The organism is Bacillus cereus, assembly GCF_015071065.1.
GTDB lineage: Bacteria > Bacillota > Bacilli > Bacillales > Bacillaceae_G > Bacillus_A > Bacillus_A cereus_BA.
On sequence record NZ_VOVA01000001.1, the window covers coordinates 173,015 to 230,685 of the forward strand.

The window sequence follows — 57,671 nt, forward strand, 5'->3', positions numbered from 1 at the left end:
TCCCATCGATACGTTAAAAATCCCGAGAGAATTTATTACAATGTCTGAAACGTGTGAAGATGGAATGGAAATCATTAAAACGATCATCACATTAGCACATACATTAGGAATGTCCGTCATTGCTGAAGGTGTAGAAACGAAAGAACACGTGAATTTCCTTCAAAAAAATAAATGTCAGTTTATTCAAGGTTATTATTACAGTAAACCTATTCACGCAGCGGAATTTTGTAACCTACTAGAAAAAGGGATACATGTTTTGTAACTCGCGAAAATCACGTATTGAATTCCTTCGCTGCTATAGTCTCTCCTCATACATCAGTGAAGGACACACCTAGAAAAAAGTTCAAATGAATACGATAAAAAGGAAAGAAGAGTCCGTCTCTTCTTTCCTTTTTCTATACTTTACAACTTTTCATTTCCCACACATATCATTTATTTAAGTAGTTACTAATACATTGATGATAACAGACTTATACGAAATGATACAATTAGGAGGGAATTACGTGCGCTATAATAATTCAAATGATAATCTTTCCAAAACTACTCCATTATCCCTCTTCAATGTAAAAAATGAACTAAAACAAAAAAGCACCCACGCTACTAATATCATATACAGACTTACGAAAGAAGAAGAAATATTAATCCATACGATTAAGGAACAAACAAAATTACTGAATCAAAATAACGTCACAAGAACAAGGGCCTATTATCAATTTTATATAAAATATCCTGAAATACATTGGGCGTTGCTTGGACATATGGTATCACGTAACGGCGGTTGGAACATGACAGATTTAAAAGGTGACCTATATACGAAGTTATTATCCGAGAAAGATCAATTTACTTTCTTTTCTTTTTTAGAGCGAGGAAATTGGCTCATCTTTCAAGATGTTTACCCACAATTTTTACTTTATGAGCATAGTGTAAAACATTCAAAAAACCTTTTCCACCTTCTCTCTCACCTAAATGTTTCAACATTTATGGAAACGATGTGGAACTTTTTTTGGAAAACTGGGAACAAAAAAACATTAGCAATCGCAACTATTATTAACGAGCAAAACTACTTAGAAAAAAGAGTCATTCAAAATGAACACTTCAAAAAAAATGTACTAAATAGTATTGGATTCAAACTCTTTGATTTCTTTCAGTTTAATCATATCCTTTTCCCCTTTTACGAAAGTAAAATGAATCCTAAAACATTACTTATTGGTGATACAATGAAACATTTCACTTCACTACATGAACGAATATTACTTGGAAAAAGATTATACGCATTATTATTTCATGATGACCGTACTTTATCTCAAGTTACACATTGGGCAAGCACTCACCCTCATACAGGCTCACGGAAAGATTATTGGCCACATTTATTTTCAAGTGTAAATGAATCATTTTCACGAGAGTTTTATAAACGAAGAATAAAGAAGTGCCAATTAAAGAATGAGTCATATCGTATATATAGTCCTGCACTTATTTATGCATGGAAAAATATGAAACACGAAGAAACCGAACATGAAGATTGGTTTAACGACTGGCAAGTAATGCACTATTTAACCGATAAGGAGGAAAAGATAAATGGACAAATTACAGAAGACTACTGCAAAACACTCGAAAAAATTGAACTCGCAATTCTCGCAAAGAAAAACGTCCTCCTCCGAGAAGAAGAATGATTTTCTAGCATTAGTAGTTACACTCTTTTTCTCTTCTATTATCGGAACTTGCTTAGATGCTTTCTTTATTAATAAACAAATATATTCCTTTCCAGTTAGGCCCTTCTCATCCTTATTTTCAGTTAATATAGCTTTTACGTTGTTCGTACTGCCGATTTTAACAGCCTCTTTTATACAAATTTCAAAAAAATTATCTACAGTTTCTAGAACTCTATTTATTATTTCAATAGGTATTTGTGCTAGCATCTTTGAACAAGTTGCTGAAAGATTAGGTTTATTTGTACATAGTATAAATTGGCAGCATAGTTATTCTTTATTTGGATATATCATTTTCTTTTCTCTTATTTGGAAATTATACGATTGGGTGCAAAAATAAAGAGACCGTTATTATAACGGCCTCTCCTTAAGCATACTCTTCAGTTACTGCTACTGAACGACTTTGAAGGCTTTTTGATCGCAAACGATATGCAACTACTTTCTTCTTATATTGCTTTACTACATCAACATGTTCCTCGTAGCTATATATAGAAAATCTAATCTCTCTTTTTCCTTTCTTCGTCTCAATGACTATCGGTGTACCATTCCCTTGCGGCGGAAAATAATGCTTATCCAAAAATAAAGCCTCGTTAAATTCATGAATAACTTGAAGTTTCATTTCCCCTTCTATACTTTTCCCATCTACTGTTACAGTAGTATTTTCCTCATCAAGTTTTTGATGTAACTCGAATCTACTAATAATTGATTCTACAACAGAAGTTGGCATACTAGAAACTAGTACTTTAAGAGCACCAAAAATAAATAATGTAACTATAAACCATGTTGTCATTTTAATCATCTCCATTACGCTCTAAAATGAGTAGTGTTATACTCCTTATTACGATTCATTAATCTTCAAAATAATAATTTCATTCCATAAGGTACTAATATACTAATAAGTATCCCTGTTACAATCATCGTTACCGAACCGATAGTTGCTTCTTTCTCTCCTTCTCTCACTAGACGACTCACACCAATGATATGTGATGCGCAGCCCATCCCAACTCCTTTTCCAATTGTACTTGTTATTCGGAAAAACTTAAGTACTGTCGGTCCTATGATAGCACCTGTTATTCCCGCAACAACTACAAAACTAGCAGTCATAGATGGAATACCCCCAATTTGTTCGGCTAATGAAATTGCAATAGGCATCGTCGCTAATTGCGGTATAGTTGTTAATATAAGTTCCTTATCTATATTCAACATTTCCCCCATCACTACATTCAAACTGATTAAAGCCACTATACCGATTACTACCCCAACAAGTATCGATAAGAAGTTTTTCATAAGTATCTTTCGTTCCTTAAATAGCGGTATTGCTAAAGCTACAATCGCAGGGCTCAAGAAACTGGAAAGAATATCTCCCCCATTTTCCTTATAATCTTGATGAGAGATCCCGAAAGTGAGGAATATGCAAATCATAATTGCCGTAACTGTTAACACCGGTAAAGTAAATGGAAACGTAAATTTTTTATATAGCTTTGTCGCCAATAAATAAATCACTACAGTAATAAAAATTAAGACCATTTGAATAGCGCACCTTGTCGATTTTATTTTTTAGATGTTATTAATAATTGACTTACATAACCTGAAATAATCAACGTTACTAAAGTACTTACAACAACTAGAAAGAACACAATACTACCCTTGCTTAAAAGAAAAGAACCATATTCCATTAATCCAGTCGTTGAAGGAATTAAAAATAAAGGTAAAAATATTATTAACTTTTCTGCACCTATCTCAAACCATTTTAATGGCAAAATGCGAGTGGAAAGAAGCAGAAAAAGAATTAACATTCCTATTAAACTTCCTGGCATCGATAGATGAAATACTTCCTGAATCCATACACCCGCCAAACTAAACATATATAGCACTCCTACTTGAAGTAAAAGCGTCAAAAACTTCAATTGCTACTCCCCATTTCAATACCAAATTCCCACAATTTATTATTGAATCTCGTTTAATGTCTCTGCAAATCTTGTAATTCCAAGCTGAATTTGTTCTACATTCGCTCTGCCAAAAGTAAATCGTATATATTCACTTTTCGAACCTAGAACGCTTCCTGGGACAAATGCTACACCATTTCGTATAGATTCACCTAGTAAATGATATTCATCAAACGTTCCTTGCACTTTACACCATAAATGTATTCCGCCCTCAGGAACAAAAAATTCAACCTGGTCCCCTAATATTTCTTCAAGCTTTCTAATTAACTCATCTCTTCTTTGTTTCAGTTGTCCACGAAGCATCGTGATATGCGTATGAAAATCCTCAGATTCTAAAAATTGGTTCGCTACCCACTGTGTAAATACACTATGACCGAAATCAACTTGCTGCTTCGCATCTGCTAATCGCTCAATTACGCGCGTGGGGCCAATTACCCAACCAATACGTAATCCTGATGCAACAATTTTTGATAATGAACTTATATAAAGAACATTTCCATTTTGATCCATCGATTTCAATGTTGGATTCACTTCTCCATTAAAAGAAGTCAAACTATACGGATCATCTTCTACAATCGGTATACCAAATTCAGAAGATAGTTCTAAAATCTTTTTACGTCTTGCCAATGAAAGTACCGTTCCGGTTGGATTTTGATAATCCGGATTTAAAAACACCATACGAATGCGATGCTTTTTGTGCAAATCGATTAAGTCATCTGGATTCATACCATGCTGATCAACTGGTAAACGGAATATTTTTAAACCTGCTGATTTAAACATCGGAAGTGAATAACAATAGGAAGGATCCTCAATTGCAATCGCATCGCCAGGCTTTAACAAACATTGGACGATAAGATTAAGTGCCTGCTGAGCTCCAGATGTAATAAGAATAGAGCTTGAATCTGCTTCTATTTGTTTATATTGCTCGACATGTGCTGCAATTGTTTTTCGCAACATTTCATTTCCAAGTGGATGGTCATAACCGAGATTTTCCATAAATGTTTTCTCCGACAAAATTGTTCGAAATCTATCACTCGGAATTAATTCTGGTGACAATTCACCACTCGCTAAATTGATTAAATCATCTTTTTGTGTTTCCGTTCGAATTTGTTGAACAAGTGGTACATTAGGTAAGAACGATCCATCCTCAACGTACCTACCCCAGTTCGGTATTCGTTTATGTGACACACCCCATATGTCTGTATTCACCCGAGTGCCGCTTCCTTTTTGCCGTTCTACTACCCCAAGTGATTTTAATTCCTCATAAGCAGCTACTACCGTACTCCGGTTCACTTGTAACTTCTGTGCTAACATACGCTCAGAAGGTAATTTTCTATCAGAAGGGAATTCACCGGTAGAAATGCCTCTTTCAATGTAATCAGCAATTTGTTTATACACTGGTATCTTATCTTCACGATTCGGTTGCCATTCCATTTAGTTCCCTCCTCTTAAAACTGACGTCTCTAATTCGTTAATAACAGTATTCACTGTACAAATAGTATTAATCAATCACATGATTTACAAATGTCTCCACCGTCATATTAAAAATAGTAGGCTGTTCTAAATAAGGCAAGTGCCCACTATTTTTCAACTCAACGAAAGTCACTTTTCTCAAGTTTTTTTCAAATTCTCTCACATACTTTTCCGGAACAAAATAATCATTCTCTCCTCGTATTATTAAAGTAGGACATAAAATGTTCGAGAGGTAAGGCCTTTGATCGTAATCAACTAATTCAGCGAATAACCTTTGAATATGCATCGGATTAATAGATTGTAGAGATTGATGAAATCCTCGGACGATTGCTTTATTATCTTCTACCCCCATTGCCTTCAATAACGTATCCGCCCAGGTTTTCCCGTTATCATGTAAGCTAAGTAAATCATATACTTCAAGTCGTTCTTTACGATCTGCCGATTCCAAATACGGAAATGCATTTACAACAATTAAGCTAGAAACAACATCTGGATATTGAATAGCAAAATCGATACCCACTCTAGCCCCTTTTGAAAGACCGCAAATTGCTACTGATTTTAGCTTTAAGTAATTACATAACTCATATAAAACATTTGAATATTCTTTAAAACTAATTTCCACCCCTTCGGATTTCCCGTGTCCAGGTAAATCGAGTGAGATTACTGTCCATTTTTTCTTGAAATATTCCCTTTGATATAACCAATTATTTGAATTCCCTCCAAGACCGTGTAAAAACAATATAACTGGTCCCGATCCTTCTATATTGTAATAAACCTTTCGATTCTTATATATAAAATACATATAAATCCCCTTCAGCTATAGCATTACATTTTCTTATCATTAAATGGATATATCCAAAACGGTTCTCTTTCTAACCACTCAACTGTTTCTGGAACACCTTCTCCATATTCTCTTTCCAGTTCCTCCACCTTGGTAGCAAATTGTGATGCATGTGCTCGTAATGCCTCCAATTTTTTTGGAACATATTCTTTCACTTCATTTTTAAGATTTGGAGGCCCTATTTCCGCTTCATGATTATTTGAAAAAGCTACAGCATAAAATGTTGGCCTTTTATTTTCTGGGATATTAGCTAACGCCTCAACTACTGCTTCTCCTGTTGCATCATGATCTGGATGAACTGCATATCCCGGATAAAAAGAAATGACTAACGAAGGATTCAATTCTTCCACACATTTTTGTATTACACTTCTTAATTCTCCAGGAGTTTCAAATTCAAGAGTCTTATCACGATACCCCATCATACGTAAATCTTTAATCCCTAGAATATTAGTAGCTCTCTTTAATTCCTTCTCTCTTATAACATATAATGATTCCCGTGTTGCAAAAGGAGGATTTCCCATTGCTCTCCCCATTTCACCTAGCGTTAAACAAACGTAAGTTAGAGGAACATTCCGCTGAGCATAAGCCAAAATTGTACCTGCCACGCAATATGACTCATCATCTGGATGTGGAAAAACAATTAAAACGTGGCGTTCATTTTTTATCAAAACAATACTCCTCCATCATACACAATATTAACCTTTTCCTTAAAAAAGCTATCAAATCACTACCGCATACCACGTTACCCCAACAAGTAAAACAAAAAGAAGGATAATATAGATAGCAGATAAATTTTTCACATTCCTTTTTGTAGACTTGCCATAATTCTCTTCCACATTTCGTGCGACTAGTACGGTCCCAAACAGCGATACAATTACAATAATAACAACTAGTGAAATTGCAAAACTCATTGTCTTTTCCCCTCTCTAAAACCAGTCTATTTAAACAAAGGAGATACATATAAAATGTCCTTCTTAAGGTATCAATAAAATACTATCTTTCTTCTCTTATCATAATAGAAGTTTGCGAAAAACGGACCAACCACTTTTAGGTTTTTTTGCTCATCCACTTCAAAATAAAAAGCAACTGATCGCTTATGACCAGTTGCTTTTTTGCAAGATTATTTATATTCATTTTCACTTAAAATTAATCCGATCCAGAAGTTTAGTCTTTTCATAATGAAACATCGATTGAGATAACTCGAAAATTGTTCCATTTACAAGATAAACTGTATTTTCAATAAGAAGCGCCGGATCACCTTCATTTAGTTCTAAAAGCTGTGCATTTTTTTCATTTACTTTTTCACAACTAATAACTTTATCGGCAAAACCAATATTTAATCGTAAATCTTCAATGAAATAACTGTATACAGAGCTTAATGCTATTTCTTCATTCAAATAAGGAATGATATCCTTTTTGAAATAACTTACTTCAATAGAGAATGGTTTCCCATCTACAATTCTTAAACGCTTCAATAAATATAGCCTAGTTCCAGCTTCGCATTGCATCCGCTTTGCTATCTCTTCGTCCGCATCTATTACTTCAAGCTCTAACACTTTCGTTTCAATATTTTGTGAAACGAGGTTTTTCGTTAATCCACGTAAACTGCCTAAATTAATGTAATCTGTTACAGAAGTTTCGCGTAAAAACATGCCACTACCTTGCACTTGAAAAATATAACCTCTATTAACAAGCTGGCTAATTACTTTACGTATCGTATTACGGCTTACTTCAAATCGATTCATCAACGCTTCTTCTGTAGGTAGTTTTTTCGTTTCATTAAAAAGTCCATCTCGAATGTTTTGCTCTAACACATCTGCAATTTGTTTATACTTTGCACTCATACACTTTCTCCTAAAATACTCTTTTATCTGTTATAACTCTTCTCCTCTCGTTTCGATCACATGCTTATACCAATGAAACGAAAGTTTCTTCTTACGTTTTAAGTTATCATTATGATCGACAAAAATAAAGCCATATTGCTTTTTATATCCATTTAGCCAACTCAACAAATCAATAACAGACCATGCATAATAACCTTTTAAATTGATTCCCTCTTGAATTGCACGCTTCATTATTTTTAAATGCTCTTCAATAAATTTAATTCTCGGAACATCTACAATTTCTCCGTCAATGATTGGATCTTCATCACCAAGTCCATTCTCCGTTACATACATCTTTATGTCACCGTAACGCGCTTTCAACATATGCAATCCATCTAAGAAACCTTCGGGAGATATTTCCCATCCCCATTTTGTATATGTTTTATCATCCATTTTAACAGTTCGATAAAAACCATCAAAAGAAGGATTACCTGGAGCAAGTGTTGAGTTTTCTCGAGAATGCTCCTCGCTCTTTATATCCATATCGTATCTTTCTACTCGTATCGGTTGATAATAATTCAAGCCAATAAAATCATTTTTTTCGGCATTTTGTTTAATGATTTCTAATTCTTCAACCGTCCAATTAGGAGTCCATCCTTTTCCCTTTAATTCCTGCACAACATAAGACGGATACTCACCTTTTAAAACTGGATCATAGTACCAATACATTTCATATTCATTCGCATGATTTGCTGCTAGTATATTTTCTTTTTGATCATCCACACTATAAGCAGGTAAGAAAACATGCGTAATCCCAATCTCTCCATATTGTTTCAGCTGCTTGTACACTGCAACTGTTTTTGCATGCGCATAAAATACATAATGAGTCGCTTGAAAGTACTTTGAAACATCATTTTGTATTCCTGGTGGATGTGCACCTTTTAAATACCCTAGTCCACAAAACATTACTGTTTCGTTAAAAGTAATCCAATGTTTCACTCTATCACCAAATGCTTTAAAACAAATCTCTGCGTATTTTACGAAAGCCTCTGCTGTTCGTTTATTCGTCCATCCACCATCTTTTTCTAATGGTAAAGGTAAATCCCAATGATATAAAGTTACAAACGGTACAATCCCATATTTTAAACATTCATCAATTAAGTTGTTATAAAATTCTATTCCTTTTTCATTTACCTCTCCATCTCCAGTCGGCAATATTCTCGCCCAAGAAATAGAAAAGCGATACGATTCTAATCCCATCTCAGCCATTAAGCGAACATCTTCCTTATATCGATGATAATGATCAACAGCTACATCACCATTTGTTCCATTGTATGTTTTGCCAGGGAGTTTTGAAAACTCATCCCAATTCGTAACACCTTTTCCACCTTCATTCCATGCACCTTCTACCTGATAAGAAGCTGAAGCAGCCCCGAATAAAAAATCATGTGGAAACTTCATAGTATATACCTCCGTTTCATTAGAATAAATCAAATTTATCACTACATATAAAATTTATAGGTACAAATTTTATATGTGTAATTATATCGCAAGTTTCGATTTTTTTCTATCATGAAAGTACGATATGTAAAACTATATTTGATGTTAATTTTTAGAAAACAAAAAAGAAGCGACGTATTTCATCGCTTCTTACTATGACAATCTTTACTCTTTTACAAGTGACTTATTCGCTCTTATAACTTCTTGATAAAGTATTGGGGACCATTTTTCATTTATATAATCTTGAATTACCCAGCCCACTCTCGTAGGATTCTTTTGCTTCATATAGTTTGCAATTTCAGGATTTATGTAGGACGCATAATAATATGGACTATTCCATGCTGTACCACCAGAAGACAAGCTTGTAAAATTAATATATAGATGATTACAATCTTCACTGTTGTTAATCGTTTCATTTATCGTATCTTTAATAGATGTTACTTTCTCATCATAACTCACTTTATATTTATCTTGTACTGTTACATTTACATTTTGATTTACAGTTGTCGTAAACGTGTCATTATCTGGCCAATAAAAATTATTATATCCTCTAGATTCATTACTACCGCTGTATCTTTTTAGTAGCACAATTTTCCCTCGAGCATCTCCAAGTCTTATATTCCCTTCTGTTTTTAAAAAGATAGGATCAAGAAAATAATTTTTTTCAAACGTACTACTAAATGAATCTTCTGCCCCTTTCATATCCTCATACTCTTTTTTTAAAGACATAATAATCGTTTCACTTGGATTATCTTTTAAAAATTGTTTCGCTTCATTTATAAATTCATGCAATGTTACATAAAGATATAATGGCCCATGATGAAGAACTATCGTATTATCATCTGTTAAACGCCCTCTAATATCAAAAATTCTAGCTCCGTGATCCATTTGGTAACGAAAATTATATTCTTGCGTCATTCCCCATACTTGCTTTATCGGATTTTGCAACTTGAACGTTCCACTATCATGTGTTCCTGGAATTGAAATTCGTGCTAACGGTACGTTATCGGGTATAGGTTGCATCCATTTTGACCAGTTTTCAAGCCCATTACCAGCGCTAGCAGCAACTGCTTGCTTATCATTGAAAGCAAATACAAATGTGCTAAGTATAGTACTACATATGAATAATTTCAAAATAAACTTCTTATTGCTCATTTTTATTCCTCTCTCTTTCTGTTTTATATCACACTTATTGAATATAACATAAGCTACTTAATAAATAACATTTCATAAATATAGAATATTGCATATAAGTAAAATTTAAAAACATCCACATATTCTCATCTCAATGCATTAAAAAAATTTAATATCCCTTTTCACTAGATAAATTATAGTAATCAACAACTCGAACTTCAATGGGCTTTCATATGCAATATTTCATATTTGGGTCCTACATGATATAAATAAAAAACTTATAATGATTATTCATTCCATACGTGCTAATATACTTATATTAAAATATAAATACATATCTTATATACTCTGAACTACATTACTCAACAGTTAAAACTTAATTTTTTATTGGGAGGATTTACAATGAAATTATTAAAAATAAAACATATAATTCCTTTATCTGCGGCAGCAATTACATTCGTATGTAATCAAGGTGTAGCTGAGGCTTCCACCATTCATACAGTAAAAAAGAATGATACACTTTGGGGTATCAGTAAACAATATGGAGTTTCAATACAATCTATTAAACAAGCAAATAATAAAGGAAAAGATCAAACTTTTATTGGTGAACAGTTACATATTCCAGGATCCATGAAATCAAATGAGGTCACTGTTCATCAAAACGACAAACCTAAGAACATCTCTGGACAAATTATTTATCAAGTACAGCCGGGAGATTCATTAGAAATTATAGCAAAGCGTTACAATGTTACCGTTCAATCTATAAAACAAATTAACAATACAGTCGGAAACAAGCTTTATACAGGACAACATTTAAAAATCAATTCAAGTATTTCAGAAAAAGAAAAAGACTTAATGGCACGCTTAGTTACTGCTGAGGCAGGTGGCGAATCATATAAAGGAAAAGTAGCGGTGGCGAAAGTTATCCTGAATCGTGTAAATGCAAATGGTTTTCCAAATACAATAACAGGTGTTATTTATGAACCTATTAAACGCGGATATGCATTTACTCCTGTTACCGATGGTAGAATTAATCAGCCTGCAAGCGCAGAAGCAAAAATGGCAGTAGAAGAGGCTATCTCTACAAATGGAATACATTCTGATTGGCTTTATTTTTACAATCCAAAAACTTCAACAAACAAATGGATTACGACACGTCAAACAGTAGCAGTAATCGGTAACCACGTCTTCGCTAAATAAAACTATAATTCCCTTCAAATTTATGCACTTAACAACTATTTCAAATTATTAGCAGACCTCTTTACTTAAAAGGTCTGTTCTTTTTATATGTAAGCTTTTTGTTAACCATATGATAAAATGATTGTTTAAAAGTATCTTTCTTTTCAAATAAAAAACTGTTGTATCTCATTCACCATTTAGAGTAATTGAGAGAGCATCAAATCCACAACTATGACTTTATTAATACAAGCTATTTCTTAACTTCGTAAAATTGTTATACACTAGGAAAATAGCAAACAAACTATTCGGTAGCAGGTGAAAAAATATGTATGATATTACAATTATCGGTGCTGGAGTGAGTAGCATTTTTATGGCTTATACATTAGCCAAAAGCAACAAAAAGGTTTTAATTCTTGATAAAGGTAAACCGCTAGAACATCGAAATTGCCCTTTAGACCAAGGGAAAACATGTAACTGTAATTCATGTGATAAGTATTTCGGTTTCGGTGGTTTAGGAAAATCTGAAGGGAAATTTAATTATACAAATGGATTTGGAGGCGAACTCGAGCAAAAAGTAGGTAAAAAAGGTTTTATGCAACTCATGGCTGAAGTAGATGAAATTCTATGTCAGTTTGGCGGGAGTTCAGTTTCAAAATATTCTACAGAAAATCTAAATCTCACTAAGAGAGCTGAGACATGTGGTTTACAAATGCTCACAACAGAAGTAAGGCATCTTGGCACTACACTTTCAAGTCACATTTTTCAGCAGCTCTACGAATTTTTACTTACGAAAATAAATATCCGATTTCATATAGATGTAGAGCATATTATAAAACAGAAAGATCATTTTAAAATAAATACAAATCAAGGAATAGTTCAATCTAAGCAACTAGTATTTGCAACAGGACGTTCTGGGGCGGATTGGTTAAAAGAAATGTGCACTTCTCTAAATATTTCTCAGGAACAAACACGTGTAGATTTGGGTATTAGAGTAGAAATGAAAGAACATCAATTACGTTCTATATTAAAAGATACTTTTGAAACAAAACTTTCTTATCAAGGCGAAAATTTCACGGCTACTACTTACTGTATGAATCCAAAAGGACGCATTATTCGAAAGTACGAAGAAGGTTTAGTTATGCCTGACGGTCAAAATTTTCGAGAGCAAGGAACTGGCACTTCCAACTTAAATTTTACTTTATTTATCCCGCGCTATTTTCCAACTCTCAAAGAAGCAAATGTATACGCAAGTTCAATTATTAAAAGCATTAACCAAAGACGAGATCGGATTGTTATACAACGCCTAGAGGATTTAATAAAAAAACAACCTACAATAGTAAGCAGCATGAAACATAATCGTATACAACCTACATTGCACGGAGATTATGGAGATTTGAATAAGGAAATTCCTCAATTGTATATTGATGGGCTCAAAGAATTTTTATTACGTTTAGAACAATTTATTCAAGAGCCTATCGATAATGATACTTTATTATATGGAATTGATGGAAAGTTCTATGCTCCTACAATAAAAATCAATAACCACTTTGAAACAAGTATGAATGGGCTATTTTTAATTGGAGATTGTTCAGGCGTCACTCATTCATTATCTCAAGCAGCTGCAAATGGTCTGTATGTTGGAAAATATTTATCAGGTATTTAAACTTTTTAATTAAGATGCCAGTCAAATGTTTTAAGTTTCACCAACACTTTACTTATCTAATAATAGATTTAATGAAATTATTATCCCTCCCCCGCTGATGATTAACCCACAAAGAATCATAATTTTACGGGATATATTAAAAGCACATGAAAAACTACATTCTATATAGAATGTAGTTTTCTACTAATTAATATAACCGTTTACTTTGAATTAACTTTTCGAAAATTCTAACCGATTAAATGTAAATATTTTAAAAATCATCTATTCATTTCCACTTTCATTTGTTCGATATTTTGTAACATCATCATAGTGTTTAATATGTTAGGATGTCTATAAGTCACTTTCACTACAACTATGACTTTTTCTGCTCCGTTTCTAAAAAAATTAGATTTATGTTACTTCGCTTTAAAATTCCCCATTGTATATATGAACACGTCAAATTATTACCTTTAGAAAACATAATCTAGATGGTTCATTACACTCTAATAGTTATAAAAATATAATATATAACTTTAGTTAAATAAATTAGATAAAGAAGGTGTAAAAATGAAGAATAAAATAAATTTACAAATGCAAAATATAAGCTTTGTTTTAATAATTGCTTTAGCAGTATGGTTAAAAACATATCTTATTACGCGATTCAGTTTTGATTTGAAAATTGAGTCTTCTACACAAGAGCTTATTTTGTTTATTAGCCCTCTAGCTGCATCATTAGCATTTGTTGGATTAGCATTATTTGCAACTGGTGAAAAGCGAAATTATATAGCGCTATGTATTAATTTCTTATTAACTATAGTTCTCGTTGGAAATGTAATGTTCTATGATTTTTATAGCGATTTTGTTACTTTGCCAGTACTTGGGCAAACATCTAACTTTACACAGTTAGGCGGCAGTATTAAAGAAATATTAAACTACAAAATTATACTCGCATTCGTAGATATTATTTTCTTCTTTATTTTGTTAAAGAAGAGATCAATAGTCTTTAAAACAGGACGTGTAACTCATTCTGCACGCTTGTTATATTTTCTCTTAACAATTGCTGTATTTTTTGCGAATTTAAACCTTGCGGAAAAAGAGCGCCCTGAATTATTAACTAGATCCTTCGACCGAGTAATGCTTGTCAAAAATTTAGGACTATATACTCACCAAGTATATGATTTAACACTGCAAGTAAAAGCAGGATCACAAAAAGCACTTGCTGATAGTAGTAAATTACAAGAAACAGAAAACTATGTAAAAGCAAACCAAAGTGAGCCGAATCCTAATATGTTTGGCTCAGCAAAAGGAAAAAACGTAATTGTCGTCACTCTTGAATCCTTGCAAACCTTTTTAATAGGTGCATCCGTCAATGGTCAAGAAGTTACACCGTTCTTGAATGAATTCATAAATGAAAGCTATTACTTTGATAACTTTTTCCACCAAACTGGTCAAGGGAAAACATCAGATTCTGAATTTCTAATAGATACATCGTTGTATCCATTAAATCGGGGAGCTGTATTCTTTACACACGGTAACAATGACTATACTGCGACTCCAGAAATTTTACGTCAACAAGGTTATTTCACTACCGTATTTCATGCGAATAACGCAACATTTTGGAATCGTAATATCATGTACTCTGCTCTTGGTTATGATCGTTACTATAATGAACTTGATTACAAAATTACGCCAGAAACAAATTTAAATTGGGGATTAAAAGATATTGAATACTTTGATCAATCAGTAGACATATTAAAAACGATTGATCAACCATTTTATGCTCGTTTCCTTACTTTAACAAACCATTATCCATTTACGTATGATGAAGATACAAAATTCATTGAACCATATAACTCTGGTAATAGCGTATTTGATCGTTACATCGTAACAGCTCGTTACTTAGACGAATCAATTAAAAACTTTATTGAGCGTTTAAAGGCTGAGGGACTTTATGATGATTCTATTATTGTGTTATACGGTGATCATTATGGCATTTCCGAAAAACATAATCGCGCAATGGCGCAGTTTTTAGAAAAAGATCAAATAACAGAATTTGATACTTTAAATTTACAACGTACACCTTTATATATTCATGTCCCTGGACAAAAAGAAGGTCAAACCATTTCAAAGCCTACAGGACAAATCGATATGAAACCTACTATTCTAAATTTATTAGGGGTTGATACTACTAACGATATCCGTTTTGGTCATGATATGTTTTCAGATGAATATAACGGATTTGTTGTTTTACGTGATGGTAGCTTCGTTACAGACAAGTATGCCTATACAAATCATACTTTTTATAATCGAGAAACAGGTGAGATTGTAGATTTACCCAAAAAAGAAGCTCAAGAAATGATTAACCGTGCACAAAATGAATTACGAATGTCTGACAAAATTATTGAAGGTGATTTATTACGTTTCTCAGAAAGTAATAAAATTAAAACTGGAGAAGTAAAAACTAAAATTAAAGAAACTGAAAAATAATCTATATATGCGAAGGGAGCAACTAACTACAGTTGCTCCCTTTTTACTCTCTTATAACACATGATGCAATTTAATATAAAAAAAGACCTGACATATTATACGGACGTAAGCAAAAAACAACTCCAAAATCAACTTTCATTGTATATTTTGGAGTTACTCTACGTTTATTCTATGATTGTTTCTAAAGGTAAATCTGTATAGGAATTATCCTCACCTATATTCAAGATTACTTCACATTGACGTAATCTCAATTCAAAGAGCGTTATAGGATCATGATAAACTTCAGGGTTTGATTTCATTTTATGCAGCTTATCTTGTTTCTCTTTTATTTCTAAATGAGTGCTTTCTACAGCTTGTTCCAACGCGCCAAATGGATTTCTAAAGAACATATTAATATCCCGTTCTTGTGTGTTTTCAAACAGCTCAAATTGTAAGAAAAACTTTTTCATAATAGAAGCCGTTACATCGGTATAATCTTCATTTTCTAAATACTGTTTGTATTTGTTATATAGCATAGCTTTATTTTTAGGAAGAACTCCAAATAATTTACCGGCACTTTTCAGTAAAAATTGTGCTGGTGTAAATCGGCGTAAAATATTTACTTCTTCCATTTGTATTCTAGTTGTCATTCTATCAGTATCTCTGCGCCAGTCATCAATTACTTTAAAGTCACATTCTAACTGTATTCGATTTTCTCCAAATAAAGAATTAAGTCCTTCACTGGTTTCTTCTAAGTACAATTGACTTTGAAGGAGCTCGTTATTAGAAGTCGCAATCCAATTTTGCATAGAGCGAGCAAGATTAGGTAATACAGTTTGTTCTAGATATTGTTGCACTCTTTCATTCATCGCTGTGTTTAGTTCAATATCAATGTGACCAAAATCGCTTTCTTCACTAATTAAATCGGAACAACTCTGCAATAGTTTCGGAATATGTTCTGTAAGATCATTAGTAATTTCATTTTTCATTGTACGATATGATTCTGTAATTAAATGAATTTTGTCCTTCTCAAAAGCAGTAAGGTTATTAATACAACCATTTAGTTTAACTAACATATCTTCATTCCAATTAATAGAATCCACTAGATTGTTTTCCCTCTCGACGCGTTTATCCAAAAGATATGTAATTGTTTTTCGAATGAAAAACAATAGCTTTTCATTACGTGCTGCATCGATATTTTTATGGTTAAAGTTAAAATGAATAAACTCAGTTAAATCGTTTAGTTGTTTACTATTTGTATATAACGAAGAATAAGGGAAAATTCTTGCATTAGGGAAATATGTGCTTATTCTCACTTGCGTATCTTGTATAACTCTTTTTGCTTCTGCTTCATTGTAAATGTTATCGATTTTATTTAATAAGAAATGAACTTGTAGATTTGGTGTATGTTCTTGAATACTTAATAGAATGTCACGTTCTTTGTCAGTAAAAGGTGAATCCGCATTCAATACGAATAATAATTCATCTGTAGAATTCAAATATTCAAACACTTCATCTTTCGCGTCATTGTTCCTATTAAAGCTAGGTGTAACAACGAATGTAAGTTTGTTTTTACTTAAAAATCTGCATGGTAATTTAAATTCAACACATGCTCTATCTCTATATGTTTGACGGTGTAGAGACATCATGTTATGGAAATCAGAGAAATTCTCAGTTCTTGTAATTTCCGAATCTGTTATAGCGTTAATTTCTGTATAAGCGTCATTTTTAAAAACAACTACATTTGAGATTGAGTTTTCTAATATATTTTCTCCTAAAATAGAGTTAATAAATGAAGCTTTTCCGTTTCCTGAAGTTCCAGTTACTAATAGGCGATTTGTTCTTAAATCTGCAAGCTCGCCAACTAACCAGCTAAATCGGTGACCCATTTCTAAATCATGTTCTTGTGCCCACCCTGTAATAGATTCAAAAAGATGTAAACTATACTCTAAGCCATTCACATGATTAATAGAATATGACAGTAGGTTTTCCGCATGTTTTATATCCGCTGAATCTATTTTGGAAGGAAAAATCTCATCCCATGCCAATACTGCTGCAGATGGAAATACAGCATGAGAGGGATTGACTACCTTTAACCAATTTGTTAACAGATTTGGAATAATATCGTGTAATTGTCTAAGCATATATTGACCTTGAATTAATTCAAAGTATGTTTCTTCGTAAAGAGAAGAAATTTCGTCCCATATATCGGACGAATGTATTTCGATATGTATGAAAAATTCATTTATTGTGTTGAGCCATAATAAGTAATTTTGTTCATCTTTATAGCTGTGCCAAAGTGATGAAACAATTTGCGTAAATTGTACTTGATCTACATTATTTAATGTAACTAATACTTTATAAAAATAGTCTGGTGAAATATTTTTAGTAAATCCTTTATCGATATATTCTTTTAGAACCTCAAACCACCGATAAGATTCTGTTCGAATTAACTCGTTCACAGCAAGCTCTACTGCACTATCAAAATCTTGCTGTTCTTCATAAAAGGAACGTGCAATTGTTGTGACGTTTGGATAATCGGGATTTAAAGAAACCGCTTCTTTTATAACAGCGAAAGCTGAATCAAAATTATTTTGCTCGATGTAAAGAGACAGTAATTGCAGTACAATTTCGGTCATCAGTATTTTGTTATCAGTTGTAATGGAAGTATACACGTTTTCAGCAACTGATAATCGATTAAGTTCGAAGTAAGCATCCGCAATATTTTTTTGTGCCCATGGTGCTAGTTCATTACTAACTTTCTCCCATTTAAAAATAGCTGCTTCAAAATCTTGATGGTGATAATAAAATTCACCCTGTGCAAAACGAATATAAGATCCATCGGAAATCTCATCTCTTTCTTCGTTTAAGTAAGCTTCTCCAAGCACTTGAAGAGGTGGTTGTGTTTCATTCTCCATTAGGAATGTTTCATAATACATCTTTTTTATTAATTGTTTTTCTAATCTCATCTTTTCCCCCACTATATCTTGAAAATACATTTTTCTCCATATGTCAATACTTTTTTGTATGTATGCTTTTTATCTTAACAAAGAATTTCTTTCGGAAAATTTCATTTTCCTTTCATTTTTCAAGTAAGATTGAATTTTTATGAGAAAAGTTTCAGTTCTTTTTCAATTCCCTTTCAGTTGTGAAACAACATTAAATGTTCCTAATAACCTAATAATAATATAATATTCCACATTATATTATCAGGAAAATCCCATATAGATCACATTATAAAAACAATCTATAACGAATATATATGCATTGTTTACTTCGCTGACAAACAAAAAAACCTCACATAGTAGTTGTTAAATGAACCTGTATGCCATTTCAGATACATCACAATAACTTAAAAAACAACAATATTGGTCAACGGCTCTTCATACAATATCTTTCTCGAATTGTTTTCCTGTAAAATATTCCAGTAGTTATGTAATTAAATTCCATTAACCTATATAAATAACTAGTCCAAAAAAATATATATGCATATCATGTTATAGTAAAGAATTTAGGAAATCCTAAAAAGGAGGCACTTTCATGTTTGAAGACAAATCTAAAATAAATTACCCATATGAATTTACCGAAACTACAACAATCCCTATCAAAAACCCAGTTTATAAACAATACAAAAACGGCACAGGTACACATAATTTCCCAATAACAAAACATTACAAAGAAAAAGTTCTATATACTGAAAAAATAAATACTAACAAGAATAAATAATTGTATAGATCCTTATAACAATTAGCAAAATAAGAATCTATATTTGGCCATGCATAGTTACGTTTTTAGCAATGTATAAATCTTTATTATACAATTCACGTACCTTTTAAAAAGTGCTGACCTACAGCACTTTTTTATACATAGATAAATTAAAGCTGCCTGAGCCTAGAAATAAACTACTTACAACCTTAAGTATGGTATGCTCAAATTTGAATAAACTGTAAAATTACTCCGTCATATTTTCGTTTAACAATTAACTCTACATATTAAAAGGGAGCAACTATGTACTGTTGCTCCCTTTTGAAATCTAATTTTATTAACCTTACATAACCCTCTTAAACATCTTCTCTAACTCATAAGTAGAATGATGCACAAGAATCGGTCTACCGTGCGGGCATGTATATGGGTTTGTCGTCGTACGAAGTTCTTCGAGTAAAGCGAATATTTGATCGTTCGTTAAATATTGATTTGCTTTAATCGATGCTTTACAGCTCATCATGATGGCTGCTTCTTCACGTAACTTTTTAATATCAACTTTTTTTAGTTTGACGACTTGCTCCATCATTTCGTCGATAATTTCTGTTTCTTGTCCTTTCGGGAACCACGTTGGATGCGAGCGGACGATAAAGGATTGATGGCCGAATTGCTCTAAAAATAGACCGACTTTTTTTAGTTCTTCTAGCTGCTCTTCGACACGTAAAAATTCGGTAAGAGATAAGTCAATACGGTATGGTACAAGCAGTTCTTGTACTTCTTGCGTAACTCGTCCCACTTTATCACGGAAGTATTCATAATTGATACGTTCCTGCGCTGCATGCTGATCAATCATATATAGCCCGTTATCATTTTGAGCAAAAATATATGTTCCATGCATTTGTCCAATTGGATAAAGCGGTGGTAAGTCATTACCGTTCATTTTGATCTCTTCTATCTCCCCGACTTCTTCTTCCAATTCCTCTAATTCAAAATCGTCATCATTGCTAGTCCATTCCCTTTCCTCTCGAACCGTTTCTTCTATTACCAGCTTAGAGGATGGCTGCCAATTTTGTTCTTCTCTTACTAGCGACTGTGGTGGTTGCCATTCTTGCTTCGGCGGTTGCCACAGTTGTGCTGGCTGTTTCACAGTCGTTGTTTCTTCTTGTTTCTCATCCATTCCTGTTGGTAAAACGATGTTAGGCATAGATGATTCTCTCGGTTTTGTATGCTCAAACTTGAACTGTTCTTGCACACTTTCATCTTTTTCTTTTTTCTTCGTTGTTACACCAGCATCTGGAATGAGTTGTATTTTTTTGAATGCAGCTTGCAATGTTTCTTCGATAAGCTTTAGCAATTCTTGTTCTTTACTAAAGCGTACTTCTAATTTTGCTGGATGTACGTTAACGTCAACAAGCATTGGATCCATTTCAATTGATAAGAAGCCGATTGGGTATCGTCCGATTGGCAATAACGTATGATATCCTTGCTGAATGGCTTTCATTAATACGAAATTTCGAACGTAACGGCCATTTACAATCGTTGACATATAGTTACGCGACGCTCTCGTTACTTCTGGTAATGTTACATATCCTTTAATTGTAAAGTCTAGAGATTCAGCTTCAATCGGAATAAGCTTCTTCGCAACTTGAATGCTGTAAATCGATGCAAGTACTTGTCTTACATCACCGTTTCCTGATGTATGAAGCAATTTCTTTTCATTATGAAACAGTTTTAACGATACTTCTGGATGCGACATTGCAATACGATACACGATATCTGTAATGTTACCAAGCTCTGTATGAATAGTTTTCATATATTTAAGGCGTGCTGGTGTATTAAAGAATAAGTTTTGTACTGTAATATCTGTTCCTTTTCGGCTCGCCGTTTTCTCTTGTTTTATAATGTTTCCACCTTTAATAATAAGGTGTGTACCAGGCGCATCACCTGTGCTTGTGATTAATTCTAATTCACTTACAGAAGCAATACTCGGCAGGGCCTCTCCGCGGAAACCGAGCGTTCTTATACGAAACAAATCATTTTCATCTTTAATTTTGCTCGTTGCGTGGCGTTCAAATGCAACGATACAATCTTCTTCTGCAATGCCATCTCCATTATCAATGATGCGAATTTTCGATAATCCAGCTTCTTCTAAGTGGATTTCAATAGATGTACTATTCGCATCGATAGAATTTTCTACAAGTTCTTTTACGACCGAGGCAGGGCGCTCTACTACTTCCCCTGCCGCAATTAAGTTAGAGAGTTGATCATCGAGTTTGCGAATTTTCCCCATCTACTTACTCATCCTTTCTTTAACTTTTTCTGCAAGCGATACAGTTCGTTCATCGCTTCTAAAGGCGTCATATCGAGTAAATCAATCTTTTTAATTTGTGCAAGTACTGCCGTTTCTTTTGCATCTAGAACTAGCTTTTCTTGTTTTTTCGAAGACTGCTCTGCACTAAAGAAAGATAATTGTGATTCTTCTTCAGTCTCTTCTTTCTTTTCTTGTATTTCTGCCGGTTCTTCTTTTACAACAACTGGTTCTGGAGCGACTTCTGGTACTTTCACTTCTACTCGTTTCGGAATAATAATTTCTTCCTGTCCTTCTAGTTGTGCTAACACTTCTTTCGCGCGAGCGATTAAGCTCTCTGGAAGCTCGGCAAGTTGAGCAACGTGAATTCCGTAACTTTTATCAGCCGCTCCATCTTGAATTTTATGAAGGAAAACTACTTTTCCATTCTCTTCAATTGCTGAAACATGTACATTCTTTAGTTGGTCTAAACTTTCTTCTAACACTGTTAATTCATGATAATGTGTAGAGAATAATGTTTTCGCACCAATTTGGTCATGAATATGTTCAATGATTGCTTGCGCAAGTGCCATACCATCATACGTAGATGTACCGCGTCCAATTTCATCGAATAAAATTAAACTTCTCTCTGATGCATTTGCAATTGCATTTTTCGCTTCTAACATTTCAACCATAAATGTACTTTGACCTGAGATTAAATCATCCGCTGCACCAATTCTCGTAAAGATTTGATCGAAGACAGGTAATACTGCTTCTGTCGCTGGTACAAAACAACCAATTTGTGACATAACAGTAACAAGTGCTAATTGTCTCATATACGTACTTTTACCAGACATGTTCGGTCCTGTAATTAAAAAGACATCCATCTTCTCCGGCATAATACAATCATTCGGTACATACAATTTTCCGTTCAATACTTTTTCAACGACAGGATGACGACCATCTTTAATAAAGATTTCGCGCTTATTTGTTAAAACAGGTTTTACAAACTGCTCTTCTTCACTAACTGTCGCAAAGCTTTGCAGTACGTCTAGTTCACTAATTACTTTCGCTAAATGCTGTAATTTCGGAATGAATACTTTTACTTCTTCGCGAAGTGCTGTAAATAAATCGTATTCTAATTGTACAATTTTCTCTTCTGCTTCTAAGATTAATGTTTCTTTTTCTTTTAGCTCATCTGTTATGAAACGCTCTGCATTTGCAAGTGTTTGTTTACGCTCATAGCGCCCTTCTGGAAGTGCTGCAAGATTAGCCTTCGTCACTTCAATATAGTAGCCGAAAATACGGTTGTACCCAATTTTTAATGATTTAACCCCTGTAATATCACGCTCTCGTTTTTCAAGCTCAGCAATCCACGTTTTTCCGTTTTTACTAACGTAACGATATTGATCAAGCTTATCATTATAGCCATCTTTAATAATATCTCCATCTTTAATAGAAAGCGGTGGGTTTTCTTGAATACTTCTTCCTAGTAATTCAGTTAAGCTCTCACATGGATCTGCACCTTGAATTAACCTTGCTGCATAAGCATTATCTAAAAGACTAATCGCTTCTAAAATAGCTGGTACTTGCAGTAAAGAACGTCTTAATTGTAATAAGTCCCGTGCATTTACATTACCAAATGCAACTTTCCCTGCTAAACGCTCTAAATCATATACTTCTTTTAACTTTTCTTTTAAATCTTCACGTAAGAAGTAATCATTTACAAACGTTTCAACCATTTCTAAACGCTCTTCAACTTTTTCTTTCTGGATAAGTGGACGTTCCATCCACTGTTTTAACATACGCCCACCCATAGCCGTTTTTGTTTTGTCTAATAGCCATAATAATGAGCCTGTCTTTTCCTTCGTGCGAAGAGTCTCTGTTAACTCTAAATTGCGTTTTGAATGCACATCAATTTTCATAAATTGATTCGTGTAATAAATTTCTACTGGTTGCAAGTGATCTAACGAACGTTTTTGTGTTCTTATCACATAGTTAAATAAGCGTCCAATTGCTTTAATTAATTTTGCTTGGGAAACATTTTTCACAAGATGTTCTAATCCTTCTGGAATAGTTGTTGCATCTTCATACGAAATCGTCATTTTTAATGTTTCAGTTAATTTATTTAATTCATCTTTTGAAAAAGTAGAATCTACAACAATTTCTTTTGAACCAGTCGCATACACTTCTAATAAAATATCTTCTACTGAACCAGTTAATAACGTCACTGTATTTTGTCCAGTCGTTAAGTCATTACAAGCTAGCGCATAAGATCCATCTTCGAAATGTGTTAATGCTGCTAAGAAGTTATTCTCTTTCTCATCTATTGTACGCCCTTCCATCATCGTTCCTGGCGTAATTAGTTGTACTACTTCACGACGTACTACACCTTTAGCTGTTTTTGGATCTTCCACTTGCTCACAAACAGCTACTTTATATCCTTTTTCAACAAGTTGTTCAATATAATTTTTAGCTGCATGATGCGGTACACCGCACATCGGTATGCGTTCACTACTACCACCATCTCGGCTCGTTAATGTAATTTCAAGTTCATGAGCTGCTTTAACCGCATCTTCAAAGAACATTTCATAAAAATCACCTAATCGGAAAAATAAAAAGGCATCTTGATAGTCTGCCTTAACCTTTAAGTATTGCTGTATCATAGGCGTATATTGCGTCATGTCTTTCCTCCATAATTCTTACATAATAATCTATATTCATATATGTCACACTTCACGGACACTCATATCTCCTATTCCAGGAGTCTTTCCTCATTATAGCACATTTCATAAGGAATCATGTTCATGCAGCACCACTTATGTACTGTAAAAAGCTAGGAAGAACTTCTCCCTAGCTTTCTCTTACTCTTCTTCTGCATCAACGATAAAGTTCGGATCTAATTCTTCAAACTCATCATCATCGACTTGGAAATCCTCATCTGATTCTACGCAACCTTCAGGATTTACACTTACACAAATTTTCGTTTCCCCAACTACTTCTGTTACAAATTCACGTTCTACTGTCACAACAATTTTATTACCATTTGGCGACACAAGAGCTTCTAAACAATTTGGTGGCTGAATTACACGAGCGATAATTTCTAAATCGTCACCAGAGAAGTTTTTATCACGATACCCAATACTTACTTCATCAGTGTAGTTAACACGTTCTGTTACAACTTCAGTCTTTGTGTTTCCATCAAATGAATACCAAGTGTTTACATCATAGAAACCTTCAATTTCCACATGTTTCCCATTCTTTCTCGCTTCGTACGAATGGTTAATTACCCAGCACCCTAAAATACTTGTTGGCTCATTATTCGATTCACATGTATGCGTTGACTTTGTATACTTACGTCCTTTTCCAACCACTGCTTTTGTAATAATCTCTCTAAATTCGGACATTCGTAACCCTCCTCAATCACTATTCACTTAATCATATGCGTGACAATAGCGGAATGTGTCATTCTTTTTTTTGAGAAGAATTTGCGATATAACCCAATAAAAAAAAGAGATGTCAATAAGACATCTCTTTAACAACCACAATTTCCTTTTTTACTTTCTACCGCTGCACCAGTTTCACCCTTCAATACATCGCCGCCAGTTGAAACTAATATTTCATCTGTTACATTGTTAGAAATGGTACTAGCAACTAGCTGTAGTAAGTCATTTACATATGTTTGTGAAGATTTAAACTCCTGTACAACTGGGATATTATCTAACTTATCTTGAAGTGCATCAATTTCAGCTTCTACTTTTTTCAAGGCTTCCCATTTCCCATAATGTTGCAAGTTTACTGCTTGTTTTTGCAAAGCTTTTATTTCATCAATTGCTCGCTTTACATTTTCATTTTTATGAATTTGTGCTTCTGCTCGCTTAAAGAAATCGACTTCTTCTGTTTCAGAGATCATTCTCGCTAATTCTTTCGCTTGCTCAACAATTTCATCTTTCGTATATACTTTCATCTATTTCACCTCAATCGGTTCCTTAACCAATTCCCCGTTAAGAGACCAAGTTTTTGCTTCCGTTACTTTTACTTTCACAAGCTGACCAATTAAAGATTTTGAAGCAACAAAGTTTACAAGTTTATTCGTACGTGTGTATCCCGCAAGTACTTCAGGGTTATTCTTACTTTCTCCATCAACTAATACTTCTACAATTTGTCCTATATAACGTCTATTCTTATTAACTGAATATTCATTTACCAGTTTGTTTAAGCGCTGTAATCGCTCTTTCTTCACTTCCATCGGAACATTATCCTGCATTTTTGCAGCTGGTGTACCTTCACGCGGAGAATAAATAAATGTAAATGCCGTATCAAATCCTACTTCACGATATAACGACATCGTCTCTTCAAACTGCTCATCCGTTTCATTTGGGAAACCAACGATAATATCAGTCGTTAGTACTGCATTCGGAATGGTTTCTTTAATTTTTCGTACAAGCTCTAAATAGTGTTCTCGCGAATATTTACGTGCCATAATTTTAAGCATATCTGTACTACCAGATTGAACCGGTAAGTGGATATGTTCTACTAGGTTACCACCTTTTCCAAGAACATCAATTAAATGATCGTCAAAATCACGTGGATGGCTTGTTGTAAAACGAATACGTGCGATATCGATTTTACGAAGTTCATCCATTAAATCGCCAAGACCATATTGTATATCTTCAAAGTCTTTACCGTATGCGTTTACGTTTTGTCCAAGTAACGTAATTTCTTTATAACCGTTCGCAGCTAAATGGCGAATTTCTTTAATAATATCTTCTGGACGTCTGCTGCGCTCTTTTCCGCGTGTATACGGTACAATACAATATGTACAGAACTTATCACAGCCATACATAATATTTACCCAAGCTTTAATATCACCACGACGTACTTTCGGAAGGTTTTCAATTACATCCCCTTCTTTTGACCAAACTTCAACCACCGTCTCTTTTGAGAACATTGCGTCCTTTAAGATATACGGTAATCTATGAATATTATGTGTACCAAACACCATATCTACATGCTGATTTTTTTGCATAATTTTATTTACAACAGATTCCTCTTGAGACATACAACCACATACACCAATTAAAAGATCCGGATTTCTTCGCTTTAATGATTTTAAATGACCAAGTTCACCGAACACTTTATTTTCAGCATTTTCACGAATTGCACAAGTATTTAATAAAATCACATCTGCCTCTTCAGTTGAAAAGGTTGGCTCATATCCAAGTGTTGTAAAAATCCCTGCCATTACTTCTGTATCATGCTCATTCATTTGACAGCCATATGTACGAATGTAAAACTTTCTTCCTGCGCCAAAATTACGGAACTCTTCAGGTAAGCCAAAATCTCGTTCAATTTTAACTTCTTCTTTTCCACGCTTTTTCGCCAATTTCAAGGAAGGTGGTTGGTATACACTTTCAAAGTACTTGCTATAATCCTTCTCTTCTTTTTTCGTAGAGGAATTTGCTTGTCGACTTGCTAATCGTTGTTGCTCGTTCATCGGTAATCTCCTTTCACCCTTAACTATACACACTCTGCAGTCCATTTTAATGCGCTTAGACCCACCTCAATGATGTTAGATAGCTTGAGAGATAACTTGCCCTTTGAAACTTGAGTAATCGATCTAATCATCCGTAAGAATGAAGTCTTCCCCACACAAATAGACATTCCCTTTTATTATTTCATCTTGTCCTATTGAAAAGCATATTGCTTTATCCCTATACACATTATCATAGTATAGAACGTTTAGCCAACTTTAACGAAGAAGAAGCCTTATCCTATATTACATTTCACAGTTAATGAACATGCTATTTTTATACAACGATTTATATATTATTTTATCATTCTGAATTTTCTAAGTAAACAAATCTATTAATTATTTTTATTCACTCAAAAAGAAGGTTGCCAAGTGGCAACCTTCTTTCCGATCATTACATAAATTCAGCAACAAGCTCATCAAACATTTTCTGATCCATATTCAAATCAGCCTGCACTAAAGGCTTTTCACTATAGTCTTTTACAAGCTCTTGGTAAGAAGGCTGCTTTGTATTTTGATAAATTAAACCTGTTACTAACCCGTTCTTTTCCATTAATGTTTGCATAGCCATCATGCGGTTAGATGGATCATATCCTTCTACCGTACTTAGTTTCGTTAAATTCTCTTTAAACCAATCATAAGTATTTACTTTATTGTAAGTAACACATGGACTAAATACATTAATTAATGAAAAGCCTTTATGGTTAATACCAGCTTCAATAATTTGCGTTAATTCTTTTAAATCACTTGAAAAGCTTTGCGCCACAAATGTCGCACCAGCTGTTAAAGCCATTTCCATAACATTTAGTGATGGTTCAATTGAACCTTGTGGTGTACTTTTCGTTTTAAATCCAGCTTCACTACGTGGTGAAGTTTGACCTTTTGTTAATCCGTAAATTTGGTTATCCATTACGATGTACGTAATATCAATGTTACGACGAATAGAATGGATTGTATGTCCCATACCAATCGCAAAACCATCACCGTCACCACCGGATGCAATAACTGTTAAATCACGATTTGCCATTTTCACACCTTGTGCAATCGGAAGAGCACGTCCGTGAATACTATGCAAACCATATGAATTAATATACCCTGAAATACGACCGGAACAGCCGATACCAGAAATAACAGCTAGCTCATCTGGATTTAAACCAACGTTAGCTGCCGCACGCTGAATCGCAGCCTGCACCGAGAAGTCTCCGCAACCTGGGCACCAGTTTGGTTTTACACTGTTACGAAAGTCCTTAAATGTTGCCATTTAATACAACCCCTTTTTTACATTCGTTGTAAATCTCTTTCGGCAAGAATGGATTTCCATCGTATTTTAAAAGACTAGAAATTTTCTCACCATTGCCAAGATTCATTTTCATAATGTTAGCAAGCTGACCAGTTGCATTGTTTTCTACTACTACAACACGCTTCGCTTTTTTCACAAGTGGATCGATTTCAGCTGTTGGGAACGGATGAATTAAACGTACATGGGCATGGTTTACTTTCATTCCTTCTTGTTCCAAACGCTGCATTGCCTCTTCGATCGCACCACGAGTTGAGTTAAAGCCAACTAACAATACGTCTGCGTCATCATGCTTAGCATTTTTGTAAATAGGGGTATTAAACTGCAAGTTCGCCATTTTACGGAAACGTTTGTCCATTTGATCTTTACGATTTAACGCTGATTCAGATGGTTTACCCGTTTCATCATGTTCTACACCTGTAACATGGTGAATACCATTTTTCATACCAGGTAAAACACGTGGTGAAATTCCATCTTCTGTTACTTCATAACGCTTGAAGTATGCTTTATTTTCACGTTCTGGTAATTCTACTTCTAAATCAAGCTTACCGCGACGAATTTCAACTTTATCTAACTTAAGTGGTTCTACTGTTTGCTTTCCTAAAGAAAGCTGTAGATCTGTTAAGAAGATAACAGGCACTTGATATTCTTCTGCTAGGTTAAACGCTTCTACAATATCATAGAAAGCTTCTTCAACTGTACTTGGCGCCATTACGATTTTTGGAATTTCACCATGCGTTCCGTAAATCATAGCCATTAAGTCAGACTGCTCTTGTTTTGTTGGTAAGCCCGTACTTGGACCACCACGTTGTGTATCAATGATAACTAGCGGTGTTTCAGTAATACCTGCTAAACCAATTGCTTCCATCATTAAAGAAAGACCAGGACCAGCAGATGCTGTTAATGTACGAACACCAGCGTAGTTTGCACCGATCGCCATTGTACAAGCTGCGATTTCATCCTCAGTTTGGATTACTGTTCCGCCGACTTTCGGTAACTTTTTAATTAAATATTCCATAATTTCAGATGCAGGTGTGATTGGATATGCAGACATAAAGCGAGCACCACCAGCTACCGCACCAAATGCGATTGCGTCGTTTCCAATCATAAACATGCGTTTCTTACCGTCAGCTTTTTCAAGCTGCATCATGTTTACTTTCTCACCAAGCAATTCTTTCATGTATTGAGAGCCGCGTTTAATTGCTTCCATATTCTTTTGAACGACTTGCTCTCCTTTACGACCAAAGATTTCTTCAACAACCTCTAAATAAGCTGTTTCGTCTAATCCTAATACCGCACTAGATGCCCCAACAGCAACCATGTTTTTCATTAAAGATGTGCCTAATTCTGAAGCGATATCTGTAAACGGTATCACATGTAGATTTACATCTGTATTATCAGGTATTGTCGGATTAAATTTCGCATCCGCAACTACAATTCCACCCGGACGTAGTTCGTGGAAGTTAAAATCAATTGTTTCTTGATCAAAAGCAATTAAAATATCTAAATCATCTGAGATCGCACGTACTTCTGTTGTACTTACACGAATTTTATTATTTGTATGGCCGCCTTTAATACGTGATGAGAAGTGGCGGTAACCGTATAGGTAATATCCTAATCGGTTTAATGCAATACAGAAGATCTCTCCTGTACTTTCAATTCCTTCACCTTGTTGGCCTCCAACTTTCCATGAAAGTTGACTAATCATCTCCTACACCCCTTTTGGCTGCGTTCATTGTAGTGTATTTTTTCACAATAATAGTTTAGCATTTTTTATGCAAATAAACTACAATGGACGCAAATTATGCCTCTTCTGTTTTCCCTGAATCTTTAGTATAATGCTATTTCGTTTACCATTCTAGTATTAGGTCTTAAAAAACCCAATAAATTACTACGGATAAATTTAAATTTTTCCGGATTTTTAAAAACAAATAATTAGAAAGTAATACGATCAATAAAATTTTTATACAAAAAATGCTCTACCATTGATTCACTATACTTTTTACAAAGTTGGTTAATTATATTTTCATAATCCTTATACGTTTCTACACCTACAACCGTTTCTAAAATCCCATCAAAATCAGAACCAAATCCTATATTTTTTTCTCCACCTAATGAACAAATATATTCCACATGCCTTAATATATCTGTTACATTCGCTCGTCTTTCATTCGTTAAAAATTGCGGTACAAAAGTAACCCCAATCATGCTATTTCGATTTATGAGAGCCCTTATTTGTTCGTCATTCAAATTGCGTGGATGCTGGCATAGGTGATGGCAGTTCGAGTGAGATGCAATCGGATTTTGTGCAATTTCAATAACATCCCAAAAGCTTCTTTCATTTAAATGCGACACATCGGTCCATACACGTAACGTATTAAGTTCTTGTACAACTTGTCTACCAAATGTAGTTAAACCTGCTCCACGTGCCTCTAGCGCTCCATCAGCTAACAGATTGGCATAGTTCCATGTTAATCCAAAGGAACGTACACCTAAGCGATAAAACAAACGTAATTTCATCGCTTCTTTTCCAATTGCTTCGCATCCTTCTAATGTTAATAATGCTCCAATCTCGTCCTGTTTTAGCATGTTAATATCGTTTTTTGTCTGAATAAACTTCATTCCTGGTAGCGATAGAATTTCATTATGAAAAATATCTATCATTTGCAGTGCAACTTCAAAACGCTTTTCATACGCTACTGTTTCTGGTACATATATAGCAAAGCATTGTATACTTCCTTTTCTTTTCTTTAATTGTTCAAATGTAATATGTAATTGTAAATCGTTTTGAAAGTCTTTTTTTCCCTTTGCACTCCATAACTGAAAGAGTACATCGCAATGAGCATCAAAAATTTTCATCTTCATTCCTCCATTATAAAAACAACCTGTTTGCATACATGCAAACAGGTTGTTTCAACTTAACGAGGTTCTACAATTAATTTTATCGCTGTACGCTCTTCACCATCAATCATAATATCTGTAAACGCTGGGATACAAATCAAGTCCAAACCGCTAGGCGCTACAAATCCTCTTGCAATTGCTACTGCCTTTACCGCTTGGTTCAATGCACCTGCACCAATAGCTTGAATTTCTGCTGTTCCGCGTTCGCGAATAACACCTGCAAGTGCACCAGCTACAGAATTAGGGACCGACGTTGCTTTAACTTTTAATATTTCCATTCCGCGTTTCCTCCTCGTTTCTATAAAAAGTAATAGCAATTATTTCACTTTAACTTATATTCACGAGGAATGGCACGTATTCCTGCTAAATTTCTGTAATTTTTCTAAAAAATTAAAATATAATAAATTATCTAACTCTTTGTTAAAAATCAGTCAAAAAACGGCTGGTCATCATTAATTAAAATACGCTCAATTTTCTTCGCTTTCCCTGTATTAGGATCCACATCAATTAACACTGCACTTAATTGCGTTCTACCATTCGTCACTTCAAAACGTACTGGTAAGTTCGTTAAAAACTTCTTCAATACCGCTTCGCGATCCATACCTAAAATCCCATCATATGGGCCTGTCATACCAACATCTGTAATATAAGCTGTCCCGCTTGGTAAAATACGATTATCGGCTGTAGGAACATGTGTATGAGTACCTACTACTGCTGTAGCACGACCGTCTACGTACCAACCTAACGCCTGCTTTTCACTTGTTGTTTCAGCATGAAAATCAATAAAGATAATATTCGTGCGTTTTTTTGCAATGTTGATTAATTCATCCGCTTTACGGAATGGACAATCAATTGGAGGAAGGAACGTACGTCCTTGTAAGTTAATAACCGCAACTTCTGTTCCATTACAGTTCACAAAGATAAGGCCTTTCCCTGGCGCTCCTTCTGGGAAGTTAGCTGGTCTTGCAAGATATTTTGCATCATCAATAAATTCAAACACTTCACGATTATCCCAAGCGTGGTTTCCAAGCGTAACCGCTTGTGCCCCGCACTCTAAAAAGTTTCGATATATTTTTTCTGTAATACCACGGCCACCCGCAGCATTTTCTCCATTAATAATTGTTACTGTGGGTGTATATTTTTTCTTTAATGCCGGTACGTACTGTTGAATCATGTCTCTACCAGGAGATCCTACTACATCCCCAACAAATAATATTCTCATATGTCTTACCCTTTCTATGTACTACATTTTTTATTACCATACTATAACTTGAAGCTATTTCCTTACAACAGTTACAATTTATCTATTATAAGTTTCTTTCACTTGCATACTGCTCGTAAATAATTTTCTTTATTTTACCCAATTCCAACACAAAAAAATAAAGTGGTGTTTCACCACTTTATTTCGCGTATTCCACTGCACGTGTTTCACGAATAACAGTTACTTTAATATGTCCTGGATAATCCAGTTCATTTTCAATACGTTTTCGAATATCACGAGCTAAACGATGAGCTTCTAAATCATCAATTGTATCTGGTTTTACCAGAATACGAACTTCACGTCCTGCTTGAATTGCGAAAGATTTTTCTACGCCTTCATAAGACTCTGAAATTTCTTCTAACTTTTCAAGACGACGAATGTAGTTCTCAAGCGTTTCACTACGAGCTCCCGGTCTTGCAGCTGATAATGCATCTGCTGCAGCAACTAGAACTGCAATGATAGAAGTTGGTTCTGTGTCACCATGGTGAGATGCGATACTGTTTATTACAACAGGATGCTCTTTATATTTCGTTGCGAGTTCAACACCAATTTCAACGTGACTACCTTCTACTTCATGATCGATTGCTTTTCCGATATCATGTAATAGACCAGCACGTCTTGCTAGTTTTTCATCCTCACCAAGCTCCGCTGCCATAAGTCCAGTTAAGTATGCAACTTCCATAGAGTGTTTTAAGACGTTTTGTCCATAACTTGTACGGTATTTTAAACGACCTAAAATTTTAATTAAATCTGGATGTAAGCCATGAACACCCACTTCAAACGTTGTTTGCTCTCCGACTTCACGAATATACTCGTCCACTTCACGTCTTGATTTTTCGACCATCTCTTCAATACGCGCTGGGTGAATACGTCCGTCCTGTACTAGTTTATCAAGAGCGATACGAGCTGTTTCACGACGAATCGGGTCAAATCCAGATAGAATTACCGCTTCTGGTGTATCATCGATAATAAGGTCAATACCTGTTAACGTTTCTAACGTACGGATATTACGGCCTTCACGTCCGATAATACGTCCCTTCATTTCGTCATTTGGAAGATTTACAACCGAAACGGTTGTTTCAGCAACATGATCAGCTGCACATCTTTGCATTGCAAGAGATAAAATCTCTTTTGCCTTCTTATCCGCTTCTTCTTTCGCGCGAACTTCACTTTCTTTTACCATAACGGCAATTTCATGAGAAACTTCACTTTCCACTTTACCAAGAATAATTGCTTTCGCTTGTTCGCGGGTCAGATTGGAAATGCGCTCTAATTCCGTTTGTTGCTTTTGAACTAACTCTCCCACTTTGCTTTCCAACTCTTCAATCTGTTGTTGTTTCGCTACAAGAGATTCCTCTTTCTTTTCTAACTGTTGCTCGCGCTTATCGAGCGTTTCGTCTTTACGATCAAGGTTCTCTTCTTTTTGCATTAAACGATTTTCTTGTTTTTGTAATTCGCTTCTACGGTCACGAATTTCTAATTCAGCTTCTGTACGAAGTGTATGAATTTCATCCTTTGCTTCTAAAAGCGCTTCTTTCTTAAGTGCTTCAGCATCACGATTCGCTTCGTCTAGAATACGTTTTGCTTCATTAGCTGCACCATTAATCTTCGCTTCGGCAATAGACTTTCGAACAAAAAAGCCAACAACTGCACCGACTGTTGCAAGCAAAATGGAGATGAGTATCCAAACTGTACTACTCATGATTTCACCTCCCCTTGCTATGAATGAAAAAAGACTGTCGGCATGTACATTGTATTACAACGTACAGCAAAGACCGTCGTCCCGCTTTTTTAAGGGACTTTCTTCATTTCACGATTAAAATGTCATATTATTATTTCGGCAAGATTTAAGTCTTACTCCGAATATTACTTCTCTTCTTGAGAAGAGTGTATCGTATATAAGAAAAAATATACATTCTCATTGTATCTATCGCAATTTTCATTGTCAAGCGTTGTCTACTTTTACTTTCTTTACCTTCAGCCCTGAATCTTATATGGATTCAAAAAACAGACGGCATATTATCCTGGAAAACCTTAGAAAATCCCAATTCATTCACTTAAAATATATGAATATTCCCCTTTACACATAGCCTTTTGGATAGAATAAATATTTTATCTCCAGCTATATATAACGCTTTCATAATGGATTAAAAAATAAAAGACACGGGACCGTGTCTTTTATTTTTTAATCTTGATGAGTTGAATCTTCCGTGTCTTCAACACCAGAGTTTTCACCAATTCCGTGATGTTCACGAACAAAGAAGGCAATTTCCTCTCTTAAATCCGTATTCTCTTTTAAGAATTGCTTCGAATTTTCACGACCTTGTCCTAAGCGTTCTTCATTATAAGAGTACCAAGCACCGCTCTTTTGAACGATATCAAGTTCAGAAGCCATATCTAAGATTTCACCTTCTCTTGAAATACCTTCTCCGTACATAATATCAACTTCAGCAACACGGAATGGCGGTGCTACTTTATTTTTAACTACTTTTATTTTCGTTTTATTACCAACGATGTCGTTACCTTGCTTTAACTGCTCAGCACGACGTACTTCAAGACGGACAGTTGAATAGAATTTCAACGCACGACCACCTGGAGTTGTTTCTGGGTTCCCGAACATAACCCCAACTTTTTCACGAATTTGGTTGATAAAGATTGCGATTGTTTTTGATTTGTTGATTGCACCTGAAAGTTTACGAAGTGCTTGTGACATTAAACGTGCTTGTAAACCAACGTGAGAGTCACCCATGTCCCCTTCGATCTCAGCTTTCGGTACAAGAGCTGCTACAGAGTCAATTACGATAATATCAACCGCGCCACTTCGTACAAGTGCTTCTGCGATTTCTAGTCCTTGCTCCCCTGTATCAGGCTGTGATAATAGTAATTCATCGATGTTAACACCTAATTTTTGTGCATATACAGGATCCATTGCATGCTCCGCATCAATGAACGCCGCTTGTCCACCTTGACGCTGTACTTCCGCGATTGCGTGTAATGAAACTGTTGTTTTACCTGAACTTTCAGGGCCATAAATTTCAATAACACGGCCACGTGGGTATCCGCCTACCCCTAGTGCCACATCAAGTGCTAAAGAACCACTTGAAATTGTAGAAATTCTACGCTCCGCTTGTTCTCCTAATTTCATAATTGAACCTTTACCGAATTGCTTCTCTATTTGTTTTAACGCCATATCTAATGCCGCTTGACGATCGCTCATTCAAAATTCCTCCTTAACTAAATTGCTAATCTTATTATACCTATTTTCAATTCAATTTGCCAACAAAAATCGAACATTTATTCGTTTTTTTATTTTATATCGAATAAAACTAGGTTTTCCAACAAAAAAAACTAGAAGAAATTTATATCTCTTCTAGCTTTTTAAATAAATGATAAAATCCATATTTTGTAGAGCGTTCTCTAATTTGTTGACGACTTCCACTTAAATTAAGCGAGAAGACTACAGCTGGTTCATCTTTAATCGCCAATCCAACAAATACTGTTCCTGGTTCTTTATGCTCTGAAGCATCCGGTCCTGCCACCCCAGTGAAACTAATCCCGATATCTGCTTTTAACAGTTTCTTTACATTTTCAGCAAGATAACGAGCACACCGTTTACTAACCGCGCCGTCAGTACGTAACACTTCTTCAGGTACATGTAAAATTTGTTGCTTCACATCATTTTGATAACAAATGACACCGCCTTTAAATACAGACGAAACACCAGCATTTTCTGTTACTTGATTTCCAAAAAGACCACCTGTTAAACTTTCTGCACATGCTAAAGTTAACCCTTTTTCCTTCAATAGCCTTATTGCCTTGTAATGAAGGAAATCTTGATCATATCCGTAGAAAAATTCTCCTACTCTTTCTAAAATCAAATCTTCCACATGCTGAATCAGTTTCTCCGCCTCATCAGCATCATGATGTTTGGCAGTTAAACGTAATGTCACTTCTCCATCATTTGCAAGTGGTGCAATGGTTGGGTTCGTTTGTCCATCAATTAAATCTTGAACTTTCACCTCTAATTGAGATTCCCCAATACCAAAAAAACGAAGAACACGAGAATAAATATTTTCCCCCGTTGTAAACTTACATAAAAAAGGCTCTACGTAACTTACATACATCGGCTTCATTTCTTTTGGTGGTCCTGGTAATAAAATATAAACTTTTCCGTTCTTATTTAACCCCATACCAGGCGCCATACCGTGATCATTCGCAAATACAGTCGATCCATTTAAAACGAGCGCCTGCTTTTTATTATTCTCCGTAAATTCACGGCCTGTACGCTTAAAATAATCGCTTATCGATGTTAATGCCTTTTCATCATACACAAGCTCTTCATCTAAACTAGACGCTATTGTTTCTTTCGTTAAATCATCTTTTGTCGGTCCTAATCCACCTGTAAAAATGAGCATATCAGCTCGTTCTTCAGCCAATTCAATTGCCTTCTGTAATCGCTTGTTATTATCCCCAACAACAGTATGGTAGTACACGTTAATTCCGATTGAAGCTAACTTTTCAGATAAAAACTGGGCATTTGTATTTGCAATTTGTCCAAGTAATAATTCCGTTCCAACCGCAATAATTTCAGCATTCATCCCACTTCCCCCATAAACCTCTATTTTGAGTTTACAAAACCATCTTTATTTTTCCAGAAATAATCCCATCCTGAAATAACGGTAAAGAATAATGCAATCCATATGAAAATATCTGCAACTGGAATATGAAGTAAATTTAACGGTACATCATGTAATAAGTATGCTGCAATCGCAATAATTTGTGTCCATGTCTTAATTTTCCCTAACTGATTTGCTGCAACTACTTCCCCTGTCCCAGCAAGTACAAGGCGTAAACCTGTTACTGCAAACTCACGGCTTATAATTACAATAACGATCCAAGCAGGTACATATTGCATCTCTACCAACGTGATAAGTGCTGCAGAAACAAGTAATTTATCTGCTAACGGGTCAAGGAATTTCCCTAAATTCGTTACAAGATTATATTTTCTTGCATAATGTCCATCAATCCAATCTGTAGCTGAAGCAATTATAAAGATCAGTGCTCCTACTAAATGTTGAATTGGTAAATTGACATCACCAATTGTATATGAGCCCCAGTTAAAGGGCGCTAGCATAATTACCATAAAAATTGGAATTAAGCAGATTCTAGATATTGTAATTTTATTTGGTAAATTCACAGCTATTCCTCCATCATGTCAAAAACATTTGTTCATTGAAAAAAGTCATCGAAGCGATGACTGTTATTGCGCAGCTTGCCCTATCCCTTGGTTTTTTATCACCAATCTTTGGTGATATTCTTTTTCTGGATCTAATGGGAAAGTAACCACTTGGCCATTCAGTTTAATTTCAACATTCGGTGCACTTCCAATATTAAGCCGCACTTCTTTTACTGTTGATAAATCACGTTTTTCTGTTTGACCACTTTGTACTGTAGTGTTTAGAATTTCGTTACCCGCATCATCTTTAACATCTACATAGCTTGCACCCTTCGCTGAAATTTCCAGTTCTAATGTTTTATTATTATGAATTTCCAAAGTAGATACCTTACCACTCGTTCCAACTACCTTCACTTCTTGTTGTCCAGTTGGTTGCACCGGTTGTTCCTCTTTCTTTGGCTCTTCTTTCTTTGGTTCTTCTTTTTTAGGTTCTTCCGCTTTCACTTCATCTTTCTTCGTGTCTAGCGGAGAATCTTTTGCTTTTTGAACTTCAATTTTCTCACTTTGAGCATTCGGAACTTGCCTATCATCTTTTCCAGTTAACGCTTGAATAACAAACCAGACTACCACTCCAAATGCGATTACTAACAGCGCAATCAAAATTTTTGGCATATGATCTGCAATTGGCCATGATGAAGATTTTTGCATTGTTTCTTGTGTTTTTTGTCCAGTTGATACTTGTGGAACTTCACGATTTTCAGATTGTGGTATCGTACTCTGATATTCTGCAAGCAGTTCCTCTCCATTTAATCCAACAGCATCTGCATATTGTTTAATGAATGCACGCGCATAAAAAGCTCCTGGCAACACATCATAATTGCCTTCTTCAATCGCTACTAAATGGCGTTTTTGAATTTTTGTAATCTCATGTAGCTGATCAATAGACAAGCCTTTCGCTTCTCTTGCTTCTGTCAGCTTTTGTCCTAATTCCGTCACTACTAACACCTCAATATTTCTTTAAAAGTCGAACATAGAGAAATTATTTCGCGTACCTTGCTCAATTTCATCTACTAAATTATATTGAATTTCTTCATCATAATCGTTACGCAATTCGATAATATAATCAAAATCATCCAATGTGTATTCTGACTGACTCACAAACACATCCGGATGTTCCACAACTTTCGTTGCAGGCAATCTCATGATTTCACGAACGAGCTGCCAGTGTCTTTCATTGGCACGCTTTGTCGACACAATTCCATCTAGTATGAAAATATTATCGTCGCTATACTCATCTTCAATCAATTGGCTACGAACAGTTTGCTTAATGAGAGTAGATGATACGAATAACCATCTCTTATTTGCACAAACACTTGCGGCAACAATAGATTCTGTTTTTCCGACACGAGGCATTCCTCGTATCCCAATTAGTTTATGACCTTCTTTTTTCATTATCTCCGCCATAAAGTCTACAAGTAATCCTAATTCATCACGCACAAATCGAAATGTTTTCTTGTCGTCTGCATCTCGTTGTATGTACCTACCATGTCTAACTGCTAGCTTATCTCTAAGCTTTGGCGGACGATATTTCGTTACCGTTATATTATCCATCGTATTTAAAATTGATTCAAGTCTAGAGATTTGTTCTTGATTATCACACATAAGCAAAAGTCCACGTCGTGCATTATCTACACCATTAATTGTGACAATATTGATGCCAAGCATACCGATTAACGAAGAAACGTCACCAAGTAAGCCAGGTCGGTTTTTATGTATTTCATATTCAAAATACCATTCAATCATCCAAGATCACTCCCCCACGCTTACTTTACACCTACGTACTATATTATATGATTTCACCTTAATAGGGAAGCTAAATGTATAATCTATGCCTCCTAATTATTATACAAAAAAAAGAGAGAGGAGCTTCTCCTCTCTACTTTTACTTATGTTGTACAAACTTCACCATTAAATTTGCGATTATATGTTGCTCTTGTTCATCAGCAACTTTCCAAAGCTCAGCTAATAATTTTTCTTGATCATTGCGAGCTTCCACTTCATTAGCTAGATAATCTCCAACACGAAATGCCATATCTGATACTGCACCGCCATCAAGCCCTTTTCCCTCTGCTTGTTCTAATCGTTCTCCTAAAAAGCTCTTCCACTGATCAAAGTTTTCTAACACTGACATGTTTAAGCACCTCACTATTAAGTAATAGAATCATGCTTAATTTGTACAATTTCTTGTTTTTTATGTAAGAATTTTTTTAGCAATGCCAACCGCCATTGACTCCAATAATTTGCCCCGTAATATAAGAAGCTCCTGGCGAAACAAGGAATGAGACTGTTTTTGCTACCTCTTCGGGTAGTCCTATTCTACCTAATGGAATATCTTCAGCAATTTCATTTTTATCATCTTCTGAAAATACATTTAACATTTCCGTTTCAATTGCACCTGGCGCTACCGCATTAACGCGCAATCCACTTAAAGAAACTTCTTTCGCTAAAGCCTTCACATATGAATTTTGTGCACCTTTTACCATTGAATACAGCACCTCACAAGATGCTCCTATTTGCCCCCATATGGATGAAATAATGACAACATTACCACTTCTCCGCCCGATCATCCGTGGAAGCGCCATCGATAGAAGTCTGTATACACTCTTCACTTGAAGCTCCACCATATAATCTAATTCTTCATTCGTAACATCTGTTACTAATCCAAAGATACTCTTTCCAGCTGCATATACAATAACATCAATAGGATGTTCGATTTGTCCCCACAATTCCTCCGCTCCATCGATAGAAGCTAAATTTGCTTGCACAGGAATCACTACATCAAATTCCTTTTGTAACTCCCTTACCTTCTCTTCGCTTTTATTGTAATGAATATAGACTGTATAACCATCCTCGATTAACTGCTTCGAAATAGCAGAGCCAATCCCTCCGCTTCCTCCTGTTACTAATGCATACTTTTTCATAAATTCCCTCTCTTATCTTTTATGTATAAATAAATAATACCCTCATCTTACCATTTGGCAATAACCAAACGTTAGATGAGGGATATAGATATTGCGTTTTTTATTCAAATATTACTTCACTTTTTTGGTAACACTTGGCAGATGCTCATTTTCTCTTCAATTAATAATGTTTTTGCTGCTTGTTGTAGGTCTTGAACAGTTAATCCTTCTAACACTGTAAGAGCATCAAATAAACTAGATTCATTAAACGCATATCGTGTAAACTGATTTGCAATATATTCAGGTGAATTCAACGATCGTAAAAATCCACCAATTTTCTTTTTCTTCACCCGTTCCAGCGCAGTCTCATCTAACTGATCATAATTCGTTTGCAGTAAAATACCTTTTAATCGCTCTGCCAATTCATCAGGTTGCTTCGTATCTCCACCAACCATTGCAAAACCGAAGTTATTTTCTTCTGTATAGTCATACGAGAACGAATCATCAATAAGACCTTCATTATATAAAGATTCGTAATGAACTGACCCTTTTCCAAATAAATAATCTAAAAGTAATGTAAGCGCAATTTCTTGTTTTAACAGAGCTTGCCCTTTTTCTTTTAAATTCGTTGCTTTAATACCAACTAAACATTTTGGAGTTTGAACAGGCATTGAAATAATTTTTTTCTTTTCATTTACTTCTTCTGGTTCCTCTTCAAAAGAGCGAACGATTTCCGATTGATTTTCGTAATCTTTTTTCGCTTGATTTTCACGAACTAAATCCATTGTTTTTTCAGGATCAATCGCTCCAACAACAAATAATAACATGTTGCTCGGATGGTAAAAAGTCTCGTAACATTCATACAGTAGGTCTTTTGTAATTTTACTAATAGACTCAATCGTCCCTGCAATATCAATTTTAATTGGATGTTTCACAAACAAACTATCGATTAACCCAAAGTATAAACGCCAGTCTGGGTTATCTTGGTACATTTGAATTTCTTGACCGATAATACCTTTTTCTTTTTCAACCGTTTTTTCAGAGAAATACGGTTCTTGTACAAAGTCTAACAACGTATTTAAATTTCTCTCTACATTTGATGTACAGGAAAAGAGATAAGCGGTTCTTGTAAAAGATGTAAAAGCGTTCGCTGAAGCACCTTGTTTACTAAACAATTGAAACGCGTCATGGTCCTCTTTTTCAAACAATTTATGCTCAAGGAAATGAGCAATTCCATCTGGTACACGAGTCATGTCTTCTTTTCCAAGCGGAACAAATGTATTATCAACAGAACCGTACTTCGTCGTAAATGTTGCAAATGTTTTGTTAAAGCCTTGTTTCGGTAAGATATATACGTCTAATCCATTCGGAAGTTTTTCATAATATAGCGTCTCTTTTAATTGCTCATACACAATTTTCTCCATTTATTCTCCCTCCGTTCCATGTAAAAAGTAAATTGTATCTAGTTCAATATTATTAGCAACTTTCACAATCTCTTCTTTCGTCACGTTTTCTATGCCCGTTAGCCATTCTTCAACTGGACGCGTACGCTCTGAGATTACCCCGTGATAAAGCATTTCAACAAAACCACGTGGTGTATCAATTGCCTCTAAGATTTGATTTTGAATTACACTTTTCGTTTGCTGAATCTCTTCCTCTGAAAAATCACCGCTTTGCATTGCTTTCATCTGTTCTTTAATAATTTCAACAGCTTTTTCAAAGTTCTTCGCTTCAATCCCAGACATAACGAAGAGCAAACCTTTATGACTTTCAAATCTCGATGCTGCATAGTACGCTAAACTATTTTTTTCACGGACATTTACGAATAACTTCGAATGAGAAAACCCTCCAAATAATCCGTTAAACACTTGTAATGCAAAATAATCTTCATCTTTATACGTAATGAATGTGCGATAGCCGATATTTAATTTACTTTGCTTTAGTTCTTGTTTTTCAACAATTTCTTTTTCTTCATTATTTCGTTTATGAAGAAGTACATTTCTCTCTTTCATAGCGCGAGGTGAAATCGAAAAATACTTATTTACAAGCTCCACAGCATCTTCTGAAATATCACCAATGATATATAAATCCATTTCATCTTCAGCTAACACTTTTTGATAATATTGATACAAACTTTCATTTGTAATAGAAGCAACACTTTCTTTTTTTCCATTTGCACTTAAGCGATATGGTTCTACTTTGCACATTTCTGCAATTAAACGCTCGTTTGCATAACGCATTTTATCATCATAAGTAGCTTCAATTCGTTGCAAGAGTGCTCGTTTCTCACTTTCTACAATAGAAGATAGAAAACCGTCCCCTTCTGTTGCTGGATGTAAAACAATATCAGATAACATAGAAAGCGCTTTTTCAAATAACGGTGGTGCATCGCGTAAATATGTTTCATTTGCAATGTCTACATAAATAGAGATGATATGGTCTTCCCCTTTTTTACTTACATCTACCGCTAAAGAAGATCCATATAATTCTTCTAAATATTGACGAAGACGAATTACAGAAGGCAGTTTTTCTGTCGCACTTTGCAATACGTACGGCAATAGGGCACGCTCTGTCACCGTCTCCTCATTTAAAGGTGCTTTAAAACGAAATACAAAGGTATTTGTTTTAAATTTATCAGTCGGAATAATATGTACTCGCAAGCCACCTAATTCATGCAGTTGCTGTTCCATTAGTTTCATTAATAGCCCTCCTTTACGTATGTAGGAATATTCCTCTTCAATATACAGTTTTTAGAAATAAAAAATCAACTTTTCTTCCTTATTATGCTTACATTTGAGTCTTTCTAAAAACTTTAATATGTAAGGAACATAGTAAAATTCCGTATTAAATATATTCTATGTAAAAAAGCCCGCACTAATGTGCGAGCTTTTCTTATACTTTCTAAATACTCATCGTTTTCCTTTTTCATAAGGCGTTCCTAATGCTTTCGGAGCTTCAGATCGGCCTACAAAACCAACGAGTGCTAATATTGTAAATACATACGGTAATATCGTTAAGAATACACTTGGAATTTCTTTTAATATAGGAATTGTACCACCTGTTATCCCAAGTGATTGAGCAAATCCGAAGAACAGTGCTGCTCCAAGAGCACCAAGTGGATTCCATTTACCAAAGATCATAGCTGCTAGTGCTAAGAAACCTTGTCCAGTAATTGTAGCACCTGAGAAGTTACCAGAAATCGACATTGCGAAGACCGCACCACCCACTCCTGCAAACATTCCAGATATACAAACTGCAATATAACGCATTTTATATACATTAATCCCCATCGTATCTGCTGCCATTGGATGTTCACCAACAGCACGTAGACGAAGACCGAACGGTGTTTTATAAATAATGTACCAAACAACAAATGCTAAAATAATGGCAATATACGATGTTAACGGTACATTTGAGAAAAAGATTTTCCCGATTACCGGAATATCCGAAAGTCCTGGAACATCGATTTTTTCAATTCGGTATTGAATAAAATCAGTCTGTCCTTTACCAAAGATTTTCTTAATCGCAAATACTGTTAAACCGAGAGCCAAAAAGTTAATCGCTACCCCGCTTACTACTTGATCCGCGCGGAATGTAATGGATGCTACTGCGTGAAGAAGTGCAAATAACCCACTACCAATAGCTGCAAATAATAGTGCAATCCAAGGAGTCATTGCTCCCCACGTATCACCCATTAATAACGTTGTAACGATACCAGTAAATGCACCAAATAACATTAAACCTTCTAATGCTATATTTACAACCCCAGAACGTTCACTGAACACTCCACCTAACGCCGTAAAAATAAGTGGCGCTGCCGTATATAACGTACCAGTCACAAGAATGGCTAAAATATCTATAAAGCTCATTTATTTCCCCTCCTTGCTCATGCGTGTAAGTGCCCAACGTAAAACATAACTGCAAGCAACAAAGAAAATAATACATGCGATAATAACATTAATTAACTCAGAAGGTACATCTGCTTCAAAATTCATTTGCGGGGCTGCGCTTTTCAAACCACCGAACAGTAAAGCCGATAATAGTATACCAAACGGATTATTTCCTCCAAGAAGAGCTACCGCAATCCCATCGAATCCAATACCAGTAAACGATGTCATTGCCGTCATACTTTGGAATGTTCCTAGACCTTCCATTGCCCCACCAACTCCAGCAAAAGCGCCAGCAATTGTCATTGATAATACAACATTACGAGAGACTTTCATCCCTGCATATTGCGATGCATTTTGATTAAAACCAACCGATTTCAACTCATACCCTAACGTAGTCCTATCTAATAAGAACCACATTACAATAGCAATTAAAATAGCTACAACAATTCCCCAGTGCAAACGAGATCCATCTGTCAATGAAGATAGCCAATCAGAAGCTAATGAAGCACTCGCTTGTACATCATAAGATTTCTCATTACCTTCATGTATAAAACGTTTAATAAGATCATACGTAACATAAAGTGCAATGTAGTTCATCATAATTGTGACAATTACTTCATTTACTTTAAGCTTTCCTTTTAAATATCCAGGTATAAACCCCCATAAACCACCGGCAATCGCGGCTACTAAAATAGATAACGGAATATGCAAAAATGCTGGTAACGACACTGCATATCCAAACCAGACAGCGGCAAGCCATCCAACTAATAATTGTCCTTCTACCCCAATGTTAAAAAGACCTGTACGAAACGCAAATGCAACAGACAGACCAGCTAACACAAGTGGAATCATCGTACGTAGCGTCTCACCGATAGCCTGCGGATTTCCAACCATTCCTTCCCAAAGCGCTGCATACCCAACAATTGGATCATATCCACTAACTAACATTACAATGGCACCAACAAGTAAACCAAAAATAACGGATAATACAGGAACTAAAATGTTAATTGTTCGCTCCGTTAAAAATTTTTTAGCCATTTGTATTCACCTTCTCTTTCTCCGTTCCGCCAGCCATCAACAAACCAAGCTGTTGTTCATTTGTTTCTTTCGCATCGACAATTGCTACAATTTTCCCTTCATATATAACAGCAACTCGATCACTTACATTTAAAATTTCATCCAGTTCTAGCGATAGAAGTAATACCGCTTTCCCATTATCTCTCTGCTCGATTAATTTTTTATGAATAAATTCAATCGCACCTACATCTAAACCACGTGTTGGCTGTGCTGCAATTAATAAATCTGGATTACGATCTACTTCACGTGCAATGATAGCTTTCTGCTGATTTCCACCTGATAGAGCACGCGCTAATGTTTGTTCACTAGGTGTACGTACATCAAACTGTCCAATAAGCGCCTTTGCTTTCTCTGTGATTTTGCTAAAATTTAAAATCCCCTTCTTAGAAAATGGATTTTTATAGTACGTTTGCAAAACTATATTGTCTTTAACAGAAAAATCGAGAACTAGCCCGTGTTTATGACGGTCTTCTGGAATATGACCAATTCCTTCCTCTGTAATTCTTCGAACAGGCCAATTCGTTATTTCTTTTCCTTTAATTGCAATAGAACCTGACTCAACTTTTCGTAAACCAGTAATCGCCTCTATTAATTCACTTTGTCCATTTCCATCAATCCCTGCAATCCCAACAATTTCTCCTGCACGAACAGTTAAGTCAAGGCCTTTTACAGCAGGTAATTGGCGTGCATCATGAACGACAAGATTCGCAACAGACAGAACCTCTTCTTTCGGTTTGGCCTCTATTTTTTCTGTTTTAAAATTCACTTGACGTCCGACCATTAATTCTGCAAGTTTATGTTCATCCATTTTCGCAACGTCAACTGTACCAATCCCTTTACCTTTACGAATAATTGTACAACGATCGCAAACTTCCATAATTTCTTTCAACTTATGTGTAATAAGAACGATAGATTTCCCTTCTTGCACAAGCTTTTTCATAATTTGAATCAACTCATGAATTTCTTGAGGGGTTAACACTGCAGTCGGTTCATCAAATATTAAAATCTCCGCACCACGATAAAGTGTCTTTAATATTTCAACCCTTTGCTGCATCCCAACCGAAATATCTTCAATCTTTGCATATGGATCAACAGCTAAACCGTACTGTTCAGATAATTGTTTAATTTCTTTTGCAGCCTCTTCAACAGCGATTTTCCCTTTTCTCTTTGGCTCATTTCCTAGAATAATATTCTCTGTAACTGTAAAATTATGAACAAGCATAAAATGCTGATGGACCATCCCAATTCCAAGGTCATTTGCTATATTCGGATTTGTAATTTTTACAGGTTTCCCTTTAATTTTAATCTCTCCCTGTTCTGGTTGATACAAACCGAACAGTACATTCATTAGCGTTGATTTCCCTGCACCATTTTCTCCAAGTAAAGCATGTATTTCTCCCTGTTTTACTTGCAGCGTAATATCATCATTCGCCACAATGCCTGGGAATACTTTTGTAATATTGTTCATCTCAATTACGTATTCCATTTTGTTCCTCCTTCTAGCAGGGAACACTCCCCAATTACACTCTATTAAAAGTATTTTTATATATACAAAGGTTAGTTCTAAGAACTAACCTTTGCTATTGCTCTATCATTATTTCTTTAGAGCAGCTTCGTATGCTTTATATTCATCATCAGTCGCAGGTACTTTAATTTCACCAGCAGTGATTTTCTTCTCAAACTCTTCTACTTTTGTTAAAATTTCTGGGTTTACTTTTTTCACATTGTCAGTTGTTTTCGCAATACCGACACCTTCATCCTTTAAGCCAAACTCTTCTACTTTACCGCCTTTTAACTTACCATCTTTCGCTTCTTGTGCCACTTTTGCAACTGCAATATCAACACGTTTTACCATTGAAGTTAAAGTTACGTTTTCAGGCATACCTTCTTGGTTTTGATCACGGTCAACACCGATTACCCAAACGTTTTCACCTTTTTTCTTGCGGTTTTTCGCTTCTGTGAATACACCGTTACCAGTTGCACCTGAAGCGTGATAAATTACGTCAACACCTTGACCGTACATTGCTGAAGCTAATACAGATCCTTTTTCTGGCTTATCAAACGCATCAGCATATTGTGATACAATTTCGATATTTGGATTTACTGCTTTTGCACCAGCTTTAAAACCTGATTCGAATTTTGTAATTAATGGACTCTTCACACCACCAACAAAACCAACTTTATTTGATTTTGTTGTCATCGCTGCTACAGCTCCAACTAGGAATGAACCTTCATGGTCTTTAAATGTAATACTTGTTACGTTCGGCTTCTTTACAACAGTATCTACAATCGCAAATTGCTCTTTTGGATACTGTTCAGCCACCTTTTCAATTGATTTTTCCATTAAGTATCCAATACCAAATGTTGTGTTATAATTATCTTTCGCAAATTTCGTTAAATTTGGAATGTAATCAGCATCTTTACTTGATTGAAGGTAACGATATCCTTCATTTTTCTTTAAATCGTTGTCTTTACCGAATTTTGTTAAACCTTCCCAAGCTGATTGGTTAAATGATTTGTCATCAACGCCCCCAACATCTGTAACCATACCAACCTTAAACTCTTTATCCCCTTTTTTGTCACTATCCGCTTTATCCGAGTTACCACATGCACCTAACACTGTACTTGCCGCTAACGTTAACGATAATAAAAGACCTGTTTTTTTCTTCATACTAGAAACCCCTCCTGAAATGTTTTGTCTAATGATTCATACGCTGCTGTCCCTTACTTCTTGCTGTCACCTCCCTAAAAAGGAACTTCCCTACATACGTTTTCTTAATACGTGGAAGCTAAACTTATCAGCTCTAAAGTAATTAATAGAATATAAGATTGGCTCATCATTTTGATCATAGTGCATTTGTTTTAAAACTAGCAGTGCCGTTTCAGGTTCACATTCTAAAATCGGTGAAATTTTCGGGTGATAACCAACCGGTTCAATGTGAGCAACTGCGTATGTGATACGCTTGTGCGTATTATTATGTATTACTGTAAGCAGCGATTCCTCATTGTATCCCGATAAATCTGGTAATATCTCTTTTGCCAGTTTATCAATGCAATATACAACTGGTTCCCCATCCGCTGTACGAACACGTTCAATCATTACTGCGCTAAAACCATCTTCACAATTAAATTTCTCTTTTTCTTCTTCTGTTAAGGTTGTTGTAGATGATGATAAAAAGATTGTTCCTGGTGTTTTCCCCACACTAGAAATCATATCTGTAATACTAGAAAGTTGCTCTATTCCAGAAGAAAATAACGGCTTCGCATTTACAAATGTCCCTACACCATGTCTACGAATAACAACACTTTCTTCTTCTAAAATACGTAGTGCTTCCCTTAAAGTTGCCCTACTTACACCAAGTTCTTTCGCTAGATCAAACTCTGAAGGTAACTTTTGTTTTTCTTTGTAAGCCCCATCTTTAATTTTCCCTTTGATGTGATCAATCACCCGTAAATATAGATGACGACTATCGGATTTTACTGACATAAGACTCCCCCGCATTTCAATTATTCGACCTCTGATGTAAGACTTCTTTTCTCTTTTTTCAACTTACAACATAGTATAAATTACTAAATACTAAAAATAAGCGTAATTATCGAATAAATATTAATAATTTTTCAAGATGAAATTTTCACTCTTTATTCCATAAAAAAAACTTTGCACCATAAACATTCCTCATATCGAGAAAAAGTTCGGCACAAAGATTCCTTACATCCTTTGTTACACACTTTTCCCCTCATAGTCTAGCAATTCATGGTTGCCAGGTAGAAACTTATGGACCTTATCTCCAAGATTATATGAGGCAGTGGTTCTTTTCGAAGTAATCTTACCACTTGCTCCCATATGTGTCAACAGAATTCAACATTTTTCTACATTAAATATCGAACGTTCCGAAAACCAAAACGATAAGCATTCGTATTCTAAAGATCCCCACGTTATGTAAGCACTTTCTTTTATGTTGACTATAGTATATAACAAAAACAGCATATAAAAAAGCCTAATTGTAAAAACAATTAGGCTTTTTTTAAGAACTTTTTTCTTGCACATCTTTAATGAGTACTCCCCTTGGTTTACTACCTTCATAAGGACCTACTACACCATTCTTTTCCATGGCATCAATTAAACGAGCTGCTCGCGTATATCCTACTCTAAATCTACGTTGTAACATAGAAACAGATGCTGTTTGCATTTCTACTACAAGCTGAACCGCTTCATCGTATAATTCATCTTCTACTTCCTGCTTTGTTTCAGGAACATCTTGTGGAATCATATCCTCTTGATATTGCGCTTTTTGCTGCGCAATAACAGATTCTACGACTCTCTCAACTTCATCATCTGATAAAAACGCCCCTTGTACACGAACAGGTTTCGATGCACCAATTGGTATGAACAACATATCTCCACGACCTAGCAACTTCTCTGCACCACCACCGTCAAGAATCGTTCGAGAATCTATTTGGGAAGACACAGCAAATGCAATACGCGATGGAATATTCGCTTTAATAACACCAGTAATAACATCAACTGACGGACGCTGAGTCGCAATAATTAAATGAATACCAGCAGCACGTGCCATTTGCGCTAAACGCATAATCGCATCTTCTACATCCGAAGAAGCAACCATCATTAAATCAGCTAACTCGTCCACAATTACTACAATATATGGTAATTCAGGTTGTTTCGCTTCCGATTGGCTATTATGTTCTTTAATATAATCGTTATACCCTTCAATATTACGCGTACCGCTATGCGCAAATAATTCATAACGACGCTCCATTTCACTCACAACTTTCTTCAAAGCCTGTGACGCTTTTTTCGGATCAGTTACAACTGGTGTTAATAAGTGCGGAACACCGTTATATACATTTAACTCTACCATTTTTGGATCAATCATCATTAATTTTACTTCATGCGGTTTTGCACGCATTAAAATACTTACAATAATTCCATTAATACATACACTCTTCCCACTACCAGTCGCACCAGCTACTAATAAATGGGGCATTTTATTTAAACGTGCCAATACAGCCTCTCCTGTAATATCACGTCCAAGACCGATTAATAACTTCTCTTCTGGGTGATTATTCGCCTTTGAATCAAGAACTTCTCTCAGCGTTACTATAGAAACTTCTGAATTTGGAACCTCAATCCCTACAGCTGATTTCCCGGGAATAGGTGCTTCAATACGAATGTCTTTCGCTGCTAAAGCAAGCGCTAAATCATCACTTAAACTAACAATTTTACTTACCTTTACTCCCATATCAGGATACACTTCATACTTCGTAACTGCAGGACCTCTATGTACTTTTGTTACTTTCGCTTTCACACCAAAACTTTGGAATGTACGTTCCAATTTACGAGCATTTTCATAAATTTCCGCATTTTCATTTGTAACTTGCTTATTTTGGGGAAACTTTAATATATCAAGCGAAGGAAGCTTATAATCTTTATTTTCCACATTAGAAAATTGCATAGGAGGTGGTTTCGTTTCACCTTCTAGCGATTCAACGATTTTTTCTCCTCGTTTCTTTTGAGGTTGTTCTTCTGGCGCAGGCGGAACTGCCTCTTCAATAAACGGCGGAGTGATTAAATCATTTTCTTCTATCTGCTTTTCCGTCTCTTCACTTACTGGATAATTCTCAGTAAAATTTGAAATAATTGGTGGACCAATTTCTATTTCTTCTACTGGTTCAATAGCTTCTTCTTGTTCAGCAACACGTTCACGCCTCTTGCTTCTTGTTGTTTTTTTCTTTTCAGTTTGCTCGGCGACCCTTTGAGATTTCCAATCTTTATAATCCCCTTGCATTACTTGAAATTGACTTCTAAGAATTCTCCCTACCGGAGCAAGCACTTCTCCAATATGCTTATTTGTTATACAAAGTATTCCAAGAATAACTACAATAATTCCAATGATATATGCCCCTACTTCGTCAAATAAGAAGTAGCACGTTGCGAACATCAGTGCACCGAACATACCACCACCTAAATGAACACTATCCGGGCCCTTTTTCATTTCAAGGAAGAAGTAATCTTTTGTACTAACAATTACAGAAGTATTTTGCACAGCTCCATCTTTCGTAAGAAGGTTAAATAATGTAATATGACTAAACATTAATATTGCTAGTACAATTAAATAAACACCTATTAGCCGTTTATTTAAAAGGTTTGGCCATCCACGCTTTATTACAAACGCAACAGATAAAGCTATTACACCTAACACACCAATTATGTACCACTCACCAAAGAAGAAGCGAAAAAATAACACAAACGATTTCCCTACAACACCTAGCTGTAAAATCGTAATAATCGAAAGTGCAAAAAGAGTCAACCCGACGATTTCATAATACAAAGTTGGCTTTATCGTACGTCTTGCCTTAGCCTTCGTCCCTCTTTGCTTTTGTTTTGCCATTTCTTCACCTCGTGTTCTAAAAATTAAGTACAACTTTCTTATAAAAAAAGCTCTACTTATATGTCTTTCTCTCTATTTTCCAGGTCTTTATATCTTCTATTTTTACACTTCTTGTAAAATGATAAATAAACAGAAGAAAGCAGCCTACTCATGGCTGCTCAACCGTCTTGTTTTGTATATTATACCATAGCTCCTAAACAAAATCCTTCTTTTTGCTAAAAGGTAATTTTCTGTCCAGGCTCAAACTCTAGGTAGTGAGACGGATTCGTACTTAATACACGTACAATAGAGTAACATTGATTATCCTCCTCAGAAACCACTAATTCCACGCCATTTATATTCACAACTTTTTGGCTTTCGCATTGTGAATAATCGGCCGGATACACAAGTTGCTCTGGCATAATTGTATATAAAATCATTGTAGCATTGTCCCTTCTGCATGATTGCCCATGCGTTCATCAATTAATTCGTTTAATTTTCGAAGTGAGCTACCAATACCACCGACATCATCTATAAGACCATACTTCACTGCATCTCCACCTATTACATTCGTCCCAATATCTCGCGTCAAATTCCCTTTTGCAAACATAAGCTCTTTAAAACGATCTTCCGTTACTTTCGAATGCTTTGTCACAAATCGAATGACTCTTTCTTGCATTTTATCCAAATACTCAAATGTTTGTGGCACACCTATAACAAGACCTGTTAAACGAATCGGATGAATTGTCATCGTCGCTGTTTCGGCAATAAATGAATAATCAGTTGAGACCGCAATCGGTACACCGATTGAATGCCCTCCTCCTAAAACAAGAGATACAGTTGGTTTTGAAAGCGAAGCCACCATTTCAGAAATCGCTAACCCAGCTTCAACGTCACCTCCAACTGTATTTAATATTAACAGTAAACCTTCAATTTTTGGATTTTGTTCAATCGCAACAATTTGCGGAATGATGTGTTCATATTTTGTTGTTTTATTTTGTGGTGGCAACTGAATATGACCTTCCACCTGCCCAACAATTGTTAAACAATGAATACGCGATTCATTCATTTGTGGTACATTCGTCTGTCCAAGTTGCTGAATTTTCTCCACTATAGAAGCCTCTTTTGGAACTTCTTTCGGCTCAGCTTCTTTTTCTTCATTTATATAACGATCACGTTCTGTCATATCGCATCCCCTTTCACTCGTATATAACTATTATTTCTTAAGTTATGAATTTCATTCGATAGGGTTAAAAAAGAAAAAGATCACCTGTAAAGGTGATCTTCTTTATACTTCCATAATAATCGGTAAAATCATTGGCTTTCTCTTCGTTTCTTCGTACAAGAACTGCCCTAATAATTCACGAATATTTTGTTTCAACATAGACCATTCAATTGTATACTCTTTAATTGATTGTTCAACAATCATACGTACAATATCTGTGGATCGTTCGATTAATGCTTCTGATTCACGAACATATACAAAGCCGCGTGAAATAATTTCTGGACCAGAGATTATTTTCTTTTCATCCTTACCTAGTGTTACAACAACAACTAAAATTCCATCTTGAGATAACATTTTTCTATCTCGAAGAACGATGTTACCGACGTCACCTACACCTAATCCATCAATTAAAACATTGCCAGCTTGCACTTTACCAGCTAATTTTGCTTCATCGTCACCAAAAGCAATTACATCACCTTTTTCTACGATAAAGATGTTCTCTCTTGTAATACCTACATCTTCCGCTAAATATGCATGTGCTTTTTGCATACGGAACTCACCATGTACGGGTACAAAATACTTCGGCTTCATTAAATTTATCATCAGCTTTAATTCTTCTTGGCTACCGTGGCCTGAAACGTGAACTTTTCTTTCACCGTAATAAATAACCTCAGCTCCAGCTCTAAATAACAAGTCAATAATTTTTGATACAGGTATTTCATTTCCTGGAATTGGAGAAGCTGCAATAACAACAGTATCACCTTTACGAATTGAAATTTGTTTATGAGCTTGCTTCGCCATTCTAGAAAGGGCTGCCATCGGTTCCCCTTGACTACCAGTCGTTAAAATAGCTACCTTTTTTTCCGGGAAATTGTCTATTTCTTGTAATGAAATAACCATACCTTCTGGAACATCTAAATAACCAAGACGTCTTGCAATATCTACCACTTTCACCATGCTACGTCCTACTACCGCTACCTTCCTTCCAGTTTCAGCAGCTGCATCAAACACTTGTTGAATACGATGTACATTGGAGGCAAATGAAGCAACAATAATACGTCCTTCTGAACTATAGAATACTTTAGAAATCTCTATACCAACTTCTTTTTCCGAACCTGTATAACCAGGACGTTCAGCGTTTGTACTATCAGATAACAAGCAAAGTACGCCTTCATTCCCAATTTGCGCCATTTTCCCAAGATCTGCTCCACTATTTCCGATTGGAGTTTGATCAAATTTAAAGTCTCCTGTATATACTACAGCACCTTTTGATGTATGGAAACAAACACCCACAGAATCCGGAATACTATGTGTCGTTCCGAAGAATGACACAGTTGTTGAATTAAACTCTACTGTTGAATTCGAGTCAATTGTTTTTAAGTCTACACGGCCTAACATTCCTGCTTCGCCAAGCTTTTCTTGTATAAGTCCTACCGTTAATTTCGTCGCATATACTGGAATAGATAATTTACGAAGCACATAAACAATTCCACCAATATGATCTTCATGACCATGGGTAATAAATAGTCCTTTTACTCGCTCTTGATTTTCTACTAAATATGTAATGTCAGGAATAACAATATCAATCCCAAACATTTCATCTCCCGGGAACATCAATCCTGCATCTACAATAAAGATTTCAGAATCAATTTCAACACAGTACATGTTTTTTCCGATTTCACCTACTCCGCCAAGAGCAAATACTTTAACAGACTCATTCTCTTTTCTCTTCATGTTGTTGCCTGGTTTAAAAATCTTGCAAACACTGATTTCACTAAAATTGCAGAGACACCAGGGGAAACTCTACAACCACCATATATTCACCGTCCAAGACGAATGTCCTTACCGTTATGCGATATCATGTCCTTGTTAATTTTTTAAACCAGGTTTCACCTCTCTTTCATTATATAAATCAAATATCTTATTCGATATGATATGAAAATTTCATTGAATCGTAATGTTTACTAATTTTGCTAAGCATACCCGTACTAAGCTACTTAGCCATATTATACCTGATACAAGAAATAGAACACAAGTTAAATTATGCGAAAGACAAGAGAAGACGCTAAAGTGAGGCTGTAATTTTCGGGGAGGGATTTTCATATCATACTCACTATTTTTCCTACGTAACAGGAGTTTAATGGAAAAATATTCATGTAAGTTCTTTACATAAACATGAAACGATATTCACTAAAAAAATCTTATCTCTGTAATCAGTTTCTTACTAACCCTCCCCCTGCCATCTCCTTCTTATTACAGCCTATTAACTATAGCTAATTTTCACCACTTACATATAGTTAGTCAAAATAAAAATAACCTAGTTTCACACTAGGTCATTTTTATTAACGAGGAATAGATTGCATTACTGATTGTAACGTTACTCTTTCTTCTTCCGTTAATGGAAGAAGTGGCAAACGTACAGAACCTACATCTAATCCAACCATTTGTAATGCTGTTTTTACTGGTGTTGGGCTCGGCGCCATAAATAGCGCATCCGTTACTTTTACTAGTAATTGATGTAATTTCTGCGCTTTTTTGAACTCTCCAACTTGGAATGCAGCAATCATTTCTTGCATTTCATTCCCGATAACATGAGATGCTACAGAAACAATACCTTTTGCTCCAATTGCCATAGCTGGTAATGTTAAACCATCATCACCGCTGTATACTGCAAAGTCGTCCGCTGTTTTTTCAATGATTTCTGTCATTGTTAATACATCGCCGCCTGCATCTTTAATCGCAACAATGTTTTCTATTTCTGATAAACGAACAACTGTATCAACGGAGATTTGTACAATAGATCGTCCTGGAACATTATATAGCATCACCGGAAGCGGAGTGCTTTCAGCGATTGTTTTAAAGTGCTGGTACATCCCTTCTTGACTCGGTTTGTTATAATACGGTGCCACTAGCATAACTGCATCAACACCAACTTCAGTTGCCTTTTTTGTTAAATCAACAGAAGCATGCGTATTATTGCTACCTGTTCCAGCGATTACAGGCACCCTTTTATCGACAACAGATACGACATGGCGATATAACGCTACTTTTTCTTCTGATGTTAATGTAGGAGATTCTCCAGTCGTTCCTCCTACCACGATTGCTGTTGTACCGTTATCAATTAAATAATTTACCAATTTCGTTGTCTTTGCAAAATCGATATTACCGTTTTTATCAAACGGTGTTACCATCGCGGTTGCAATTGTCCCAAAATCTATCATGATCTCACTCCTTATTGTTCCAGTTGCTTTTCTTTTGAAAGCTCAAATGCACTATGTAATGCATTCACAGCCTCCACTAAATCGGCTTCTTTTACAAGAACCCAAATTGTCGTATGACTATCTGCTGATTGCAGAATTTGAATACCTTTTTCCGCTAAAGCTGTGACGATTTTCGCAGTAACCCCTGGAATACCTGCCATTCCCGCTCCAACAATAGATACTTTCGCACAATGCTCTGTCACAATTGGCTCATATCCAAGTTGATTCAACAATTCGACAGCGCGAGCTGATACACTATCATTTACTGTATAAGCTACACCAGTAGGAGAAATGTTTATTAAGTCAACACTAATGCCTTCGTTTGCCATCTCTTTAAACACATGTTGTTGTAAATCATATGCAGTTTCTTTTGCAAGCACTTTAATTTGCGTTACATTTGATACGTGGGCAATACCTGTAACAGGACGTTCTTCTACATCCTGCCCTTTTGTAGCACCATCATATGCCGCAATAAGCGTACCTTCACTATCAGAATACGTAGAACGTACACGAAGTGGTACTTTTGCATGCATCGCAATTTCAACCGCACGCGGATGAACAACTTTCGCACCTTGATAAGCCATGTTACAAATCTCGTTATATGTTACAGTTTGAAGATGACGCGCATCTTTTACGATACGAGGATCCGCAGTCATAACACCTTCAACATCTGTGAATATATCGATATATTCAGCATGAAGCGCAACACCTAATGCTGAAGCTGAAGTATCACTACCTCCGCGTCCAAGTGTTGTTGTATCTCCATTTTTCGTTTGACCTTGGAATCCAGTAACGACGATAACATCTACATTTTGTAACTCTTCATGTATACGATCGCAATTCATTTCAATAATCTTAGCATTCGTAAAGTCACCATTCGTTACAAAACCAGCTTGTGCACCATTTAATGCTGCTGCTTTTATACCATTCTCATTCAACATGTTAGAGAAAACAATTGCTGAGATTAATTCTCCGCATGATAATAATAAATCTTGCTCACGTT

49 protein-coding genes and 1 riboswitch (2 of these 50 running past the window's edge) are annotated in these 57,671 nt (G+C 35.4%); of the genes, 7 read left to right on the plus strand and 42 right to left on the minus strand.

What is annotated here, in order from left to right:
* The 3 genes from FT637_RS00885 to FT637_RS00895 form a co-directional block, all read left to right on the plus strand.
* A protein-coding gene (locus tag FT637_RS00885; protein WP_193644797.1) for an EAL domain-containing protein crosses the window boundary here: on the plus strand, positions 1 to 262 show its final stretch. It extends 2,462 nt beyond the left edge of the window; 262 of the gene's 2,724 nt are visible here — the last part of the coding sequence; its start codon lies beyond the left edge, outside the window; its stop codon occupies positions 260 to 262.
* 217 nt (positions 263 to 479) lie between these two features.
* Positions 480 to 1,670 (plus strand): DUF2515 domain-containing protein, encoded by a 1,191-nt coding sequence (locus FT637_RS00890; protein ID WP_227493680.1) that lies wholly within the window; start codon positions 480 to 482, stop codon positions 1,668 to 1,670.
* On the plus strand, positions 1,576 to 2,046 hold the full coding sequence (locus FT637_RS00895) for a CBO0543 family protein (RefSeq protein WP_227493650.1): 471 nt from the start codon (positions 1,576 to 1,578) through the stop codon (positions 2,044 to 2,046). The genes FT637_RS00890 and FT637_RS00895 overlap by 95 nt, the downstream gene beginning before the upstream one ends.
* A gap of 27 nt (positions 2,047 to 2,073) precedes the next feature.
* Here FT637_RS00895 and FT637_RS00900 read toward each other — a convergent pair whose 3' ends face one another.
* The 10 genes from FT637_RS00900 to FT637_RS00945 all read right to left on the minus strand — a co-directional run bounded on the left by FT637_RS00900 (position 2,074) and on the right by FT637_RS00945 (position 10,444).
* Positions 2,074 to 2,496, minus strand: a complete 423-nt coding sequence (locus FT637_RS00900) for a YfmQ family protein (RefSeq protein WP_193645505.1) — start codon at positions 2,494 to 2,496, stop codon at positions 2,074 to 2,076.
* Between the two features lie 65 nt (positions 2,497 to 2,561).
* A complete protein-coding gene (locus FT637_RS00905) occupies positions 2,562 to 3,233 on the minus strand; it encodes an LrgB family protein (protein ID WP_193644799.1) in 672 nt (223 codons plus the stop codon).
* 23 nt (positions 3,234 to 3,256) lie between these two features.
* Positions 3,257 to 3,613, minus strand: coding sequence for a CidA/LrgA family holin-like protein (locus FT637_RS00910; RefSeq protein WP_193644800.1), 357 nt, complete (start codon positions 3,611 to 3,613; stop codon positions 3,257 to 3,259).
* Between the two features lie 39 nt (positions 3,614 to 3,652).
* Complete coding sequence (locus FT637_RS00915; protein ID WP_193644801.1) at positions 3,653 to 5,086, minus strand: PLP-dependent aminotransferase family protein; 1,434 nt, start codon at positions 5,084 to 5,086, stop codon at positions 3,653 to 3,655.
* A 67-nt stretch (positions 5,087 to 5,153) separates the two neighbouring features.
* A complete protein-coding gene (locus FT637_RS00920; protein ID WP_193644802.1) occupies positions 5,154 to 5,927 on the minus strand; it encodes an alpha/beta fold hydrolase in 774 nt (257 codons plus the stop codon).
* A 23-nt stretch (positions 5,928 to 5,950) separates the two neighbouring features.
* Positions 5,951 to 6,631 carry a bacillithiol biosynthesis deacetylase BshB2 gene (gene bshB2, locus FT637_RS00925; RefSeq protein WP_193645506.1) on the minus strand — a complete coding sequence of 227 codons (681 nt, stop codon included), beginning with the start codon at positions 6,629 to 6,631 and terminating at the stop codon, positions 5,951 to 5,953.
* A 54-nt stretch (positions 6,632 to 6,685) separates the two neighbouring features.
* Positions 6,686 to 6,877 carry a hypothetical protein gene (locus FT637_RS00930; protein ID WP_193644803.1) on the minus strand — a complete coding sequence of 64 codons (192 nt, stop codon included), beginning with the start codon at positions 6,875 to 6,877 and terminating at the stop codon, positions 6,686 to 6,688.
* A 225-nt stretch (positions 6,878 to 7,102) separates the two neighbouring features.
* A complete protein-coding gene (locus tag FT637_RS00935; RefSeq protein ID WP_193644804.1) occupies positions 7,103 to 7,810 on the minus strand; it encodes a GntR family transcriptional regulator in 708 nt (235 codons plus the stop codon).
* Positions 7,811 to 7,840: 30 nt separating this feature from the next.
* Positions 7,841 to 9,250, minus strand: coding sequence for a glycoside hydrolase family 1 protein (locus tag FT637_RS00940; RefSeq protein WP_193644805.1), 1,410 nt, complete (start codon positions 9,248 to 9,250; stop codon positions 7,841 to 7,843).
* Positions 9,251 to 9,454: 204 nt separating this feature from the next.
* Positions 9,455 to 10,444 carry a phosphatidylinositol-specific phospholipase C gene (locus FT637_RS00945; RefSeq protein WP_193644806.1) on the minus strand — a complete coding sequence of 330 codons (990 nt, stop codon included), beginning with the start codon at positions 10,442 to 10,444 and terminating at the stop codon, positions 9,455 to 9,457.
* A gap of 381 nt (positions 10,445 to 10,825) precedes the next feature.
* On the opposite strand from FT637_RS00945, the gene FT637_RS00950 reads away from it, so the two are divergent.
* From FT637_RS00950 to FT637_RS00960, 3 genes are all read left to right on the plus strand, one after another.
* Positions 10,826 to 11,623 carry a cell wall hydrolase gene (locus tag FT637_RS00950; RefSeq protein ID WP_002088026.1) on the plus strand — a complete coding sequence of 266 codons (798 nt, stop codon included), beginning with the start codon at positions 10,826 to 10,828 and terminating at the stop codon, positions 11,621 to 11,623.
* 304 nt (positions 11,624 to 11,927) lie between these two features.
* Positions 11,928 to 13,265, plus strand: coding sequence for an NAD(P)-binding protein (locus FT637_RS00955; protein ID WP_193644807.1), 1,338 nt, complete (start codon positions 11,928 to 11,930; stop codon positions 13,263 to 13,265).
* A gap of 546 nt (positions 13,266 to 13,811) precedes the next feature.
* Positions 13,812 to 15,731, plus strand: coding sequence for an LTA synthase family protein (locus FT637_RS00960; protein WP_193644808.1), 1,920 nt, complete (start codon positions 13,812 to 13,814; stop codon positions 15,729 to 15,731).
* Positions 15,732 to 15,895: 164 nt separating this feature from the next.
* On the opposite strand, the gene FT637_RS00965 is transcribed toward FT637_RS00960, so the two are convergent.
* Positions 15,896 to 18,679, minus strand: coding sequence for a dynamin family protein (locus FT637_RS00965; RefSeq protein WP_193644809.1), 2,784 nt, complete (start codon positions 18,677 to 18,679; stop codon positions 15,896 to 15,898).
* Between the two features lie 571 nt (positions 18,680 to 19,250).
* Between FT637_RS00965 and FT637_RS00970 the strand changes: the two genes are divergently transcribed.
* A complete protein-coding gene (locus FT637_RS00970; RefSeq protein ID WP_193644810.1) occupies positions 19,251 to 19,436 on the plus strand; it encodes a hypothetical protein in 186 nt (61 codons plus the stop codon).
* A gap of 322 nt (positions 19,437 to 19,758) precedes the next feature.
* Here the strand turns inward: FT637_RS00970 and mutL are convergent, their stop codons facing one another.
* The 31 genes from mutL to dapG all read right to left on the minus strand — a co-directional run.
* On the minus strand, positions 19,759 to 21,702 hold the full coding sequence (gene mutL, locus FT637_RS00975; protein ID WP_193644811.1) for a DNA mismatch repair endonuclease MutL: 1,944 nt from the start codon (positions 21,700 to 21,702) through the stop codon (positions 19,759 to 19,761).
* Between the two features lie 8 nt (positions 21,703 to 21,710).
* Positions 21,711 to 24,383 (minus strand): DNA mismatch repair protein MutS, encoded by a 2,673-nt coding sequence (gene mutS, locus FT637_RS00980; protein ID WP_193644812.1) that lies wholly within the window; start codon positions 24,381 to 24,383, stop codon positions 21,711 to 21,713.
* Between the two features lie 180 nt (positions 24,384 to 24,563).
* Positions 24,564 to 25,106 (minus strand): outer spore coat protein CotE, encoded by a 543-nt coding sequence (gene cotE / locus FT637_RS00985; protein WP_001288802.1) that lies wholly within the window; start codon positions 25,104 to 25,106, stop codon positions 24,564 to 24,566.
* Positions 25,107 to 25,234: 128 nt separating this feature from the next.
* Positions 25,235 to 25,666, minus strand: a complete 432-nt coding sequence (locus tag FT637_RS00990) for a RicAFT regulatory complex protein RicA family protein (protein ID WP_193644813.1) — start codon at positions 25,664 to 25,666, stop codon at positions 25,235 to 25,237.
* Positions 25,667 to 27,196 (minus strand): tRNA (N6-isopentenyl adenosine(37)-C2)-methylthiotransferase MiaB, encoded by a 1,530-nt coding sequence (gene miaB, locus FT637_RS00995; RefSeq protein WP_193644814.1) that lies wholly within the window; start codon positions 27,194 to 27,196, stop codon positions 25,667 to 25,669. It abuts the gene before it with no gap.
* A gap of 430 nt (positions 27,197 to 27,626) precedes the next feature.
* Positions 27,627 to 28,493 carry a 2-oxoacid:ferredoxin oxidoreductase subunit beta gene (locus FT637_RS01000; RefSeq protein ID WP_002088040.1) on the minus strand — a complete coding sequence of 289 codons (867 nt, stop codon included), beginning with the start codon at positions 28,491 to 28,493 and terminating at the stop codon, positions 27,627 to 27,629.
* Positions 28,480 to 30,237, minus strand: coding sequence for a 2-oxoacid:acceptor oxidoreductase subunit alpha (locus FT637_RS01005; protein ID WP_193644815.1), 1,758 nt, complete (start codon positions 30,235 to 30,237; stop codon positions 28,480 to 28,482). Before FT637_RS01005 ends, FT637_RS01000 begins: the two co-directional genes overlap by 14 nt.
* Before the next feature lie 227 nt (positions 30,238 to 30,464).
* Positions 30,465 to 31,388 carry a dipeptidase gene (locus FT637_RS01010; protein ID WP_193644816.1) on the minus strand — a complete coding sequence of 308 codons (924 nt, stop codon included), beginning with the start codon at positions 31,386 to 31,388 and terminating at the stop codon, positions 30,465 to 30,467.
* A 59-nt stretch (positions 31,389 to 31,447) separates the two neighbouring features.
* Entirely contained in the window at positions 31,448 to 31,708 is a 261-nt protein-coding gene (gene spoVS / locus FT637_RS01015) for a stage V sporulation protein SpoVS (RefSeq protein ID WP_000404341.1), read from the minus strand.
* Between the two features lie 149 nt (positions 31,709 to 31,857).
* On the minus strand, positions 31,858 to 32,652 hold the full coding sequence (locus FT637_RS01020) for a TIGR00282 family metallophosphoesterase (RefSeq protein ID WP_193644817.1): 795 nt from the start codon (positions 32,650 to 32,652) through the stop codon (positions 31,858 to 31,860).
* A gap of 178 nt (positions 32,653 to 32,830) precedes the next feature.
* A complete protein-coding gene (rny, locus tag FT637_RS01025; protein ID WP_002111330.1) occupies positions 32,831 to 34,393 on the minus strand; it encodes a ribonuclease Y in 1,563 nt (520 codons plus the stop codon).
* 483 nt (positions 34,394 to 34,876) lie between these two features.
* Positions 34,877 to 35,908: a recombinase RecA gene (gene recA / locus FT637_RS01030; protein ID WP_193644818.1), complete on the minus strand. Its 1,032-nt coding sequence runs from the start codon at positions 35,906 to 35,908 to the stop codon at positions 34,877 to 34,879.
* A 142-nt stretch (positions 35,909 to 36,050) separates the two neighbouring features.
* Entirely contained in the window at positions 36,051 to 37,289 is a 1,239-nt protein-coding gene (locus FT637_RS01035; RefSeq protein WP_193644819.1) for a competence/damage-inducible protein A, read from the minus strand.
* A gap of 20 nt (positions 37,290 to 37,309) precedes the next feature.
* Positions 37,310 to 37,888, minus strand: coding sequence for a CDP-diacylglycerol--glycerol-3-phosphate 3-phosphatidyltransferase (pgsA, locus tag FT637_RS01040; RefSeq protein WP_193644820.1), 579 nt, complete (start codon positions 37,886 to 37,888; stop codon positions 37,310 to 37,312).
* Between the two features lie 63 nt (positions 37,889 to 37,951).
* The gene (locus tag FT637_RS01045) at positions 37,952 to 38,863 is read right to left on the minus strand and encodes a helix-turn-helix domain-containing protein (RefSeq protein ID WP_193645507.1); all 912 of its coding nucleotides are present in this window, start codon (positions 38,861 to 38,863) and stop codon (positions 37,952 to 37,954) included.
* A gap of 21 nt (positions 38,864 to 38,884) precedes the next feature.
* Positions 38,885 to 39,670, minus strand: coding sequence for a DUF3388 domain-containing protein (locus FT637_RS01050; RefSeq protein WP_002146128.1), 786 nt, complete (start codon positions 39,668 to 39,670; stop codon positions 38,885 to 38,887).
* A gap of 139 nt (positions 39,671 to 39,809) precedes the next feature.
* Complete coding sequence (locus FT637_RS01055) at positions 39,810 to 40,058, minus strand: DUF3243 domain-containing protein (protein ID WP_193644821.1); 249 nt, start codon at positions 40,056 to 40,058, stop codon at positions 39,810 to 39,812.
* Positions 40,059 to 40,134: 76 nt separating this feature from the next.
* Positions 40,135 to 40,848 carry an elongation factor P 5-aminopentanone reductase gene (gene ymfI, locus FT637_RS01060; RefSeq protein ID WP_193644822.1) on the minus strand — a complete coding sequence of 238 codons (714 nt, stop codon included), beginning with the start codon at positions 40,846 to 40,848 and terminating at the stop codon, positions 40,135 to 40,137.
* Positions 40,849 to 40,964: 116 nt separating this feature from the next.
* Positions 40,965 to 42,251, minus strand: coding sequence for an EF-P 5-aminopentanol modification-associated protein YfmH (gene yfmH, locus FT637_RS01065; protein ID WP_193644823.1), 1,287 nt, complete (start codon positions 42,249 to 42,251; stop codon positions 40,965 to 40,967).
* Complete coding sequence (yfmF, locus tag FT637_RS01070) at positions 42,252 to 43,526, minus strand: EF-P 5-aminopentanol modification-associated protein YfmF (RefSeq protein WP_193644824.1); 1,275 nt, start codon at positions 43,524 to 43,526, stop codon at positions 42,252 to 42,254.
* Between the two features lie 210 nt (positions 43,527 to 43,736).
* A complete protein-coding gene (locus FT637_RS01075; RefSeq protein ID WP_002066758.1) occupies positions 43,737 to 44,696 on the minus strand; it encodes an ABC transporter permease in 960 nt (319 codons plus the stop codon).
* Positions 44,697 to 45,755: an ABC transporter permease gene (locus tag FT637_RS01080; RefSeq protein WP_193644825.1), complete on the minus strand. Its 1,059-nt coding sequence runs from the start codon at positions 45,753 to 45,755 to the stop codon at positions 44,697 to 44,699.
* Entirely contained in the window at positions 45,748 to 47,280 is a 1,533-nt protein-coding gene (locus FT637_RS01085) for an ABC transporter ATP-binding protein (protein WP_193644826.1), read from the minus strand. Before FT637_RS01085 ends, FT637_RS01080 begins: the two co-directional genes overlap by 8 nt.
* 108 nt (positions 47,281 to 47,388) lie before the next feature.
* Positions 47,389 to 48,465 (minus strand): BMP family lipoprotein, encoded by a 1,077-nt coding sequence (locus FT637_RS01090; protein WP_193644827.1) that lies wholly within the window; start codon positions 48,463 to 48,465, stop codon positions 47,389 to 47,391.
* Positions 48,466 to 48,555: 90 nt separating this feature from the next.
* A complete protein-coding gene (locus tag FT637_RS01095; RefSeq protein WP_193644828.1) occupies positions 48,556 to 49,281 on the minus strand; it encodes a GntR family transcriptional regulator in 726 nt (241 codons plus the stop codon).
* Between the two features lie 233 nt (positions 49,282 to 49,514).
* A riboswitch (purine riboswitch) is annotated at positions 49,515 to 49,616 on the minus strand.
* A gap of 203 nt (positions 49,617 to 49,819) precedes the next feature.
* Positions 49,820 to 52,204: a DNA translocase FtsK gene (locus tag FT637_RS01105; RefSeq protein WP_193644830.1), complete on the minus strand. Its 2,385-nt coding sequence runs from the start codon at positions 52,202 to 52,204 to the stop codon at positions 49,820 to 49,822.
* A 215-nt stretch (positions 52,205 to 52,419) separates the two neighbouring features.
* Complete coding sequence (locus FT637_RS01110; protein WP_002088064.1) at positions 52,420 to 52,623, minus strand: YlzJ-like family protein; 204 nt, start codon at positions 52,621 to 52,623, stop codon at positions 52,420 to 52,422.
* Positions 52,620 to 53,369, minus strand: coding sequence for a translocation-enhancing protein TepA (tepA, locus tag FT637_RS01115; protein WP_193644831.1), 750 nt, complete (start codon positions 53,367 to 53,369; stop codon positions 52,620 to 52,622). The genes FT637_RS01110 and tepA overlap by 4 nt, the downstream gene beginning before the upstream one ends.
* A gap of 102 nt (positions 53,370 to 53,471) precedes the next feature.
* Positions 53,472 to 55,142 (minus strand): ribonuclease J, encoded by a 1,671-nt coding sequence (locus tag FT637_RS01120; RefSeq protein ID WP_193644832.1) that lies wholly within the window; start codon positions 55,140 to 55,142, stop codon positions 53,472 to 53,474.
* A 608-nt stretch (positions 55,143 to 55,750) separates the two neighbouring features.
* Positions 55,751 to 56,629 (minus strand): 4-hydroxy-tetrahydrodipicolinate synthase, encoded by an 879-nt coding sequence (gene dapA / locus FT637_RS01125; protein WP_193644833.1) that lies wholly within the window; start codon positions 56,627 to 56,629, stop codon positions 55,751 to 55,753.
* A gap of 11 nt (positions 56,630 to 56,640) precedes the next feature.
* Positions 56,641 to 57,671 carry the 3' portion of an aspartate kinase gene (gene dapG, locus FT637_RS01130; RefSeq protein ID WP_193644834.1) on the minus strand. The gene runs 202 nt beyond the window's last position, so 1,031 of the gene's 1,233 nt are visible here — the last part of the coding sequence; the start codon falls outside the window, past its right edge; the stop codon is at positions 56,641 to 56,643.

Coding starts and splice junctions, on each gene's coding strand:
- FT637_RS00890 (WP_227493680.1), top strand. CDS start 480: ATGATACAATTAGGAGGGAATTACGTGCGCTATAATAATTCAAATGAT.
- FT637_RS00895 (WP_227493650.1), top strand. CDS start 1,576: ATGGACAAATTACAGAAGACTACTGCAAAACACTCGAAAAAATTGAAC.
- FT637_RS00900 (WP_193645505.1), bottom strand. CDS start 2,496: ATGACAACATGGTTTATAGTTACATTATTTATTTTTGGTGCTCTTAAA.
- FT637_RS00905 (WP_193644799.1), bottom strand. CDS start 3,233: ATGGTCTTAATTTTTATTACTGTAGTGATTTATTTATTGGCGACAAAG.
- FT637_RS00915 (WP_193644801.1), bottom strand. CDS start 5,086: ATGGAATGGCAACCGAATCGTGAAGATAAGATACCAGTGTATAAACAA.
- FT637_RS00920 (WP_193644802.1), bottom strand. CDS start 5,927: ATGTATTTTATATATAAGAATCGAAAGGTTTATTACAATATAGAAGGA.
- FT637_RS00930 (WP_193644803.1), bottom strand. CDS start 6,877: ATGAGTTTTGCAATTTCACTAGTTGTTATTATTGTAATTGTATCGCTG.
- FT637_RS00935 (WP_193644804.1), bottom strand. CDS start 7,810: ATGAGTGCAAAGTATAAACAAATTGCAGATGTGTTAGAGCAAAACATT.
- FT637_RS00940 (WP_193644805.1), bottom strand. CDS start 9,250: ATGAAGTTTCCACATGATTTTTTATTCGGGGCTGCTTCAGCTTCTTAT.
- FT637_RS00945 (WP_193644806.1), bottom strand. CDS start 10,444: ATGAGCAATAAGAAGTTTATTTTGAAATTATTCATATGTAGTACTATA.
- FT637_RS00950 (WP_002088026.1), top strand. CDS start 10,826: ATGAAATTATTAAAAATAAAACATATAATTCCTTTATCTGCGGCAGCA.
- FT637_RS00955 (WP_193644807.1), top strand. CDS start 11,928: ATGTATGATATTACAATTATCGGTGCTGGAGTGAGTAGCATTTTTATG.
- FT637_RS00960 (WP_193644808.1), top strand. CDS start 13,812: ATGAAGAATAAAATAAATTTACAAATGCAAAATATAAGCTTTGTTTTA.
- FT637_RS00965 (WP_193644809.1), bottom strand. CDS start 18,679: ATGAGATTAGAAAAACAATTAATAAAAAAGATGTATTATGAAACATTC.
- FT637_RS00970 (WP_193644810.1), top strand. CDS start 19,251: ATGTTTGAAGACAAATCTAAAATAAATTACCCATATGAATTTACCGAA.
- mutL (WP_193644811.1), bottom strand. CDS start 21,702: ATGGGGAAAATTCGCAAACTCGATGATCAACTCTCTAACTTAATTGCG.
- mutS (WP_193644812.1), bottom strand. CDS start 24,383: ATGACGCAATATACGCCTATGATACAGCAATACTTAAAGGTTAAGGCA.
- cotE (WP_001288802.1), bottom strand. CDS start 25,106: ATGTCCGAATTTAGAGAGATTATTACAAAAGCAGTGGTTGGAAAAGGA.
- FT637_RS00990 (WP_193644813.1), bottom strand. CDS start 25,666: ATGAAAGTATATACGAAAGATGAAATTGTTGAGCAAGCGAAAGAATTA.
- miaB (WP_193644814.1), bottom strand. CDS start 27,196: ATGAACGAGCAACAACGATTAGCAAGTCGACAAGCAAATTCCTCTACG.
- FT637_RS01000 (WP_002088040.1), bottom strand. CDS start 28,493: ATGGCAACATTTAAGGACTTTCGTAACAGTGTAAAACCAAACTGGTGC.
- FT637_RS01005 (WP_193644815.1), bottom strand. CDS start 30,237: ATGATTAGTCAACTTTCATGGAAAGTTGGAGGCCAACAAGGTGAAGGA.
- FT637_RS01010 (WP_193644816.1), bottom strand. CDS start 31,388: ATGAAAATTTTTGATGCTCATTGCGATGTACTCTTTCAGTTATGGAGT.
- spoVS (WP_000404341.1), bottom strand. CDS start 31,708: ATGGAAATATTAAAAGTTAAAGCAACGTCGGTCCCTAATTCTGTAGCT.
- FT637_RS01020 (WP_193644817.1), bottom strand. CDS start 32,652: ATGAGAATATTATTTGTTGGGGATGTAGTAGGATCTCCTGGTAGAGAC.
- rny (WP_002111330.1), bottom strand. CDS start 34,393: ATGAGTAGTACAGTTTGGATACTCATCTCCATTTTGCTTGCAACAGTC.
- recA (WP_193644818.1), bottom strand. CDS start 35,908: ATGAGCGATCGTCAAGCGGCATTAGATATGGCGTTAAAACAAATAGAG.
- FT637_RS01035 (WP_193644819.1), bottom strand. CDS start 37,289: ATGAATGCTGAAATTATTGCGGTTGGAACGGAATTATTACTTGGACAA.
- FT637_RS01050 (WP_002146128.1), bottom strand. CDS start 39,670: ATGATTGAATGGTATTTTGAATATGAAATACATAAAAACCGACCTGGC.
- FT637_RS01055 (WP_193644821.1), bottom strand. CDS start 40,058: ATGTCAGTGTTAGAAAACTTTGATCAGTGGAAGAGCTTTTTAGGAGAA.
- ymfI (WP_193644822.1), bottom strand. CDS start 40,848: ATGAAAAAGTATGCATTAGTAACAGGAGGAAGCGGAGGGATTGGCTCT.
- yfmH (WP_193644823.1), bottom strand. CDS start 42,251: ATGGAGAAAATTGTGTATGAGCAATTAAAAGAGACGCTATATTATGAA.
- yfmF (WP_193644824.1), bottom strand. CDS start 43,526: ATGAAACTAATGGAACAGCAACTGCATGAATTAGGTGGCTTGCGAGTA.
- FT637_RS01075 (WP_002066758.1), bottom strand. CDS start 44,696: ATGAGCTTTATAGATATTTTAGCCATTCTTGTGACTGGTACGTTATAT.
- FT637_RS01080 (WP_193644825.1), bottom strand. CDS start 45,755: ATGGCTAAAAAATTTTTAACGGAGCGAACAATTAACATTTTAGTTCCT.
- FT637_RS01085 (WP_193644826.1), bottom strand. CDS start 47,280: ATGGAATACGTAATTGAGATGAACAATATTACAAAAGTATTCCCAGGC.
- FT637_RS01090 (WP_193644827.1), bottom strand. CDS start 48,465: ATGAAGAAAAAAACAGGTCTTTTATTATCGTTAACGTTAGCGGCAAGT.
- FT637_RS01095 (WP_193644828.1), bottom strand. CDS start 49,281: ATGTCAGTAAAATCCGATAGTCGTCATCTATATTTACGGGTGATTGAT.
- FT637_RS01105 (WP_193644830.1), bottom strand. CDS start 52,204: ATGGCAAAACAAAAGCAAAGAGGGACGAAGGCTAAGGCAAGACGTACG.
- FT637_RS01110 (WP_002088064.1), bottom strand. CDS start 52,623: ATGATTTTATATACAATTATGCCAGAGCAACTTGTGTATCCGGCCGAT.
- tepA (WP_193644831.1), bottom strand. CDS start 53,369: ATGACAGAACGTGATCGTTATATAAATGAAGAAAAAGAAGCTGAGCCG.
- FT637_RS01120 (WP_193644832.1), bottom strand. CDS start 55,142: ATGAAGAGAAAAGAGAATGAGTCTGTTAAAGTATTTGCTCTTGGCGGA.
- dapA (WP_193644833.1), bottom strand. CDS start 56,629: ATGATAGATTTTGGGACAATTGCAACCGCGATGGTAACACCGTTTGAT.